General features: G+C 42.0%; 59 protein-coding genes and 3 pseudogenes (1 of these 62 running past the window's edge). 13 read left to right on the top strand and 49 right to left on the bottom strand.

All coding sequences use genetic code 11. The features are described 5' to 3' along the window. The 5 genes from ANCC_RS01045 to ANCC_RS01025 form a co-directional block, all read right to left on the bottom strand. Positions 1-741: the 5' portion of a PTS mannose/fructose/sorbose/N-acetylgalactosamine transporter subunit IIC gene (locus tag ANCC_RS01045; protein WP_006567856.1), read on the bottom strand. Its footprint begins 24 nt before the window's first position; only the first 741 of its 765 coding nucleotides appear in the window; the start codon lies at positions 739-741; the stop codon falls past the left edge of the window. Positions 742-752: 11 nt separating this feature from the next. Next, on the bottom strand, positions 753-1,229 hold the full coding sequence (locus ANCC_RS01040; protein WP_006567857.1) for a PTS sugar transporter subunit IIB: 477 nt from the start codon (positions 1,227-1,229) through the stop codon (positions 753-755). Then, the gene (locus ANCC_RS01035; protein WP_006567858.1) at positions 1,216-1,638 is read right to left on the bottom strand and encodes a PTS sugar transporter subunit IIA; all 423 of its coding nucleotides are present in this window, start codon (positions 1,636-1,638) and stop codon (positions 1,216-1,218) included. Before ANCC_RS01035 ends, ANCC_RS01040 begins: the two co-directional genes overlap by 14 nt. Before the next feature lie 187 nt (positions 1,639-1,825). Further along, positions 1,826-4,459 (bottom strand): sigma 54-interacting transcriptional regulator, encoded by a 2,634-nt coding sequence (locus tag ANCC_RS01030; RefSeq protein ID WP_233458278.1) that lies wholly within the window; start codon positions 4,457-4,459, stop codon positions 1,826-1,828. 120 nt (positions 4,460-4,579) lie between these two features. Beyond that, positions 4,580-4,909, bottom strand: a complete 330-nt coding sequence (locus tag ANCC_RS01025; RefSeq protein ID WP_006567862.1) for a hypothetical protein — start codon at positions 4,907-4,909, stop codon at positions 4,580-4,582. Between the two features lie 780 nt (positions 4,910-5,689). Between ANCC_RS01025 and ANCC_RS01020 the strand changes: the two genes are divergently transcribed. Beyond that, a complete protein-coding gene (locus ANCC_RS01020; RefSeq protein WP_039946802.1) occupies positions 5,690-6,166 on the top strand; it encodes a hypothetical protein in 477 nt (158 codons plus the stop codon). Positions 6,167-6,333: 167 nt separating this feature from the next. Here the strand turns inward: ANCC_RS01020 and ANCC_RS17555 are convergent. The 8 genes and pseudogenes from ANCC_RS17555 to guaA all read right to left on the bottom strand — a co-directional run. Then, a pseudogene (locus ANCC_RS17555) lies at positions 6,334-7,404 on the bottom strand (IS256 family transposase); the annotation flags it as partial. A 252-nt stretch (positions 7,405-7,656) separates the two neighbouring features. Then, a complete protein-coding gene (locus tag ANCC_RS01005) occupies positions 7,657-8,256 on the bottom strand; it encodes an HNH endonuclease (RefSeq protein WP_006567867.1) in 600 nt (199 codons plus the stop codon). Between the two features lie 2 nt (positions 8,257-8,258). Further along, the gene (locus ANCC_RS01000) at positions 8,259-8,924 is read right to left on the bottom strand and encodes a hypothetical protein (protein ID WP_006567868.1); all 666 of its coding nucleotides are present in this window, start codon (positions 8,922-8,924) and stop codon (positions 8,259-8,261) included. Positions 8,925-8,933: 9 nt separating this feature from the next. Next, the gene (locus tag ANCC_RS00995; RefSeq protein ID WP_006567869.1) at positions 8,934-11,198 is read right to left on the bottom strand and encodes an ATP-binding protein; all 2,265 of its coding nucleotides are present in this window, start codon (positions 11,196-11,198) and stop codon (positions 8,934-8,936) included. Positions 11,199-11,221: 23 nt separating this feature from the next. Continuing rightward, complete coding sequence (locus tag ANCC_RS00990) at positions 11,222-12,637, bottom strand: Eco57I restriction-modification methylase domain-containing protein (protein ID WP_006567870.1); 1,416 nt, start codon at positions 12,635-12,637, stop codon at positions 11,222-11,224. A gap of 43 nt (positions 12,638-12,680) precedes the next feature. Further along, complete coding sequence (locus tag ANCC_RS18035) at positions 12,681-12,896, bottom strand: winged helix-turn-helix transcriptional regulator (RefSeq protein ID WP_006567871.1); 216 nt, start codon at positions 12,894-12,896, stop codon at positions 12,681-12,683. A 1,466-nt stretch (positions 12,897-14,362) separates the two neighbouring features. Beyond that, positions 14,363-14,665 (bottom strand): annotated as a pseudogene (locus ANCC_RS00975) (tyrosine-type recombinase/integrase); the annotation flags it as partial. A 392-nt stretch (positions 14,666-15,057) separates the two neighbouring features. After that, on the bottom strand, positions 15,058-16,599 hold the full coding sequence (gene guaA / locus ANCC_RS00970; protein ID WP_006567876.1) for a glutamine-hydrolyzing GMP synthase: 1,542 nt from the start codon (positions 16,597-16,599) through the stop codon (positions 15,058-15,060). Positions 16,600-16,764: 165 nt separating this feature from the next. Between guaA and ANCC_RS00965 the strand changes: the two genes are divergently transcribed. Next, a complete protein-coding gene (locus ANCC_RS00965; RefSeq protein WP_039946803.1) occupies positions 16,765-17,340 on the top strand; it encodes a xanthine phosphoribosyltransferase in 576 nt (191 codons plus the stop codon). Between the two features lie 54 nt (positions 17,341-17,394). Here ANCC_RS00965 and ANCC_RS00960 read toward each other — a convergent pair whose 3' ends face one another. From ANCC_RS00960 to ANCC_RS00925, 8 genes are all read right to left on the bottom strand, one after another. Further along, positions 17,395-18,237: a helix-turn-helix domain-containing protein gene (locus ANCC_RS00960; protein WP_006567878.1), complete on the bottom strand. Its 843-nt coding sequence runs from the start codon at positions 18,235-18,237 to the stop codon at positions 17,395-17,397. A gap of 84 nt (positions 18,238-18,321) precedes the next feature. Beyond that, positions 18,322-19,452 carry an NAD(P)/FAD-dependent oxidoreductase gene (locus tag ANCC_RS00955; RefSeq protein WP_006567879.1) on the bottom strand — a complete coding sequence of 377 codons (1,131 nt, stop codon included), beginning with the start codon at positions 19,450-19,452 and terminating at the stop codon, positions 18,322-18,324. Position 19,453: 1 nt separating this feature from the next. After that, positions 19,454-19,774: a (2Fe-2S)-binding protein gene (locus tag ANCC_RS00950; protein WP_039946804.1), complete on the bottom strand. Its 321-nt coding sequence runs from the start codon at positions 19,772-19,774 to the stop codon at positions 19,454-19,456. 31 nt (positions 19,775-19,805) lie between these two features. Beyond that, complete coding sequence (locus ANCC_RS00945; protein WP_006567881.1) at positions 19,806-21,383, bottom strand: FAD-dependent oxidoreductase; 1,578 nt, start codon at positions 21,381-21,383, stop codon at positions 19,806-19,808. 7 nt (positions 21,384-21,390) lie between these two features. Then, on the bottom strand, positions 21,391-21,714 hold the full coding sequence (locus ANCC_RS00940; RefSeq protein WP_006567882.1) for a (2Fe-2S)-binding protein: 324 nt from the start codon (positions 21,712-21,714) through the stop codon (positions 21,391-21,393). Between the two features lie 170 nt (positions 21,715-21,884). Then, entirely contained in the window at positions 21,885-23,018 is a 1,134-nt protein-coding gene (locus ANCC_RS00935; protein WP_006567883.1) for an ornithine cyclodeaminase family protein, read from the bottom strand. A gap of 127 nt (positions 23,019-23,145) precedes the next feature. Beyond that, complete coding sequence (locus ANCC_RS00930) at positions 23,146-24,516, bottom strand: APC family permease (protein WP_006567884.1); 1,371 nt, start codon at positions 24,514-24,516, stop codon at positions 23,146-23,148. A gap of 152 nt (positions 24,517-24,668) precedes the next feature. Then, positions 24,669-25,262, bottom strand: a complete 594-nt coding sequence (locus ANCC_RS00925; protein WP_006567886.1) for a hypothetical protein — start codon at positions 25,260-25,262, stop codon at positions 24,669-24,671. Positions 25,263-25,356: 94 nt separating this feature from the next. Between ANCC_RS00925 and ANCC_RS00920 the strand changes: the two genes are divergently transcribed. Next, a complete protein-coding gene (locus tag ANCC_RS00920) occupies positions 25,357-25,833 on the top strand; it encodes a TspO/MBR family protein (protein WP_006567887.1) in 477 nt (158 codons plus the stop codon). Here ANCC_RS00920 and yaaA read toward each other — a convergent pair. Next, positions 25,830-26,579 (bottom strand): peroxide stress protein YaaA, encoded by a 750-nt coding sequence (gene yaaA, locus ANCC_RS00915; protein ID WP_039946806.1) that lies wholly within the window; start codon positions 26,577-26,579, stop codon positions 25,830-25,832. The genes ANCC_RS00920 and yaaA overlap by 4 nt on opposite strands. A gap of 45 nt (positions 26,580-26,624) precedes the next feature. Here yaaA and ANCC_RS00910 point away from each other — a divergent pair, with 45 nt between their 5' ends. Then, a complete protein-coding gene (locus ANCC_RS00910; RefSeq protein ID WP_006567889.1) occupies positions 26,625-27,254 on the top strand; it encodes a TIGR01906 family membrane protein in 630 nt (209 codons plus the stop codon). Here the strand turns inward: ANCC_RS00910 and ANCC_RS00905 are convergent. Further along, on the bottom strand, positions 27,251-28,333 hold the full coding sequence (locus ANCC_RS00905; RefSeq protein ID WP_006567890.1) for a glycerol dehydrogenase: 1,083 nt from the start codon (positions 28,331-28,333) through the stop codon (positions 27,251-27,253). The genes ANCC_RS00910 and ANCC_RS00905 overlap by 4 nt on opposite strands. Before the next feature lie 228 nt (positions 28,334-28,561). Between ANCC_RS00905 and ANCC_RS00900 the strand changes: the two genes are divergently transcribed. Continuing rightward, on the top strand, positions 28,562-29,608 hold the full coding sequence (locus ANCC_RS00900) for a phosphatidylinositol-specific phospholipase C/glycerophosphodiester phosphodiesterase family protein (protein ID WP_006567891.1): 1,047 nt from the start codon (positions 28,562-28,564) through the stop codon (positions 29,606-29,608). Between the two features lie 65 nt (positions 29,609-29,673). Here the strand turns inward: ANCC_RS00900 and fucO are convergent, their stop codons facing one another. The 3 genes from fucO to ANCC_RS00885 all read right to left on the bottom strand — a co-directional run bounded on the left by fucO (position 29,674) and on the right by ANCC_RS00885 (position 32,522). After that, positions 29,674-30,822, bottom strand: a complete 1,149-nt coding sequence (fucO, locus tag ANCC_RS00895; protein ID WP_006567892.1) for a lactaldehyde reductase — start codon at positions 30,820-30,822, stop codon at positions 29,674-29,676. Between the two features lie 126 nt (positions 30,823-30,948). After that, positions 30,949-31,503: a TetR/AcrR family transcriptional regulator gene (locus ANCC_RS00890; RefSeq protein ID WP_006567893.1), complete on the bottom strand. Its 555-nt coding sequence runs from the start codon at positions 31,501-31,503 to the stop codon at positions 30,949-30,951. Between the two features lie 5 nt (positions 31,504-31,508). After that, complete coding sequence (locus ANCC_RS00885) at positions 31,509-32,522, bottom strand: DUF1848 domain-containing protein (protein WP_006567894.1); 1,014 nt, start codon at positions 32,520-32,522, stop codon at positions 31,509-31,511. 126 nt (positions 32,523-32,648) lie between these two features. Between ANCC_RS00885 and ANCC_RS00880 the strand changes: the two genes are divergently transcribed. From ANCC_RS00880 to ANCC_RS00865, 4 genes are read left to right on the top strand one after another with little or no spacing between them, the layout of a single operon-like run. Continuing rightward, a complete protein-coding gene (locus ANCC_RS00880; RefSeq protein WP_009291094.1) occupies positions 32,649-33,095 on the top strand; it encodes an RrF2 family transcriptional regulator in 447 nt (148 codons plus the stop codon). Continuing rightward, the gene (locus ANCC_RS00875; RefSeq protein WP_156782923.1) at positions 33,082-34,446 is read left to right on the top strand and encodes an FAD-dependent oxidoreductase; all 1,365 of its coding nucleotides are present in this window, start codon (positions 33,082-33,084) and stop codon (positions 34,444-34,446) included. The genes ANCC_RS00880 and ANCC_RS00875 overlap by 14 nt, the downstream gene beginning before the upstream one ends. A gap of 8 nt (positions 34,447-34,454) precedes the next feature. Further along, positions 34,455-35,126 (top strand): cytochrome c biogenesis CcdA family protein, encoded by a 672-nt coding sequence (locus tag ANCC_RS00870; protein WP_006567897.1) that lies wholly within the window; start codon positions 34,455-34,457, stop codon positions 35,124-35,126. Between the two features lie 9 nt (positions 35,127-35,135). Continuing rightward, a complete protein-coding gene (locus ANCC_RS00865) occupies positions 35,136-35,879 on the top strand; it encodes a TlpA family protein disulfide reductase (RefSeq protein WP_006567898.1) in 744 nt (247 codons plus the stop codon). A 66-nt stretch (positions 35,880-35,945) separates the two neighbouring features. On the opposite strand, the gene ANCC_RS00860 is transcribed toward ANCC_RS00865, so the two are convergent. From ANCC_RS00860 to ANCC_RS00835, 6 genes are all read right to left on the bottom strand, one after another. Beyond that, positions 35,946-36,965: an NUDIX domain-containing protein gene (locus tag ANCC_RS00860; protein WP_006567899.1), complete on the bottom strand. Its 1,020-nt coding sequence runs from the start codon at positions 36,963-36,965 to the stop codon at positions 35,946-35,948. A gap of 28 nt (positions 36,966-36,993) precedes the next feature. Beyond that, positions 36,994-37,716, bottom strand: coding sequence for a nitroreductase family protein (locus tag ANCC_RS00855; RefSeq protein ID WP_006567900.1), 723 nt, complete (start codon positions 37,714-37,716; stop codon positions 36,994-36,996). Then, positions 37,713-38,060 (bottom strand): MmcQ/YjbR family DNA-binding protein, encoded by a 348-nt coding sequence (locus ANCC_RS00850; protein ID WP_006567901.1) that lies wholly within the window; start codon positions 38,058-38,060, stop codon positions 37,713-37,715. Before ANCC_RS00850 ends, ANCC_RS00855 begins: the two co-directional genes overlap by 4 nt. Before the next feature lie 107 nt (positions 38,061-38,167). Next, the gene (locus tag ANCC_RS00845) at positions 38,168-38,746 is read right to left on the bottom strand and encodes a hypothetical protein (protein ID WP_006567902.1); all 579 of its coding nucleotides are present in this window, start codon (positions 38,744-38,746) and stop codon (positions 38,168-38,170) included. Positions 38,747-38,768: 22 nt separating this feature from the next. Further along, positions 38,769-39,047 carry a hypothetical protein gene (locus ANCC_RS00840; protein ID WP_006567903.1) on the bottom strand — a complete coding sequence of 93 codons (279 nt, stop codon included), beginning with the start codon at positions 39,045-39,047 and terminating at the stop codon, positions 38,769-38,771. A gap of 285 nt (positions 39,048-39,332) precedes the next feature. Next, on the bottom strand, positions 39,333-39,866 hold the full coding sequence (locus ANCC_RS00835; RefSeq protein ID WP_006567905.1) for a GNAT family N-acetyltransferase: 534 nt from the start codon (positions 39,864-39,866) through the stop codon (positions 39,333-39,335). Positions 39,867-40,012: 146 nt separating this feature from the next. On the opposite strand from ANCC_RS00835, the gene ANCC_RS00830 reads away from it, so the two are divergent. Together ANCC_RS00830 and ANCC_RS00825 are read left to right on the top strand one after the other, a co-directional pair. After that, complete coding sequence (locus ANCC_RS00830; RefSeq protein WP_006567906.1) at positions 40,013-40,198, top strand: hypothetical protein; 186 nt, start codon at positions 40,013-40,015, stop codon at positions 40,196-40,198. Positions 40,199-40,210: 12 nt separating this feature from the next. Then, complete coding sequence (locus ANCC_RS00825) at positions 40,211-40,471, top strand: spore coat protein (protein WP_006567907.1); 261 nt, start codon at positions 40,211-40,213, stop codon at positions 40,469-40,471. A gap of 167 nt (positions 40,472-40,638) precedes the next feature. Here ANCC_RS00825 and ANCC_RS00820 read toward each other — a convergent pair whose 3' ends face one another. Beyond that, entirely contained in the window at positions 40,639-41,064 is a 426-nt protein-coding gene (locus ANCC_RS00820) for a hypothetical protein (RefSeq protein ID WP_148459568.1), read from the bottom strand. Between the two features lie 18 nt (positions 41,065-41,082). Here ANCC_RS00820 and ANCC_RS00815 point away from each other — a divergent pair, with 18 nt between their 5' ends. Then, on the top strand, positions 41,083-43,131 hold the full coding sequence (locus tag ANCC_RS00815; protein ID WP_182483063.1) for a right-handed parallel beta-helix repeat-containing protein: 2,049 nt from the start codon (positions 41,083-41,085) through the stop codon (positions 43,129-43,131). A gap of 120 nt (positions 43,132-43,251) precedes the next feature. On the opposite strand, the gene ANCC_RS00810 is transcribed toward ANCC_RS00815, so the two are convergent. From ANCC_RS00810 to ANCC_RS00765, 10 genes and pseudogenes are all read right to left on the bottom strand, one after another. Continuing rightward, on the bottom strand, positions 43,252-43,494 hold the full coding sequence (locus tag ANCC_RS00810) for a GGDEF domain-containing protein (protein WP_006567910.1): 243 nt from the start codon (positions 43,492-43,494) through the stop codon (positions 43,252-43,254). Between the two features lie 33 nt (positions 43,495-43,527). Continuing rightward, complete coding sequence (locus ANCC_RS00805) at positions 43,528-44,163, bottom strand: endonuclease III domain-containing protein (RefSeq protein WP_024728899.1); 636 nt, start codon at positions 44,161-44,163, stop codon at positions 43,528-43,530. A gap of 328 nt (positions 44,164-44,491) precedes the next feature. Then, positions 44,492-44,629: a hypothetical protein gene (locus ANCC_RS18100; protein WP_182483064.1), complete on the bottom strand. Its 138-nt coding sequence runs from the start codon at positions 44,627-44,629 to the stop codon at positions 44,492-44,494. Between the two features lie 117 nt (positions 44,630-44,746). After that, positions 44,747-45,604 (bottom strand): MBL fold metallo-hydrolase, encoded by an 858-nt coding sequence (locus tag ANCC_RS00795; protein WP_039946812.1) that lies wholly within the window; start codon positions 45,602-45,604, stop codon positions 44,747-44,749. A 206-nt stretch (positions 45,605-45,810) separates the two neighbouring features. Further along, on the bottom strand, positions 45,811-47,139 hold the full coding sequence (locus tag ANCC_RS00790) for an SLC13 family permease (protein ID WP_039946814.1): 1,329 nt from the start codon (positions 47,137-47,139) through the stop codon (positions 45,811-45,813). An 88-nt stretch (positions 47,140-47,227) separates the two neighbouring features. After that, positions 47,228-48,217, bottom strand: coding sequence for a hydroxyacid dehydrogenase (locus tag ANCC_RS00785; protein ID WP_006567915.1), 990 nt, complete (start codon positions 48,215-48,217; stop codon positions 47,228-47,230). A gap of 32 nt (positions 48,218-48,249) precedes the next feature. After that, complete coding sequence (dapA, locus tag ANCC_RS17955) at positions 48,250-49,158, bottom strand: 4-hydroxy-tetrahydrodipicolinate synthase (protein WP_039946856.1); 909 nt, start codon at positions 49,156-49,158, stop codon at positions 48,250-48,252. A gap of 69 nt (positions 49,159-49,227) precedes the next feature. Next, positions 49,228-50,439: pseudogene (locus ANCC_RS17950) on the bottom strand (four-carbon acid sugar kinase family protein); the annotation flags it as partial. A gap of 18 nt (positions 50,440-50,457) precedes the next feature. Beyond that, entirely contained in the window at positions 50,458-51,498 is a 1,041-nt protein-coding gene (gene pdxA, locus ANCC_RS00770) for a 4-hydroxythreonine-4-phosphate dehydrogenase PdxA (RefSeq protein ID WP_006567917.1), read from the bottom strand. Between the two features lie 28 nt (positions 51,499-51,526). Next, positions 51,527-52,681: an iron-containing alcohol dehydrogenase gene (locus ANCC_RS00765; RefSeq protein ID WP_039946816.1), complete on the bottom strand. Its 1,155-nt coding sequence runs from the start codon at positions 52,679-52,681 to the stop codon at positions 51,527-51,529. 234 nt (positions 52,682-52,915) lie between these two features. On the opposite strand from ANCC_RS00765, the gene ANCC_RS00760 reads away from it, so the two are divergent. Then, on the top strand, positions 52,916-54,694 hold the full coding sequence (locus ANCC_RS00760) for a sigma-54-dependent Fis family transcriptional regulator (RefSeq protein WP_006567920.1): 1,779 nt from the start codon (positions 52,916-52,918) through the stop codon (positions 54,692-54,694). A gap of 42 nt (positions 54,695-54,736) precedes the next feature. Here the strand turns inward: ANCC_RS00760 and ANCC_RS17545 are convergent, their stop codons facing one another. Genes ANCC_RS17545 through ANCC_RS00730 form a run of 6 tightly spaced genes read right to left on the bottom strand, consistent with a single transcriptional unit; the run spans position 54,737 to position 57,638 of the window. Next, positions 54,737-54,982 (bottom strand): CPBP family intramembrane glutamic endopeptidase, encoded by a 246-nt coding sequence (locus ANCC_RS17545; protein WP_267904117.1) that lies wholly within the window; start codon positions 54,980-54,982, stop codon positions 54,737-54,739. A gap of 12 nt (positions 54,983-54,994) precedes the next feature. Continuing rightward, complete coding sequence (locus ANCC_RS17540) at positions 54,995-55,534, bottom strand: HNH endonuclease (protein ID WP_006567922.1); 540 nt, start codon at positions 55,532-55,534, stop codon at positions 54,995-54,997. A 5-nt stretch (positions 55,535-55,539) separates the two neighbouring features. Beyond that, entirely contained in the window at positions 55,540-56,043 is a 504-nt protein-coding gene (locus tag ANCC_RS00745; RefSeq protein WP_006567923.1) for a GNAT family N-acetyltransferase, read from the bottom strand. Further along, positions 56,044-56,811 (bottom strand): GNAT family N-acetyltransferase, encoded by a 768-nt coding sequence (locus tag ANCC_RS00740; RefSeq protein ID WP_039946859.1) that lies wholly within the window; start codon positions 56,809-56,811, stop codon positions 56,044-56,046. It lies immediately after the preceding gene. Between the two features lie 41 nt (positions 56,812-56,852). Then, the gene (locus ANCC_RS00735) at positions 56,853-57,125 is read right to left on the bottom strand and encodes a DUF6429 family protein (RefSeq protein ID WP_006567925.1); all 273 of its coding nucleotides are present in this window, start codon (positions 57,123-57,125) and stop codon (positions 56,853-56,855) included. A gap of 27 nt (positions 57,126-57,152) precedes the next feature. Continuing rightward, the gene (locus ANCC_RS00730; protein ID WP_006567926.1) at positions 57,153-57,638 is read right to left on the bottom strand and encodes a GNAT family N-acetyltransferase; all 486 of its coding nucleotides are present in this window, start codon (positions 57,636-57,638) and stop codon (positions 57,153-57,155) included. Positions 57,639-57,671: the final 33 nt, after the last annotated feature.

The following is a 57,671-nucleotide window of genomic DNA, read 5'->3' as shown; positions in this document are numbered from 1 at the left end:
CATAATCTCTCTCTTTTGGAACACATAAATAAATGCAATGCAGATTCCAATGATTCCGGCTGTCAGTGAGTTAATTCCTCCAACCGAGATCACAATGTAACCAAGGAACACATACGGGATCAGTTTTTCTTTTCCAATCATATTCATGATAAGGGCAAATCCCAAAGCCGGCAGGATACCGCCTGCCACTTCCAAACCGTGAGTCACAAAAGTCGGAAGAGCATTCATCAGATTTACAACAACGTCCTGTCCCACCATGTTGATAATAAATACTGGAAGAAACAGAAGCGGAATTGCCAGGAGAGCAGGGAAAAGTGTCGCACATCTCCAAATGCCTCCTGCATTCCCTTCCTCCGCATAATCATTTGCCTTCTTTACAAAGTATGTATTTACCACTTTCCTTAAATTGGTCACGAAAGAGCCAAGCAGTCCGACCGGCACAGCCAGTGCGATAGCCGTCGTTGCACTCATTCCCGAACCGATTGCGATGGGAATCACACAGGTTGCCGCCAGACACTCATCCGTCGGAAGATTTCCGCCCGGCGCGATAATTCCCGCAAATACAAGGGCGATTCCTCCGCCGATGATCAATCCCTGCATTGGCTGGCCCATCAATAACCCTGCCACAAGTCCGACGGTGACCGGACTCGAAATAAATAAAAATCCGAAGTACGAAAAGATCATTCCTCTGCACCACCAGTACATGATCCCCATCGTGACCGCAATTATAACAGTACTCATAGTTTAACCTCCTACATTTTCTTTTTGACTGTATCAAAACTGATTGCAGAAATTTCAGGAATCGGCTGAACCGTAACTTCAACACCCTCTGCATTCAGTTCTTCTAATTTTTCCAGTTCCTCTGCCGAAATCGCCACGCCGCTTGTAATTAACTTCTTTCCGTCTTCGTTGGGAACTGCCCCTACGTTGAGAGAAGAAATTTCAACCCCTTTCCGGATTGTCCGACAGCAGCTGTCGATATCTTTAAAAATAAGAAAAACCGTATCGTTGGTTTTATCCAAAACACTTTTTGCTTTATTCACGGTTACAATATCCACGGCGGTACCCTTGGGCACTGCCATTTTGTAAATATCACTCATAAATTCATCGCTGCCCAGCACATCATCCACGAGCACGATCCTTCTCACCGGACTTACCTTTAACCATTTTGCGACAACCTGTCCGTGAATCAGACGGTAGTCAATCCTCACCATTTTAATATCCGCCATCTGTATACCTCCGCTCTTCCATTGATTTGTTAGGACACATGATTCCATCTTTGCCTGCTTCTGTACACTCCGAGATCAAATTGTCCAGAGAGCTGTCCTCTCTGCTTGATACAAACTGAATCAGCATCGGAAGATTCACACCTGTCAAAACACCTACGTTTTTTCTCATAGAAATTTTTAGCGCTACATTTGACGGTGTTCCTCCGAATAAGTCTGTCATAATCACGACACCGGCGCCTTCATCCAGCCTTTCCACGTATTGCTCCAGTTTCTTTTCTCCCAGTTCGATACTGTCTCCCGGGTTTAAAGTCCATGTCTCGCAATTTTTCAATGGCCCCGAAAACATCTCGGCGCTCTTTACCAGTTCTTCACACGTATTTCCATGAGTTGCAATAATTAATCCGACCATTTTTTCCTCCTTTCCAGGTCTATATTAAGATTTCCTGACACTTGGCATGTAATTTTCATATTCTGTATCATTTCGCCTCTGCAAATATATATAGCAAAGCCTGTGCCAACTTTTATTTTTCTGCAATAAAAAAAGCCTGTATTTTTTTAAAACAGCATAAATACAAGCTTTTTTCGCCTTTTATTATTTAAACATTTTTTATCAGACTATAAATCATATGAATTTCCATATCGTTAATCGACACATTATACTGGGCTTCTAAGACAGAAAAACTCTCTTTTAAGTTTTTCACAAAGCTTTCCCGACACTTCAAGCTTTGTGTCGGATTGCTTTCTGATAATTGTCCTTTTTCCAAAATCAGTCGTTCCACCATTACACAGATATGAATATAAAGCATCTTTTTCAGGTCAATCGGATAATTTTCTCCCTCCAAAATCTCCAGCCTTGTCAATGCTTTTTCCACATCGTCTAATATCTTATCCGGGTTGAGGATCGTCAGCTGTCCGATCAAATTTCTCATAGTAAAGCTGCGGACAATATTTTCAATAAACTTTTGAACCTTCTCCTTATCAAAATATTTGCCTACGGTTGCATAAATGACCTCTTCTCCCCGTTTGTCTATCAGTTCATTCAGATGAATCGCCGTATAATCCTCTGCCTCCAATTTACTCGTGGTAACTACAAACTGCACATTATATTTCCGGAAAACATCACACTGGCTCCCGTCCCTCTGCAAATCCGGAAACGGTGTCTCCACTACCTCCAGTTCGATTCCTTCCAGACACTCTTTGAGGAGAGTCTTCATTTTCACGGCAGTCCCCAGCCCCGTGATGCAGCATAAAACAATGGCCTTCGGTTTCTGTCTGCTGGGCACATACGACTTTTTTGTCACATGGTGAGACAGAATATTGTCCATGATACTCTGAAGATCTTCATGGCGCAGGATCCTCTCTCCCGCCTCTAATGCCATTTCCGTCGTAATATTGTTGACAATTCCAAGATCCCCTTCAATATCGTCTTTTAAGTCTCTGGATATACTCAGCAGAGACCCCATATCTACAAAGATCAGGAGACCTTTTGATGTATTGGTATTTTTTAAATATTTTTTTATCCTCGACACAATCTCGCTTTTCGGCGTATCGTATGCCATATCAAACGCCTCAAAGATATAAGTTTCAAATACCCTGTTTACCGTACTCGCAATACTGGACGCCGTTGCAGGTCCGTGGGATACAATAATCGCATTGGTATAGTCCCCGTCCTCCTTTGCCATACTGTAAAAATACAGCATAGCAAATAATCTCACAAACCAGGGACTTGACTCATAGTCCATAGTCTGGTGAATCATCTCCGTAAAAATCAATCCCATTTTATAGTAGCGGTACATAACCGGCTGCAGTTTCCTGACGATGATCTCATACTGGCTGTCGTCGGGTTTATCGCTCTGATTATTCAGGGCATATAAGATTTTTACAAACACCATCTCCATAACCCCATTGTACTTTAAGCCATAATTGTCCTGGAGATACACCAAAATATTGTTGACCGCCTGGTTATAAAGATTTTGTATAAAGGGGTCCATTTCCTGATAAATGACATCGTCTATCATATGATTGATCTCATCATAGATAATTTTGCGAAACCGGACCTTTGATATTTTCTTTTCCAGGTATTCATATACTGCCGTGACAATGGTCTCTGCCGGGAAATACACATGAATCTGCTCTGTTGTAAAGATATACTGAACCGACTCTTTTTCCGATGAAATCTCAACGTCCTGATTTACATAAGGAACGGAACCAGTGCCTGTCATAAATTTCTGTGTATCTGATAAATGTCTCAGCTTTAACGGTACCGGCCCCTTTTTGCCTTCCGCCTCATTATAAGCCTTTGTACACGACAGCTTAAGAATATTGCGAAGGCTCCCGATGTTCCCTTTCCCCTGAAAGGTCAGCAACCGGTTGATCACATTGCTGCTCACCAAAAAGCTGCATTCCATGACAAATGTCTCCTGATGAATCATATAAATGATCAGCTGATATCTTTCCTCCAGAGTCCGCTCATGAAACGGAGGGAGCGTTACCTCCACCGGAATCCTCCTTAAGAAAGTATCCAGCATGGATTCCTTTCCCTCTGTTGTGGCAAAAATCAGCCTGACATTGAGTTCAATATTATGTCCATTATCACCAACCCGTGACACAACCCCTTTGTCCATATAATGAAATAATTTTTCCTGACCTTCAGGCGAAAGACGGTGCACCTCATCTAAAAATAAATACCCATTATCCGCTTCCTCAATCAACCCCCTCGTGTCTCTGTGCGCCCCGGTGAAAGCACCTTTTTTATATCCAAACAAGACAGAAGACAGCAGTTCCTTGTTGTTTGCATAGTCCGCACAATTTAAGACGACAAACGGGGCATCCTCCGGTATCGTGTGGATATACTTTGCATATTTATAAATATACTCAGCCAGCAGACTTTTCCCCGCACCGCTTGGACCAAACAGTAAAATAGGCATATCCCGTTTGAGATAGATCGCAGACAACTTGCACTTTTCCACCGTCTCTTTAAGACTTTTGTCCGCACCAATAAAGGATGCAAACGGATCGTCGGAAAATGTCGAATCGTTTTCAATATAAGAAAACATCACCGGACGTGTTTTCTCCTTCCGGACGATTCCGTCTCTGGCAAGCTCATTTAGGATAGCGCTTGCAGTGTTTCTCTGAATACCCAGACAATCGGCAATTTCTTCTGCGGTTTGTTTGTTTCTGCTCTCCTGAAGAAGTTTTATGATGTTGTTTTTGTTCCCTGGTTTTCCCATTGATCTCTCCCATGCCATTGGACTTGTGGTTGGACTTCCTTATAAAAGAAATATAGCATGGTGGTGGGGTTTTGTCACTTGGGAATATGTTTTCATTATGTTTGTCATTAACTAAATATATTATATAGTTGCTCTGTCTTGTGTAGATTTTAATAATCCTCTCTCATCAGCTAAACAAAATTCCTCATTTATCTTTATTACCAGCAAAACTAACAATCTTAGAAGAGTAAAATAGTCCTGTTCATGACTTTTTTCATCTATTGGTTGTGTTCCATGTACATAACGATTACGCAGATCCAAACCATTACTAAATTCTGCTCTATTCAAAATATAATTAAAATAATCTTGTTCAGGCTTTGACAACAACGATGTTCCATATTCTAATACATTCTTTTTTACCAACTCTTCGATTAAAGATTTTATACTTTTTATATAGCTTGTGCATAACACTTCATGACCGAGTAGTTCCTTTATAGCTCAAACCTTTTTTATATTATTTCTTAGGAACCGTTCCTCAAGAATTATTATATATATTTAGTAAAAAACAAAAATTTTTTATTCACTTGTATATCTCCATATTTTTTTATTTCTTTTAATAAATTCTTTCTATCGGCTAAATTTAAAAAAATATATATGCATTAACCCAAATTTAAAAAATTCATCATTTGCTTTTTCTACTATCAAGTAACTTTTTTGTTCAATTCACGACCAATCTTATAACTATAGGAATCAAATTTTTCTGTTACTTCCGCTATCTCTTCCGTTTTTACGAAAAAGTCTGTAGTTAGGTCTCTTCCCTCCTAAAATATCACGATTAGCATATCATTATAGTACTAATTACTTAACTCAAAGTTTAATCAATTTAGGTCAAAAAATTCTTTACTTTCATTAATTATATGATATAATTTATCAAAACACTCTGACAAAATCATGTCATTTTGACGAAGATTGAAAAAATTAGAAATCATATAAAGATATTCAAAATAGCAAGTAGATGTTAGAAAATCGCAATATGAATCTAATAAAAACTAGCTTTAGGTACACCTCATTTAACCACCAATTATCATGGAATTTCTATTATTTTTAATATTATTATACATATAAATCTTTTCAATCAGTAGAAATTTCTAAAAGTTAATTTATGAATCAAATATAAGAATGCCCTGAATTTTCAAAATTAATTACCAATTTACTTTCTAGAATAAATTTTTCAAAAGGATGTGATTTCTTATGAATTTAAGTTCTATAATGAATATTGCATTATCAGGAATCGCTGGAGCGGTTTTAGCTCTAATAGGAAATAATCTTTTATTTAATAAAAGATCAAAGAATTATGATTTAAAACTTGAAAAAGAACTTGCAGTATACAAGTATAAAACTGAAGCAATTTTAGAAGCAATAGAATTCTTAGAAAATTATATTGCCTCATCACAAATTGAAAAAACACCATTCAAAGAAATGACTGTAAACGAATTAACTATACAAGCCAGGTCATGTATGGATAAATTAGTTGTATATTGTGATAATGCAGAATTAGTTGAAACTTTTGATAGTATTATTTTAAAAGGGGAAACTGTTAAATCTAAAGAATATATAGAACGTTTTAAAAATTTCAGGACTTTATGTCGTAAGGAACTTGGACTTAAAAATGTTAAATTTCAAAAAGATGAATTCTATTGGTGTATATCTACAAGTAATATTAAGTAAAGGGGATTGTCAAGTAAAATGTATAACTTTTGATTTTTAGAATACCGGTAGCCGATTTCACCAGTATTTTTGTTGTATCTGAGTGGGTCTCCTCTTCCCTTTTATCCCTCTTTCTTTTTGGGTGTCAAAACAAAGCCTTCTCTTTTGCCTATTGTGGATCTCGTGTTTTATATCCCTTCATATTTTCTCACCCGCAGCTGGATCTTGGGATCCATATCCATTTGATTCCTCACCATCGCCCAGTTCCTTACATGCCCTCTTCCCATTTTCTATATAATTCCTTGATCCGCAGGTACAGCACTTTCCGCAGCACATCTTCATTCGGGAACGCTCCCTGCTTCGTCACCTTTTGAAAACTCGAATGGATACTTTCTACCGTATTTGTTGTACACATGATCTTTCTTACCGTACTCCCATAGTTGTATAGTTGTTCTACATGGGCAAAATTTCTCTCCCATGCATCTAACGCTCCCGGATAGGCACTCCATGTCTGGTTTTAGTTTCTCTAATTCTGCCCTTGCCTCTTTCACACTGGGCGCACCATAGACCTTTCTTTAACTGACCCGTAAATCACTTATAGTTTTTGCTTGGTACGTACTTCCCCGAATTCCGGATCAGATGGACCATACACCTCTGTACCACCTCGTTTTTGAAGATCGCTTTTGCCCCGCTCTCCAGGCCACTGACTCCATCCGTGCATAAAAACTCCCCGTGCTTTGATCTCATCAAAGATCTGCATCCAGCTGTGCTTGCTCTCAGTCTCATTCAGCCATAATCCGAGAATACCTTTCTTTCCGTCGATGTCATATCCAAGTATTGTATAGACCGCATATTTCTTTATCTCATATTCTTTTCGAAAGGTATAACATACAGTCTGCAAAGACAAACGGTTAACATTCTTTCAAAGGATGGTTCTGCCATTCCTGCTGTTGTTCCAGTACACAGTCCGTAATATAAGAAATCGTCTCATGGGAGATCTCGAATCTCTAGACGTCCTGGATTCATTGTGGAAATGTCGCGCTGGCTCATTCCTTTTGATTACATGGAAAGGACTTTGTCTTCAATACCGAAGACGTTCGCAGGTTCGTAGTCCGCTTGGGTATGACCTTAGGGTCGAAACTGGCATCACGGTCTCTTGAGGCTTCGATCGGGATATCTCCATAAGAGGTCTTCATAGTTTCTTTCGAATAACCGTTCCAGCAGTTTTATCCATCCTTTTCACTGCGTTCATTGCTCTCGTTTTGGTACACTTCGTTAATAGTGTTTTCACATTTTAATGTATCTAGATTCTAATTATGTCATAATCTGCGCCACAATTACTTCAGTACTTTCTATAACTATTATTCATCCTAGGTATCCAACTTTATCTATTCATCCAATCCTTAATTCCCGTTTCCGTTCTTTTGCAGGAAAATACGTCATATACTTGGAAATAAAAATCTGAGTATTATACTCCGGTAATGTATACTTAACTGGAACTTATTAATTTGTTAATCTATTTCATCAAAAAAATCATTATAATATTCATAAAAAACAACACATAAATCTTTATATAAACTCTCCAAATTATCAACAGTTTTGTTTAATCTCTTTCTATTTTCAATTTCTTGTTTTACTTCCTTTAATTTTTTATGTACCCTTTCCAAGTTATAAATTAGTTGGTGTCTTTGTAAATATAATTTCAATTCATAATACATATACTCTCCAACCGGTGTTAAATAGAATATAGATCCGTCAGGGTTTCTTTTCAGATGATTATTATACTCATCACTGCACGGATCTACAAATCCATTATTTCCAACGACATTTATACTGCTACTTTCACTTGGCCATTTGTTAGATTTGGATATATTGCAAAAAGGACAAGAATAAAGCAAATTATCATAAGTAAATTTGAGCTCTGGAAATTTTTCTTTTGGAGCAAAATGTTCTACATGATACATTTTGCTTCCTCCTGCATATTTATCTGCATCGTCGCAATAAGCACATTTTTTATCAAAATCTATAATCAATCTTTTCTTGTTAGACTTGTTAGTCGTCCATCGAATTCCAGAATATGATCTAGATGGTATATTTTGTTTTATTTTCATTTTTATTCCTCTTTTAGCAACATATCAATTTTACTAATAAGTTCATCGATTTTATTAGCCTCAAATATCTTTTTAATATTATTAGGTATTGACGAATATCCATCTATTGTTCTTTCAAGTTTTCCGTCTATGTCCAATATTTTATTATCAATTTCGGCACTCTTTCCCTTTTGTGGCAAAAGCTTTTTTATTTCCCTTTTCCACTGCTCAATTTGCTTTCTATACTTTGATACTTGTTCTATTAATTTGTAATGTAACTCGATTCGTTCTTTAGGTTCTGACAAATATCTTTCAAAATCAAATATTTGATACGTATCAAATATTTCCTGTTCATATAATTCATCCTCATATGATGTTAATATAAATAATGGAAATCCATAAAATCTTTGGTCTATATATTTTGCGAGTTGTACACCTGTATAAGAAACAGTTGCACGTGATGATAGATTATAATCAATTAGCAAGGCATCTACTCTTTGTTCCAAAACCACTGTTGCTATGTCTTCCATTTCTGTGGTTAAATCTATCTCCACTACTTCAAATTCTATATTAGAATATTTTTCTACCTTTTGCTGTGAAGCACCTTGTATACCACACAAAAGATATGTCATTATTTGCGTAACTTTACTGCTATCATCATCTACTATACCAATTTTTATTTTTTCCATAATTTTCTCCTACATTGGAATCTTTAATTCAATGCCAAATCCGTTCTTCGTTTCTGTTAGTTTATAATCTCCATTATATTCTCGTACAGTTGAGGCAATAATATACATTCCTAACCCAGTTCCGATTACATTTCCATACTGATCATATTTGCTAGTTGTCCCCATTTTAAATATCTCATACGGATCCTTGAAATTCCCATCCAAACCTATTCCATTATCCATATAATTTATAATAAAATATTCCTTAGTCTCTAACTTGATTTTTATGGTTCTATTATCCGTACTAGCTTTCGAGAACGCTTCAATAGAATTAATAATTAAATTATAGATTATACTTTCAAAATCGGATTCAAATATCCTTCTTTCTGCATGATTGTCATCCTTCATTATGTTTACATTAACTTTTTTCTGTAAAAGAATTGGCTGCAACACATCAACTATTTTTTTAACTGTATCATACAAATCTTTTTTCGTTCTTTTTCTTTTATCTTTTTTACTCTGATTTGTTACTACAGTAATCCATGATTTGAGAAACATATCATTATTTTTTAAATCTTTCAAATTTCTTTCAATCAATATATGATTATTGTTTTCTATTGCAATTCGCATTGTATCTACTCTATTTACCAATAAAGCATTTATACTTTTTAAATCATGAACAATAGATGTTGTAATAAGACCATTTGTTGCAAGTGCCCTAAGTAATTTCAACTCAGAAATAAGTTCTTCTCGTTCCTCTTCGAAATATTGAATAGTCTTAGCGAGACTTTCAATTTTCTCATTCTGAGATTTTCGACTTTTATCCTTTTTCCCTGTCAATACATTCCTTGCAATTTTGCTACCCTCTTGCTTTGTTTTTTCTTTATGATTAACTCTATCATCATATTTCTTAAAACTTTTTACAATGTATGATCTATCCTTTTCTAGTACAGCAATTATCCTTACTATTGCTTCTTTTAGCATTATAAAACTTTCATTTTCTATAATTCCTTCTCGGCTAGACTTGTCAAGTATAGATGAATTTGAAATACGGGAAATAAATACAGTGCCTTGACCTTGCGCATTACGTACAGTCCATGCTTCGGTTTCACTTGAAATAGCGACTGGGTTTGCATTACTTCGTGCTTCTAAGCCTAACCAATCATATGAATCGGAATCACTTTCTCCATAAGGTCTAACCCAGAAATGGTCACGATATATCTTAATACCACCATGTTCTTCTAACCAATACCCTCTATTTTTTCCTATTTCTTTATAAAAAAATATTTCTTTAGCTCGTTTCTGCATTGTCAATTTCATAAAGACATAATCAAAATTGAATTTCCCTATTTTTTTAACCTTTTCAATATATTCATTATCTGATGTATTAAAAAGCTCACTTATCGAATATGTAAAGATTAATTTTTCAGCTTGAAAATCTTCTTTTCTATATGGATATCGTGACATTCGTTCTTCTCTAAATACAGAATCTGGTATTTTATTAACATCAAACTCATTCCGAAACAATTCAATATTAAAAAAATTTCCATCAAACTTGGCATTAATTTTATAATCATATTCATCCGAAAGGCTATTTTCAACTAATTCATATTGTGATGTATTATCTTTCTGTACACATATAAAAAATTCATCCTGTTCTCTTGGCGGGACCAAGAACTCCATGGATTTTCTCATTTTTTCAATCTGAGGCAGTAACCATTCATCTCGTAATTCGCTTATTTTAATAACTGTTCCTGTAGAAAAATCCATTTTTATTGCAGATTCAACTTCTAGTTTTTGAATTTGTTTTAACACAGTTTCAGGTATCTTTGTTTGTAAATCAGAATCCACATATTCAAATTCTGCTTCAACATCCTCTAGTGCTTTTCCATCCTCCTCAAAACTATTCCAGTTTGTTTTCCATCTAATAACACTACTTTCATCACTATTTCTTGTAAATAGTTCGCATACGCCCCCTAATCTATCTAATGCAAATCGTCCTATTCCCTTTTCACCTGATTTAATTCTCTTTTTAGTGGAAATATATTCTTTCTTTTTGTTATCTGTTCCAATCATCATCCAGTTATCTTCAATTACTTTTTTAGTCATTCCAATTCCATTATCAATTAAATATATACTGTCGTTTTGTATATCAAATAATAAATAACATACTGAGGCATCTGCATCATATGAGTTTTTAATTAACTCTATAAGAGCACTTTCTACTTTAGACACACTTTCTCTTCCTAATAAGATTGTAGCTCTAGATGAAATTTTATATTTTAGCTTTTCCATGCATTTCTCCTCCTGGTATGTTATTAAAACCTATATTCTTCTATGTCCTTAGATGTAATTCTAAGGGAGCTTCCGCTAATATGTATTCCAACCTTCTTTACATATTGCATAAACTCATCACTTTCCAAAATTGTTTTTGCATCATCTAATTTATATAACTGATTTCTTTTCCTTGTAATAATATACATCCCTGCATATGGAATGCACTTCTTATCCAATGGATACACTGAAACTGTATCTGTTATAACCGTAGAAACCAATAATTTTCTATGATTTAAAGTAGCTAATGCTTGAGATCTTCCATATTCAAACCATTTTGCATTTTTGTCACTTTCTCTTTTATCTAATTGCTCCCTAAATCCATCAAGGTATTGAAATGCACCTGGAAAGTTACTTATAAAATCATTCTGACTATACTTTACTAACTTTCCCTTGTCATAACTATACGGAAAAATAATTTTTTCTATTTTTTTATATCTTTTAGACCTCGGAGTAGCAGTCTCTCGCACTACTGCCTTTTCAATGTTTACTCCATTTACTTGATAATAACCATCTAATTCTATATAGTTTTCTTTTTTTAGAACATATGCTTCGTTCAATAAGGTGGCAACCACATGTGATACTTGAAAATAATCTCCAAAACGTCTTGTACCTGGAATTGCATCATTTGAAAAAAACCATTTCTTATCTAAATTAATTTTATCAATAATTATTTCAATTCCTGCTGCAATATCTTTATAAAGTAAATTTGCATTTTTATTATTCTTTGAAAGCACCATAATTGCTGATTTTACTAGCGCATTATTAAACATCTTCGCCTGCGTAAAATCATGGATTTCTTTAATATATGGCTTTATATATTCCCTTAAATTTTCTCCAAATACTGTTTTGAAAATACTACTAGGAATTAAATATGCCATTTCCCCATCTTCTACAAGACAATCAATACTTTTTTCAATAAATGCATAACAATAATCAAATTTTCCTTTTCTGCATGACTTAAACTTGTTTTTCAGAAATGTTTGTTGATCTTTCTTCATTTCCTTATAGGTAATATATGGTGGATTTCCAACTACAAACTGGAACTTACCGACATCATCAATTTGAAAATAGTCATTATTATAAAAATTCCATTTTATAGACTGTAAGTCATTGAGCTTTAAAACATTATTCAAATTACAGATGCATTTCTCATATTGTTCCTTATCTATCTCGATTGCACAAATATCATTTGCTAGACCAGCTCTAATCTGCTCTTTTGATAATTCTTGTCTATTGCAATCATCTATATACCTCTGTACCACAGCTACCAGTATATTTCCATCACCACAGGAATTTTCTAATATCCTTTTTCCATATAGATTCTCTGTATAACCAACACTATCCAGCAACTCTTCTACATAATCTGCTGGCGTAAATACCTGGCATTTTTTGTTCATAGTTTACCTCTTTATCTACATATTAAAAATCAAGCCTTGATTTTTAATATAATATGTTTTTGTAAATAATACTATTTGTACGTCCCTCTTGTATCACATACCCTGTTTCAACTAAAAATTTTATATATCTTCTTGTTGTGGCAGCAGTCTTTTCACATTTCAATTCTGCTTCTTTTCGAGTAATGCTTCCTTGATCCTGTAGCTCATCTATTATTTTTCTAACTTTGTCATATCCTTTTATTTTTAGAACTTCGCTCACTCTTTTGATTGAAGTCTACTTTTGTTTCAAGTCCATCTCTAATCTTAATTGTTGTTTCAAGATAATTCCGTTCATCATCAGTATCAAACTCAGGCATTGGAGAACCATTCTTTTTAAGTTCATTAAAAATGGTAGGAATTCCTGTTGACTATTTTTCCAACAAATGCAGTTCTTTAAAGAATTCTCCTATTATCCAGTTACGATACTTTCTGACACGTTCTTTATCTTGCACAAGTTTATCCATATCAATCCATTTAGCTGGACTAGGATAGTTTGAAATTACAATTTCATCTGTATAGATTCTTATTTCTACAGATGAATCATCTCTATATGATTTATGGAAAACCGTATTTACAACAGCTTCTCCTAATGCATTATATGGATAGTTATAAAATCGTGCCGATTCTGCCTGATTTTCATTTTTCTAAACTTTCACTTCTATGATGTTATTTTGTATATAACCAAGTGAATCTTTTACTTTTTTCCAGATTGGACCTGTAAATGTCTTTTAAACAAATCTCTAGATGCCTCCGCTTCCTCTGTATTAAACTTCACCAGATTTATCAATGCGCCAGGAATTAGCTTATCCGGTCTATCCATGAATATAAGAACATCAATATTACGAATTGCTAAATCTGTGTCCGTTTCATTTGCGAGTTCTCATGAAATTAATAAATCTACAAGGGTTCTCTTGTTCAACTCTCCTACTTATGAACTATTACTATCTCTGAGGAACTCTTCTACATGTCCACGTCTAATATCAGCTAAGGTAGCAATTCTATTAATTCGATCAGCATAGGGAATTGCATTAAACTTTTCACATATTCCATAAAGTCTTTTTCCAATTATATCATATCTGTACATATAAAATAATAACCTATATTTATTATCTTCCTCAAAAAATTTAACAAAATTCTATTTCCTAATTACATACTATCCTTATACTTCTCCCTATTCAATCTCATCGCAATCCCCCCCCGAAAGCAGATGCCTATAATACAATGTAATCCTCTTACTTTTATGACCAACCCGTTCTCCAATTGCAACTACAAAATATCCAAGATGCAAACGCAGTGAAACATGTGAATACCTAAGATTATATACCCCAATATCTTTCACTTCATCCTTTTCTATACATCTTTTCATTTCTCTTCGCAGTGATCCTCGTATATGCACATATTCTTCCCTCTCTTACCTGTGTTGGCTCTAGATAAATATGCAATTCTTGTATCAAAAATTTGACATTGTCACAACACGAATACTTCTGTCTGTTTTGCTCTACTAAAAATATCTGACCTTTTATTTCAATGATAAGTCTTTGTAACTGAAATCTGACCATTTTCTATATCAATAGCTTCCAATGTAAGGGCCAGTCCCCCTTCTCTAAATCCACACTAATACAATACTTCAAATGCATAGTAAAACATGGAATCTTTCTCAACCATATCAATAAATTTAAAATACTTTTACTTTGTCAAAAAATTAATCCGCAATGACCTTTCTGCATCTATTGTTTCTGCATCTTTTACCGGATTTCTTGGTAAATCATAATATTTTACTGCATGATTAAAGACAGGGCTGAGCTGGGTCTGCACTGTCTTTAAATATTTTTTCGTATATTCTTCTCCATCTTTTGTCTTCATCTGAATCAGTTGATTTTGCCATTGCATAATATCCCGCAGCTTTATTTCATTCATTGGTTTATCTTCGAAATACCACAAGAATTTTGTCTCCGCTATATGTACTTTCGTGTGCCAGGTACTTTCTGTGACTCTTGGTTTTTAGTCTGCTTCATATGTTTTTCAAAACGCTTCAAATGTTTTATTTAGTTCACGCTTTTGATCTGTTTGAACTCTGCCTCCCCTTTTAGTGCGTCCTTCTTTGTCTAAATCCCTCTTTTGGTTTTACGACATTTATTATTTTCAGCATCCCGGTAATATAATAGTTCTTTTCATTTTCCTGTATTTATTTCATCCTTATAAGCTGACATCTAATTTCTCCCTTTTTTTCGATACTTTATCGTATCAATACACCAGATACAAGCCATGGAGTTTATTTAAATCGTTTTGAACACCAAAATCATAAAAAAATGAACAGCCCGGAATTCGGTCCAAATTATGGAATTCCCGGGCTGTTTTAATACGAAAAGGTACTAAAAATACTATTCAAACTCAATCGTAGCCGGCGGTTTCCCCGTACAGTCATACATCACCCGATTGACATGTTCCACTTCATTCACGATCCTGGTTGTCACTTTCCCAAGCACTTCCCAAGGAATCTGTGCCGCATCTGCAGTCATAAAGTCTGATGTATTCACGGCTCTCAGTGCAATGGCATAATCATAGGTTCTTCCATCCCCCATAACTCCCACGGACCGCATGTTTGTCAATGCTGCAAAGTACTGACCAAGTCCTTTATCCACACCTGCTTTTGCAATTTCTTCTCTGTAAATTGCATCGGCATCCTGCACGATCTTAACCTTTTCCGCTGTTACTTCTCCGATGATACGAATTCCAAGTCCCGGTCCCGGGAATGGCTGTCTCATGACAAGGTATTCCGGAATTCCAAGTTCTCTTCCGGCCTGTCTTACTTCATCTTTGAACAGGTCACGGAGAGGCTCGATGATCTCCTTGAAATCTACATAATCAGGAAGTCCTCCCACATTGTGATGGGATTTAATGGTGGCAGATTTACCGACACCACTCTCAACCACATCCGGGTAAATGGTTCCCTGTACCAGGAAGTCCACAGATCCGATTTTCTTTGCTTCTTCCTCAAAAACACGGATGAATTCTTCCCCGATGATCTTACGTTTCTGTTCCGGTTCTTCTACTCCCGCTAATTTTTCATAAAATCTATCCTGAACGTTCACTCGGATAAAGTTCAAGTCATACGGTCCTTCCGGTCCGAAGACTGCTTCTACTTCATCACCTTCATTTTTGCGGAGCAGTCCATGGTCTACAAACACACATGTCAGCTGCTTTCCGACTGCTTTCGCCAGCATAACGGCTGCCACAGAGGAGTCCACGCCTCCGGACAATGCACAGAGCACTTTTCCGTCTCCAACTTTTTCACGGATAGATTTGATCATGTCATCCACAAAAGAATCCATGTTCCAGTCGCCCTTGCAGCCGCATACTTTGTATAAGAAATTGTAGATCATTTCTTTGCCCTGTTCTGTATGCATAACTTCTGGATGGAACTGGGTTGCGTAAAGCTTCTTGTCCGCATTTTCCATAGCAGCCACCGGGCAAACAGGGGTTGTCGCGGTTATCTTAAAACCTTCCGGTGCCTGGGCGATATAGTCGGTATGGCTCATCCAGCAGACTGTTTTATCGCCCACACCGTCAAAGAGCTTGGATGAATTGTCCAGATCCACTTCTGTGTGCCCGTACTCGCTGACAGGGGCGGTCTCCACCTTGCCGCCGAGGACATGGGCCATCAGCTGGGAACCATAGCAGATACCCAAGATCGGGATTCCCAGTTCAAATATTTCTTTTTCGTATGTGGCGGAATCTTCTCCGTAAACGCTGTTTGGCCCTCCGGTGAAAATGATTCCTTTTGGATTGTATTCTTTTATTTCTTCAAGTGAGGCAGTATAAGGTTTGATTTCGCAGTAAACGCTGCATTCTCTGACTCTCCTTGCGATTAACTGATTGTACTGTCCCCCGAAATCAAGGACAAGAAATTTCTCATGGTTCACGGGCGTTCCTCCTATATTCCTATATATCTTTATAAAATAACCTATATTCTTATATATTATAAGGTAGGCATGGTGTTTTTACAACTCAATTCTTCCCTGATCTCATTGATTTTGACAGCTTTTGGTGCTAGAATGATAAAAAAGTCGAATGAAATGGAGAATTTTATGAAATTATTAGAGGAGCGCATTTTAAAGGACGGCGTATTGAAGGATGGGGGAATCCTCAAAGTTGACAGTTTCTTAAACCACCAGATGGACATCGGGCTGCTTCAGGAAATAGGGAAAGAATTCAGAAGACTGTTTCCGGAAAACATCACCAGAATCTTGACCATTGAAGCCTCAGGGATTGGGATCGCCACGATCGCAGCACAGTATTTTGACAATATCCCGGTTGTATTTGCAAAGAAATCCATGTCCAAGAATCTGGACGGAGACCTGCTGACCTCTAAGGTAATTTCTTATACAAAAGGACTGGAATTTGATATCTTTGTAGAAAAGAAGTTCCTGTCCCCGGATGACAATATCCTGATTATTGACGACTTCCTCGCCAATGGACAGGCATTAAACGGATTGATCGATCTTGTCAACGGCTCCGGTGCTAATCTGGTTGGCTGCGGTATCGTGATCGAGAAAGGTTTCCAGGACGGCGGTCAGATTATCCGTGAGAAAGGTGTACATTTAGAGTCTCTTGCAATCGTGGAAGACCCGAAAGACGGAAAATTGTGTTTTAGAGAACAATAAAGATACATATAAGATAAGAGTTGATGATTTTTATACATCAGCTCTTTTTAATACTCACCCTAAAATAATCAGCCTGTTTTTATATTCCGCTTCCTCCAAACTCTTGATATACCGCACCGGCGTCATATTCGTATATTTCCGAAAGTCTTTCATCATATGGGACTGGTCATAATATCCGGCATTCATGGCAATGGCCAGCAGGTCCTTTTCGTCCTCTTCCCATTTCAGGCTGTTTAAAACGGTCTGAAACCGGGCGATCTTACAATACGTTTTCGGTGAAATTCCCATATTCTCTTTAAACACCTTATTTACATAACGGACAGAATACCCTGTCAATTCACCCAGTTCTTCAATCTTTACATTTCCGGCCCGCCTGGTGATCTCATCAATCAGGTAATTTCCAAGATTTCTGTCTTCTAAGTGCTCCAGCTTTTCCTGATTACAGTTCACATAAAAATTTAAAAAAGCCTGTATCTGTGCCCGGAAGTCACGGCTTTGAATGATCTTGTCATATACTTGTTCTGCCTTCATAAATTCCATCAGCGCTGCTTCCCCTTCGACCAGTTCATTGGGATTCACCGTATCAGGCAGTATGACCTTTCCCGGCATAAACCGGATGCCGAAAAAGTAATCTCCCGGCTTTCCGATCATCGGGGAAGCCTTCAGCCTGGTGCCGATGATGCTGGCATATGGGTAATCTTTGCTGCAATAAAACAGAAAGTCCACACATCCGTCCGGTACAATGGACAGGATGTCGTGGACGTCCTCTTCGACTTCAAATGCATAAAAATGTGAAATTCCGTAAGCCATCATCACGGCCTTATAGTAGTGGGATGTTGTCATGACCAATGACGGCTGCTTGGGTACAATAAGTTTTTTCAGGTGTTTTGGCTCCATATCTCTTCCCTGCCCCTCTGCTTGATTCTACTATAATGCTTCACTGCTGTGTTGTACAGAATTCCTGTGTATTTTATTTTGTAATCAGATTTTGGCTTGAAAACGATCGTATCTAAACGCCGTCAAATCCAGTGCCGTACTGCCGTCCACCACCATCTGAGAGAGCTGTTCCCCTACAGCCGGGGCAATTCCGAAACCATGTCCGGAAAATCCGCAGGCCAGGATCAGTCCGGGTACTTCCTCAACTTTGCTGATGACAGGAACTTTGTCGGCACACAGGTCCATCCATCCGGCCCAGGTGCGGACAATTTTAGCATCAGACAGAGATGGGAAGTATTTCATGATGCCCCGGCAGATGCAGGATGCTGTGATGCTTGAGTTAACCGGAGTACCATTATCCTTATTGAAGCCTTCAAAGTTTGAGGAACCGCCGAAGACAAAGGAACCGTGTTTCGTCTGATGGCCGTAAAAATCCGCTTCCGCCGTTCCAAGCATTTGTCCGAACATTTCCGGTTCTGCCTCTGTCACCAGACATTCCAGCAGTGCAGGCTGCATAGGGATATCCACGCCCACTGTACCCGCGATCTCCCTGCTTTCAAGCCCTGCTGCCAATATAATATTCTCTCCTTCATACACGTTTTCTTTCGTAATGACCTGCCTTGCTTTCCCTCTGATCTTCCGGATTTCAGTCACTTCTTCCCCGGTAATGAACCTGGCTCCCAATTCCCTGGCTTTCTTATAAAATGCAAGTGTGGTGAGCATTGGATTTGCATGGCCATCGGTAGGACACCAGCTGGCTCCTATGACTTCATCAGATAAGTACGGACAGATTTCCCGTACTTCCTCACCTGAGATCATCCGCACATCCAATCCGCAGGACCGGGTATTTTCAGCCAGTCCGCTTAAAATTTTCATGTGTTCTTCTGTCTTGCCAAGCCGCAGGTTTCCATCCTGACAGTATTCCACATCTGTTCCCAGCTCTTCTGAGAGAGACGGCCAGAGATTTTTTATTCCATACATGGCAAGGGGAAGTTCCCGTTTGTCCCGGCCGGACTGACGGACACCGCCTCCGTTTCTGCTGGAACCCCCATTTCCCAGGTGATCACTCTTTTCCAGTACGATAACGGAGCAGCCTTTCTTTGCCAGATAATAGGCAGTGGCGTTTCCGATTACACCGCCCCCTATCACGATCACATCTGCACAACGATTTCCCATATTACCGTACCTCCTTTCCAAACACTCTCATCTCGGTAGGACGCATCGGCGCCCTGGATACAGCCGGTTCCAGTTCTGCCGGAGAAACTCCCAGTTCCCGTGCAGCGATTCCCTTGACCAGTTTAGAACAGGTCTGCCCCTGACAGAGTCCCATGCCGGTTCTTAAGTATCTCCGGATCTCTGTGAGGGTAAACATCCCGTCGTGGACGGCTCTCCGGATTTCTCCTTTTGTGATTTCCTCACACCGGCAGATGATCATATCATCATCGTCCGCCGGAATATATGCTTCTAATTTCTTAGATCTGTCATTTATCGTATTCACAGTTCTTTCCTCCATCTTTTATACTCAGGCTTTAAGAGGCGCGGAAAAACCTTGCCTTCATGGCCATGTCAGCAGGCACCCTGATGGTCAGAAGATTGGTGTGGTCAAATCCTTTGGATGTTTTTATCTCTACCACTTCTGCCCTGCATACTTCGTTTCCGCCCCGGTCAAGCGCTTTTCCCTCTGCTCCTTTTTCTGGCAGCGGAAGGAATTCATACGGAAGGGTCACGCTTGCATAATCTTTCTCAAATTGCTCGTTCACGAGGAAAATTGCCTGCCCTGAACAAGCGGCTACACACATGCCGCACCCGATACACTGAGCGTCCGGATCTACTGCCGGCAGGGAAGTGATATTTTCTCCGATCTTGATGCATTTCTTAGGACACGCGTCCTGACATGGATTACACGGAATATTCTGGGTACACTCCATCACCGGATGGATTCCTACGGTCTTTGTAACTCCCGGGTACTGTTTTACTTCTTCCTCGGCTAAATAACCATTTTCCAGCAGGTTCATGGAAATATCACAGCCCTCTTCTGTCTTCTTTAGAAGCTTTCCTTTATTTTCGGGACCGAACATTCCCTGTCTCAGACTTTCCAGGGCTTTTTCCAGTGCAGCGAGCTTCTCATTCCGCTCTTTCTTATCCATAAATCCAAGGGCACAGGCAGCAGCAATTCCCGCCATCCGGCCTTCGATCATCGCGGAACTGGCCTCCTCAATGCCTGACACATCTCCGGCAACAAAAATGCCTTTGACGGAAGTCTCCCCGTATTCATTACAAATCGGTACCTGTCCGCCTTTCTTTGGGTTATCTTCCATCTCACATCCGGCCATTTTTAAAAGCTGGGACATCGGAGACAGTCCGACGGCAAGACAGATGGTATCTACGTCGAAATGCTTCTCAGATCCGGGCACTGTCTGCCAGTTTTGATCCACCTTTGCGATGGTCACTCCGGTGACCCGGTCTTCGCCTTCTGCTTTCACAATCGTGTGAGATAAATAAAACGGTACGCCGCATCTTGCCACTTTGGCCGCATGGACCCCATAGCCTCCGATCCTTGGAGCTGCATCCACTAAAGCCACAACCTCACATCCGGCCTGCATCAGCTGATAACTGACCACCAGTCCTACATTTCCGCTTCCAAGCATCAGAATCTTTTTACCTGGCTGGATACCATGCAGATTCATCATCGTCTGGGCAGCTCCTGCCCCGATCACTCCCGGCAGTGTCCACCCGTCAAAGGTAACCATATTTTCTGAAGCGCCAGTCGCCACGATAATAGCATCCCCTTTGTAATGATGGATTTCATCTCCGATCCGCACAGTAATCTCTCTGTCCAGATAAAGCCCTATGACAGTGGCATTTAAAACGACCTGCACTCCCGCATCTTCTGCCTCTTTTAACAGATCTTCTCCGATTTTAAATCCGCGTATCTTTGCCTTGTGTTCTTTGGAACCAAAAAATTTATGTATCTGCTTAAACAGCTGTCCGCCCGGTTTCGCATTTTCATCAAAAACAATGACATTCATCCCTTTCTTTGCCGCCTCTATGGCCGCAGACAGGCCGGACGGACCTGCCCCTACTACGATCAAATCATACCGTTTCATATCGTTATCATCCCTTCATCTTAGTTTTTTCTGCACTGACTCCATACTGAGTCTGAACCCTCATCCCTTCTTTCAGAGGCGTCACACAAGTCCTCACGTTAGGCTTACCGTCCACCACCATGACACAGTCGGTACAGCGGCCGATGGCACAGAAAATACCCCTGGGCTTTCCGTATTTTTTCGTATGCCGGTGCACCATCACCCCGGCAGCCTTCAAAGCCGCCGCAATCGGCTCACCCTCAAAACCCGTCACAGGCTTTCCGTCATAAAAGAAAGAAACCTCCTTCCCTTTCTCCATCCTGCCCAAAATCGGATGCTCTGCAATTCTCATAGCTAAAACCCTCCTGTTATATCTTTTCTTAACCTGTCCGCCGCGACAAATGCTTTCTTTTCCACAACTATTATTCAGTATTCTTCAGCCAAAAGATGCCGCCCTGCGATAGTTTTTTATCACTATTGGAGGAGCGCATTTCAAAAGCGCGACGGAAATAGTGATAAAAACTACGCCATTCTCGGGGAATCCCACAAGTTCAGTTTCGTCCCAATTCCCTGATCCAATGCTTTTCTGTACAATTCTGTTCCCCATGCCACATCTTCCACTGGCATTCCTCCGATAGAGAACAGAATAATCTCGTCATCATCTTTTCGTCCCGGAACCTTTCCGTTGATGATATCTCCGATGTCTTCGATTTTCTTCCTCGGCATGATTCCGTCGTGGTACATATCCACAAACTTTGTTCCGATAATCGGTACGGTCTCAAAAGAAGGATGAGGATATTCTTCGGTCCATGCTTCATATAAACCAAAGTTGTCTACCACTGTCTTTGCTTTGTTCAGCAGAAAGTCATCTTCAAAGTTAGCGCACGCAGGAAGGCTGAAAAATGCACCCGGCTTAATCCATTCTTCTTTGACCATCGGGTAATTTTCTGATCCTTCCGGACAGGATGTAGCCATGCTGATCACATCAGAGCCCCGGACCAGTTCTTCCAGTGTATCTGCCACCTCAATCGTCTGAAACTGAGGAAATTTTCCCTTCACATATTCAATAAAACTTTCAATAGAGCCCCTGCTTCTTCCCTTAATCTTAATGGTATCAAGACACGGACAGGTACAGACAAACGCTTCCAGAGCCGTTTTGTTCATGACACCGGGCCCATAAATCCCAAGCACTTTGGAATCCCTTCTCGCCAAATGCTTGGCACCGACCCCCGGCACTGCCCCTGTTCGGTAAGCACTCAGCAGGTTCGCAGACATTAAGGATCTCGGCGCACCGGTCTCTTTATCATTGAGCATCAGCATTAAGATGGATCTCGGAAGCCCTTTGTCTTTATTCTCCACGTTGGAACCATACCATTTCATCCCCGCCATGTCATATTCTCCGCCCAGGTAAGCAGGCATCGCCATAAACCTGCGGTCAGGACCGTTCACCGGCATGTTCGGAAAGGGTGATATATCCGGAAAAGAAACCATACATCCATGGGAATTCCCGTTAGAACCTCCCATAGCATAATCCCCTCTGCTCAACAGCCGGAACATCTCTTCCATACTCTCCACGCAGCCCTTCATATCCGTAACTCCGAGCTTCACCATTTCCTCTTCATTTAAATATAAAAAATCAACCTTTGAATTGCTCATAATCAAAACCTCCTGTTTTAGAAAAAAAACTTTTAAATGCTCATTTTAGTCTTTCACTGCCAGACCCATTTTCTGCACGATTGGAGTGAGGCATTCTAAGAGCCGAACGGAAATCGTGCGGAAAATGTCACGCTAATGTATTCACTGTCTGCATTTCCGGACATTCGACCGTTCCCATTTTCTTTATTCCCTTTACCCAGATCACTGAGAATGCGATCAATGCCAGCAGCAAAGTTGCGAATATTTTATAAATCAGGATTCTGGCATCACCCTCGGCGATGTTAAAGATCATATAAATGTCACCGATAATGCAGATCACCTGAGGGATGCCGAGAAGAACCAGATTCTTATTTCTGCCCTCGGCATCCGGATATCTTCTTCTCAGCACAAGGACTGTGATGTTGACCATAATGTAAGAAGTCAGCCAGAAACAGGATGCCGCAAGGATGATATTTGTAAGCCCTGAGGACTGGGTAAAGCCAGTGATAATCAATGCCGTGATTCCTCCGCTCAGCAGGCCGATTCCTGCTGCCGGAACCCCATACTTGTTTTTCTGCTGAAAAGCCTTCGGAAACAAATCATTTTCGGCCATACCGCTTAAAATATTCGGGATGCCTCCGAGAACGGTATTGACTGTACTTATTCCTGCCAGCAGTGTCACGATGCCCATCCAGTAGACACCGGCCTGGCCCATGCACCGTTGTGCAAACAGCATATGGGGCATTGGATTCGATGCCAGTTCCTGCAGTGTGACATACTGTGTCATTCCCACACCGAGCAGTGCCTGCACCCCGAACAAGACGACACTGCCAATAATCATAGCCAAAAGTACGTCTCTTTTAGGGTTCTTTAGATCCTTTGATACCGGGATTACGAATTCAATACCGATAAACAACCAGAAAGCCAGCGCCGATAAAGAAACGATTCCTCCGATCCCGGTAACCTGCGGCTTCGTCTGCTGTGCAGCCGTCACTATCTCGCCGGTACCCAGATGGAAAAAACTTATGATACCCATGAGCAGAAAAGATGCCAGCAGAAGGAATACGACAATGTTCTGGATTCGGGCAAAAAAATCAACTCCTTTATAGTTTACATAGGACAGAACCCCCAATACGATCACACTGATCACCGGTGCCGGAATCTGGGGAAGAAAGATCTGATTCAGCACCGTTCCGCACATGGCGATTTCTACGGAACCGGATAAAATATCAACAATCACATAAGCGGATAACGTAGATACCATAGATGCCACCGGTCCTAAACCCACCAAAGTGTACTGTCCCAGGCCCCCTTCTGCTTTCGGCATCATGGAATGCAGCTCTGAAAAACTTAAAGCCAAAAACCCGTTCAGTATCAGTACGACAAACAGTGCGATAATAAAATTTTTGCCTGCAAGACCCATGCCCTGCCCGAGGGAAAGCAGACAGCTGGTGGCTACGATCAATCCCACACAGACGGATACCGCACTTCCGAGTCCCAATTTTTTTGTTCTCTCCATACATATCACTCCTTTTCATAAAAGAAAGGCGTCCGCCGGATATATCTCCGGTGAACGCCTTTGTTCCCATCTCTCTTATTTACTTTGTTTCCTGCTGATGGGTTACAGCTTACTCTCTTTCTCTTCATATGAATTGTAAAAATCGGAACTCTTTAATTCTTTTCTTCAAAACGGACCAGTCCGATATAATATCTGGCCGAGTCATCCAGCAAGACTTTCACAGGGATCTCTTCCCGTTCCCCGCAGTTGGACCAGATCAAAATCTCCCGTTCCTCATCATATCCTGTGATGGTCACCCAGTGCCAGTTATCTTCCCTGAATTCCTTTCTGGAATGCCTCCAGATCAGCAGCGCCACAGGGTGTCCGTGATACAGCCCTTCCCTGATAAATTCCAGGCATCCCTGCTTATCTCTGGGCAGAAACATACTTTTAGCCTTCAGCTCTTTCCCTCTGCCGGATGCAAAGCTTAAAAAGTCCTTCTTAAATTTTCCGATCAGCGGATAGCCCATGAAACCGGGCGTCATATACTGATACATGCCCTCCATGAGTTCTAGATATGATTCATAGGGTATGGACTCTGAGTTTTCTACTTCTTGCGAAAATAAGCCTTCACAGACGGCGATATTCGTGCCGGTGACGCTTCCGCATCCCGCACGCCGCTGGAACGTGCCCGGGAACCATTCCTGGTTGCCGCCGTAAGCCAAATATTTTCCGTCTCTATATATTTTAGGACACTTTAATTCCATTTCATATCACTCCTTTTCCCATTATAATATCTTTTTTTGTCAAGATATACAACCCTTGCAGCATAGACTATGTAAAAAGCCCCAGGTGTGTGTTATGAAACAATTATCAAAGAAGCAGCTTTTAAAACTCTGCATCATTTTTCCCATTTTAGTCAGTCTGCTCTCCAGACTCCTGACACCCCGGATGGATGAGGTCTTCCGTCAGCTGAATAAGCCTCCATTCGTTCCTGCCCCGTGGATCTTTTCCGTCGTATGGCTGATCCTCGATATTTTACTCGGTCTGAGCCTTTACACCCTGCTGACCTCGGACGTCACAGAACAGGAGAAAAAACAGGGAATCAAACTTTTTCTCGCCGTGTCCTTCTTTCTGTTCTTCTGGCCCATCATTTTCTTTGAATACGGGCTGGTTTTTTTCTCTTTTGTCTGGATCCTGGCTCTGAACCTGCTCAATGTACTGATGTTCTATGTATTCCGAAAGTACAGCAAAAAATCTGCTTTACTTCTGATCCCGTACATTATCTGGTGCCTGTTTGCGGCGCTGTTAAACCTTGGATTCCTGATCGTCAACTAAAACTTTGTCTCCCGCCGGATAAATACATACTTGGATTCCGAAGACAGGGAAGGTTCAAACTCATATCCGTCCCAGTCAAACTCTTTGATATCCTCCGGCCGGTCTATCCTGTTCTTTACAATATGGCGGATCATCTGACCTCTGGCCATCTTGGCCCATGCCACGATGGTCCGGAGCTTTCCGTTTCTCATGGTGAGAAACTCCACATCCACAAAACGGTCCGGCCCATCCAGATATTTTCTCACGGTTTTGGCATACTCTTCAGAAGCCAGATTCAGGATCAGATCCTGTTCCTTATAAAGTTCCTTATAAATCGCATCTCCCCAAAATTGATACAGACCCTGTCCTGCTGTTTTTACTTTGCAGCCCATCTCCAGACGGTACGGATGAATCGCATCCAAAGGTTTCAGCACCCCATACAGTCCACTTAAGATTCTCACATGCCTCTGGGCATATTTCATATCCCATCCGGTAAAATCTCCTGCGCCCACGTTCTGGAATACAAGGCCGTCATAAGTCATGAGAGCAGCACTGCCGTCCCCGTTCTCAAAATTTTGTATATCTAAAAAAGCCTGAAGGGCGATCTTTTCATTTACCTTCATCAAAGATTCGATCTCCCACGGCTTCAGTTTTTTCAATTCTTCATAAATCTGTCCTGTCTTTTCTGAAAACACAGGATGTGTCAGCCTTCGCTGTTTTTCTTTCCTGACTTTCATGTTTTTTGCAGGTGAAATAATCGCTATCATGGTACTTCCTTGTGTTATAATGGGTTTCATGAAAGGCGGTGCATCATGAAACAATTTCTGCTTACGGTTTCTTTATCTATATTCCTGATATCATTTTCGGTCATATTTACACTGAATTTCCGGCCTCTTTACTACGCCGATATAAAACTTCTTCATATCAGCCGGGAATCCGGACTCTCTGAACAACAGATCAGAGAAAACTATGACCGGCTCATTGACTATAATTCAGTATTTTATAAAAAAGACCTGAAGTTTCCATCTCTTCCCATGTCTGAGGAAGGAAAGATTCACTTTCAGGATGTGAAGCGTATTTTCTCCGGTCTTCAATACGCCTGTATCATCTCATTTATCATAATCCCTGCAGGCCTTTTATGGAAGCGGGAAAAAAAGGATTTCCGTTTCTTAAAAAGGGCATCCGTCTCTGCCGCCGTGCTTCCGCTCCTTCTGGGAGTTCTCGTCTGGGCGGCCGGATGGGACAAGTCCTTCGTGACATTTCACGAGCTGGCCTTCTCCAATGATTACTGGATCTTCGATGAGGCTTTCGACCCTGTCATCACCATCCTGCCGGATGCCTTCTTTCTTCACTGCGCCCTTTTGATGGCCGCAGTCCTTATTCTGTTATGTGCCGTCTGCTTCCTCACAGGAAGACATCTGTGCCGCAGACAGGAATCTTAATAGTATCTTCCCAGTGCGTCCGCCGCAATGATCGCCGCATATACGTCCTCCGGTGTCACTTCAAACGGCATGTTGCCGAGAGTGTCGTCCGGAGAGCATGCGAGGCGTGCTACTTCCATGATCTGTTCTTCTTTTACTTCCTTGATTCCCAAATCTGCAAGGGTAGTCGGGAGTTCTGCTTCCTGACAGAATCCGAGGACTTCCTGAATCTCATCCTGATCCGCCCCTTCCAGAACCAGCTGTACCAGCGTTCCGAAGGCTACTTTTTCTCCGTGGTATAATTCATGGGTTTCCGGAATTGCTGTCAAGCCGTTATGGATGGCATGTGCCCCTGCCAGACCGCCGCTCTCAAATCCGATTCCTGAAAGATAAGTATTTGCCTCTATGATATGTTCTACTGCCTTCGTGCAGATATTTTCACGGACAGCAAGTTTCGCGTCAATCCCCTCATCAATCAAAGTTTCATAGCAAAGTTCAGCCAGGGCCATGGCCGCGCGTGTGATCTTTCCTCCCACACAGTTGGATGCGTCAGACTGCTGACAGGCTCTCGCTTCAAAGTAAGTTGCCAGAGCATCTCCCATACCGGCTACTAAAAGGCGTTCCGGAGCTTTGCTGACAATATCGGTGTCCACCAGCACCATGTTCGGGCTTGCCGGCAGAAACAGGTACTTTTCAAATACACCGTCATCCGTATAGATCACAGACAGTGCACTGCACGGCGCATCGGTAGATGCAATGGTCGGCACAATGATGACTGGCTTTTTCATGTAATAAGCCACTGCCTTTGCGGTATCATGGATCTTTCCTCCGCCGATTCCCACGATGACTTCGCTTCCTGCCTTTTCACACATGTCCATGACACGATTGATCTCTGTCATACAGCACTCGCCGTTAAAAGCTTCATATGTAATCTTGGCATCTTTTTGTCCTTTTGCGATGAAAGGCTCCACTCTTTTTCTTCCTGACGGACTTGTCAGAACAAAAAGGTTGGTTCCGTAGTTTTCCGCATATGTACAAAGGTTTTCCATCTCACCTTTTCCCTGGATATAACGGCTTGGACTTGCAATGATACTTGCCATAGTAATTTCCTCCTTGAATCCTTTGATTCTTATGAATCATTTGAAAAGTTAACCAGCGTCAATACATTTACTATACCATGAAGTTCCTTTCAAAATCCACCGTTGAATGTTAAAACTTTGTCACACAGACTGCTGATATGCTTTTGATTTTTTGGTCTTCCTATGTTATAATGATTTTTAACATAATTGTTACAATTATATTACGTCTTTTTTACAAAGGAAGGTTTCATGCTGAACAATAAAAAGATAAAAACAAAATCCATCAAAAATGCCGTTAAAAAAGCAAAACATCAGCCTAAATATATCCGAGCAGTATTTGAACGGGTCACCCTGCGCCTTGCTTTTCTTGCCCTCCTTGGAAGCATACTCTTTTCTGGGTTCCGTTTTTATCAGGGCCGGCAGCAAAATGTGAATGCCGCAAATGAAGTCAAACAGCAGTCTGATCATAAAAAAGCTTCCGCACAGACAAAGAAGGAGTCAAAGCAGTGGTATGACTACCGTGCGGTTGCACATGCTCTTGGAGAGATCGATGGTAAGGAGTATACGAACTCCAAAGATGCGTTTTTAAATTCCTATCAAAATGGTTTCAGGGTTTTTGAAGCTGACCTGATGCAGACTACGGATCATGTCATGGTCGCAAGGCATTATTGGGGAAAAGACCTGAGTGATCCGAAGAGCAAGGGCGGCAAACCTGTTTCCTATGCAAAGTTTAAAAATATTAAGCTGTACGGCAAATACACTTCTGTCTCATTGAAAGAACTCTTTGAACTGATGGACAAATATCCCGATACATATATTATAACAGACACCAAAGACAGTGATGCCGCAGCCGCAAAAAATGATTTCTCTGTCATTGTAAAGACAGCAAAAGAAATGAAGAAAGAATACCTTCTGGACCGGTTAATCGTACAGATTTACAATCAGCCAATGTATCACGCCATAAAACAGGTTCATCCGTTCCGTCACTTCCTTTATACCACTTATCAGCAGACGGATGTGGCGTTCAGCAAAATGATCAGGTTCTGCACTTCCAACGGCATTGAAGCTGTCACTGTCCCTGTGAGCAGTGTCAATGATTACCGGATGAAGCTTCTAAGTGACGCAGGCCTGTATTCTTTCACACATACTGTCAACAGTGTATATGAAGCCAAAGAATATATGAAACTCGGTGTCTACGGGGTTTATACAGATTTTCTGACAAATGCCGAGGTAGAAAAATGTTCTTTTTCTCTGAAGACAAAAGATTTCTTTGATAAACTTCAAAACGGCAAATAATCCTGCAAAAAGGACTGGCGCACTTTTTCCGTGTGCCAGTCCTTTCATTTCGTTTACGTAAATTCTTACAGCAAAGATTTATAGATTGCAATAATATCTTCTAAACTTGCATCCTTTGGATTTCCAGGTGCACACGCATCTGCGGCCGCTGACTCTGAAAGGAACTGAATGTCCTCTTCTTTGACGATTTCTTTCAGATCCTGTGGAATTCCCACATCGATGGAGAGCTGTCTCACCGCGTCCACGGCAGCCTTCCTATATTCTTCCTGACTCATATCTTCTGTGCCTTCCACACCCATGGCCTTGGCGATGTACTTATATTTATCCCCTGTGGCATCAGCGTTGTATTCCATGACAGCCGGAAGAAGAATGGCATTTGCAACACCGTGCGGTGTATCATAGACTGCTCCCAGTGAATGAGCCATGGAGTGTACGATTCCCAGTCCTACATTTGAGAATCCCATTCCTGCCACATACTGTCCGAGAGCCATTCCCTCTCTGCCCTCTTCTGTATTTTCCACTGCACCCCGCAGATTCTGTGCGATCAGTTCAATCGCTTTCAGATGAAACATGTCTGTCATTTCCCATGCATCTTTTGTAGTATATCCTTCGATCGCATGGGTAAGGGCATCCATTCCGGTTGCGGCAGTCAGGCCCTTCGGCATAGAGGACATCATATCCGGATCGATGACGGCAATGACCGGGATATCATGGGTGTCTACACAGACGAATTTGCGTCTCTTTTCCACATCTGTGATGACATAGTTGATCGTAACCTCAGCTGCGGTTCCCGCGGTCGTCGGAACTGCGATGATTGGAACAGACGGATTCTTAGTTGGCGCCACGCCTTCCAGACTCCGCACATCTTCAAATTCCGGATTTGCAATGATGATTCCGACAGCCTTGGAAGTATCCATAGACGATCCGCCTCCAATGGCGATCAGATAATCTGCACCTGACTCCTTAAATGCAGCCACACCTGTCTGAACGTTTTCGATCGTAGGATTTGGTTTAATGTTGGAGTAAACCTCATATTCGCATCCCGCCTCATCCAACACGTCTGTTACTTTCTTTGTAACGCCGAACTTTACCAGGTCAGGGTCCGAACAGATGAATGCCTTTTTGAAGCCTCTTGCTCCGACTTCTGCTGCGATTTCCCGGACCGCACCTTTTCCGTGATAGGACGTTTCATTCAATACAATACGCTTTGCCATAACAACCTCCTTGAGATACCTTTAATTTATCGTGATTCTTTCATTATCAGTTTACCTCCGGGCGGAACAGGCGGACAAGTGACACATTTCCCATAATGTCAAAAAAGTGACACTTCCCTAAAAGTGTTACTTTTTAAAGTCATTCAAAAGTTCTGCAAGTTCCGGAGGCAGAGCCCTGACCAGAAGCTCTGCCATGTCTTCCGTGCTCCGCTTCATTCCGCCGGTTACCCACTGAACCGTCATGGCGATCGATCCCCGGCAGTACATTTCCAGAAGGAATTTGATATCCGGCGGGATCTCTTTCTGATATTTCTTTTTTATAATATCCTTGTAAAATTCATAGATAAAATCAAAATCATGCTGGAGCAGTGAGTTATGATCCTCTGATTTAAAGGCCGCCGTGAAGAAGCAGCGCTCTCCTTTGATAAATTCAAACTTCTTGATCAGTCCTTCCCTGAGTGTAAGGCTCACACCCATCTGCCGGAAAGATACGATGGCAAGTTTATCAAAATACCAGTTGATCAAATCATACTTGTCCTTAAAATTCCTGTAAAATGTCTGTCTTGTCACATCACACCGCTCTACGATCTGTTTTACCGTGATCCGGTCCACAGGCGTAAAAACCATCAGTTCCCTGACGGCACCTGCCAGTTTGTATTTTGTTTTTTCCGATGCATCCATGAAACTCACCTCATTTGTCCGCCAGTGCTTCCCTCAAAAAAACTCAGCTGTGTAATGACGCAGGACTCGGCTTTTCTTTCCGTTATCTTATCGAACTGATCCGTCTTTCCGCATAGCATCAGAGCCTCCGGCCGGTACTGTGCCGCAGTTTGATTTACAAATTCTCTGCTGTGGCCGGCATAACAGTACAGACAGCCTGCCGGACAGGTATCATAACTTCCGATATCAATACTCTCTGCGCATCCACACTCCGGCCTTTGATTTTTATCTTTATCCACAGAAATTTTCATTCCAATAAGTTTTTCCACAAGTCCTCTGTCAATACAGCTGCCCGGTCTGATGCCGAAGCCGGTAAGGTCATAGTGCTCCGCACAGGTCACCGCAGTCATACCATGATTTTCCGCGGAGGTCCCTGCTCTCTGAGCAAATTGAAAGACTTCTTCTTCGGTGGGCCGGCGAATTCCCTCCTGTGTCATCCGTCTGCTTATCTTCCGGTACATATCTAAAAAACTGATCACCGCCTGTTTTGTATATCCCTCCAGGGCTTCTGCCATGGATTCAAACGTATGAATATGCCATTCTATAGAATAATCTTTGCTGATCAGCACAGGATCATAGCGCCATATAACCCGCTCATTCCCGATCTTTTCGGACAGCTCCTGAAACAGGGGAATCAATTCTTTTTTCTTATCGGGCATTCCCGGTTCTATATCCTTTCCGTATCCATTGAGTGTAAATTGAAAATAAAATGGATACTCGTAAAGCTCTCCTAAATACTTCATAAAATTTTCAGGATTCTTTGTCCAGAACACGATACAGTCAATGTTTTCTCTGGAAAGCAGAATTTTGCTGACTTGTTTTGGATTCACCGGATTCCTCACGAGAACAAAGCCATCCCGAAGCCGGTTGATGAACCATTCTCCATAAAAAGCCGGAACATCGGTCCTTCTGCTGACACTCAATATCATAAGCAGTCTCCCTGTCAGATTCATTACCACTGGTTCTTTCACTGGCTTCATTGTACCACGGTTTCCCGGCAGATTCCATATTTTCTTCTTGACAATCAAAACTGTAACTGGTAAGATTACAATACAAACTGTAACTCAAGTAATTACATATTTGATAAGACTGAGAGGGATCAATATATGAACAGCGAATTTACGATAGCAGTCCACGCACTCGTTTTTTTAAACCATAAAAGAGAAAGCGTATCCAGCGACAAGCTGGCCGCCAATATCTGTACGAACCCGGCCAGAGTCCGAAAGATCATGGGAAAACTCAAGAAAAAGGGGCTGATTTCTACAAAAGAAGGGGTGGTGGGAGGATATCTGTTTGACCTGGACCCATCCAAAGTAACTCTTTATGATGTCAGCAGTGCCCTGGATGTTCCCTTTGTCTCTTCTTCCTGGCGGAGCGGCGGCAGCGATCTGCCCTGTCTGGTGGCTTCCGGCATGGCAGGCATTATGGATGATATTTACGGCACACTGGATCAGTTATGCAAAGATTATTTGAAACAAGTAACCATTCAAACCATCGATCAAAAGATCTTCGGTTCATCCACAGTAAAGGAGAATGAAAATGAAAAAATATGACGCAGTGATCATTGGTTTCGGAAAAGGCGGAAAAACTTTGGCAGGCACGCTTGCAGCAAACGGAAAGAACGTCGCTCTTATTGAAAAGGATGCTGACATGTACGGAGGAACCTGCATCAATGTTGGATGTATCCCATCCAAATCATTTGTGACGAGCGCAGCTTTTTCTGCAAAGCTTGATTCTTCTTTTGAAGAAAAGGCAAAGCTGTACCGGAAGGCTGTTGAAAAAAAGACAAGGCTGACAGCTGCATTAAGAGATAAAAACTATCACAAGGTCGCAGACCTTGAGAATGCAGATGTTTATAACGGAACTGCTTCCTTTCTGGACAGTAGGCATGTGGCCGTGGCTTTACAGGATGAAACACTGGAATTGGAAGCAGATCAGATTTTTATCAATACGGGAGCCCGCCCGTTTGTCCCTCCGATCGAGGGTCTCTCAGACAGCCGCCGGGCATATATCAGTGAGACTATACTTTCTTTGGAGGAACTGCCAAAGCGTCTTGTCATCATCGGCGGCGGCTATATCGGCATGGAGTTTGCTTCTATCTACACCAACTTCGGCTCTAAAGTTACTGTCATCCAGGACGGGGAAGTATTTCTTCCGAGAGAAGACCGGGATATTGCCGATGCTGTCGCAGAAAGCTTGAAAGAACGCGGAGTAAGACTTCTGCTCTCCACAAAAATAAATTCCGTCCGTGATGAAGAGACTGAAACGGTTGTGTCTGTGGAAACGCCTGAGGGCGGTGAAAAAATTTCAGCGGACGCCGTTCTTATCGCCACTGGACGCCGCCCCAACGTAAATGATCTGAACCTTGACGCTGCCGGTGTGGAATTGACACCCCGCGGTGCAGTCAAAACAGACGAATTTCTTGAGACAAATGTTCCGGGCATCTATGCAATGGGCGACGTAGTCGGAGGACTTCAGTTCACTTACATTTCCCTGGATGATTTCCGCATTGTAAAATCACAGATTCTGGGAGATAAAAAACGAACCATAAAGAACCGCGGCGCCGTACCGTACAGTGTCTTTTTAGATCCTCCGTTTTCCAGAGTGGGACTGAGCGAGACCGAGGCCGCTGAGCAGGGTTATGAATATAAAATTGCGAAACTTCCCGCTGCTGCCATCCCAAAGGCAAATGTCCTCGGACAAAAAACCGGGCTTTTAAAAGCCGTGATTGATACGAAGACAAACGAGATTTTAGGCGCTCATCTGTTCTGTGCCGAATCTCACGAAATGATCAACCTGATCAAACTCGCTATGGATGTACATCTTCCATATACTGTGCTGAGAGATACAATCTACACCCATCCGACCATGAGCGAGGCACTCAACGACTTATTTAACATCTAGGAGACTTTATGCAGTATTTAATTTCATTTTTAGAAGGTATCGTAACCTTTATATCACCCTGTCTGCTGCCGATGCTCCCTATCTATATTTCTTATTTTGCGGGAGAGACAACAGACCGCCCAAGACACAAAGCCTTGCCTAATGCCATAACGTTTGTTGCGGGATTTACCCTGGTTTTTATTCTTCTGGGTGCCTTCGCGGGAACTCTCGGAGGGCTGCTCACCTCACATAAAATGATTGTCAACATAATCACCGGACTGATCGTCATCATCTTTGGTCTGAATTTTACCGGAGCGCTTAACATAAGCTTTTTAAACAGTACAAAACGCAGCTCTATGGAAATGAAAAAACATTCCCTTGCATCATCTTTCTTATTCGGGATCGTTTTTTCCATCGGCTGGACCCCATGTGTAGGGGCGTTTCTTGGCTCCGCACTGATGATGGCGTCGCAGCAGGGCTCCATGGCAGAAGGCATCCTCATGCTGTTTCTCTACTCAATGGGTCTGGGCATTCCGTTCATTCTCAGCGCCGTGCTCATTGAGCGACTGATGGGAGCCTTCAGCTGGATCAAGTCACACTACGGCATCATCACAAAAGTTTCCGGAATTCTGCTTATTATCGTGGGATGCGTGATGATGTTCGGAATGATGGACCGCTTTTTATCATTCTTGACATTTTAGGAGGGATCTATGAAACAACAAACAAAACTGATAGGGATCATTGTCATACTCATTGCACTTTTAGCAGGCGCTTTTGTCCTCTACCAGAATCTGAGCAAAAAATATAAGGCAGATACCGCTTCCAAAGAAACATCTTCCGGGGATGCTACAGAAAAACAGGAAGCTGTCACTGCCCCGGACTTCAACGCAGAGAACGCCGATGGAAAATCCATAAACTTCTTTTCTCTCACCGGCAAAAAACCCATTGTGTTAAATTTCTGGGCCAGCTGGTGTCCGCCGTGCAAACAGGAGATGCCCGGTTTTGAGGCCATGTATAAGAAATATTCCGACAAAGTCAATTTTGCCATGGTCAACATGACCGACGGAGCAAGGGAAACAAAGAAAAAAGCCTCCTCCTTTATCAGAAAGCAGGGTTATACTTTCCCTGTTTACTATGATACTGAACAGGAAGCTGCCTATAACTATCAGGCAGAGTCTCTCCCCACAACCTACTTTATCAACCGGGACGGAGAAATTGTTTCCGGAGCCAGGGGCGCTATGGAAGAGAGTGCCCTGGAGGCACAGATCAAAAAACTGTTAGAAGAACAAAGTGAGCAAGCCCACTTCAACGCCCCAACCCCTCACTCTTTGAGGGGCTTGACAACTTTGCGTGCCAGATGCAATTTGCCGCGGGCAAATAATTTCCTTACGCATTTGTGCACAACCCGCGGAGCGTTTTTATTTCATAGGGAAGGTCGTAGAACTTTCCTATGAAGTAAAAAACAAAAGGAACTGACTTGTCCATTGTCAGTTCCTTTTGTTTTATCATATAGTTCTATTTTATTTGCAGTTCAAAAATTCTCCGAGCATCTTGATCTCATCCGCGAAAATACAGTGTTTGATCTCACCGTTCCGGGCTTTTTCTTCAAATTCTCCGAAGTCCATCCAGAGAACAGAATCCACTTCTTCCTTCTGCAGCCGGAACTGTTCTTCCGCAAGATCTGTCTCATATACGTAAACTGCACTCAGCTCATGGTTATGAAACGGCTTTCCATGAAAGATATCCTTTACGACGGAATCTCTCATTCCTATAAACTTAAATTCTTCCGGCTCTGCCGTTACTCCCAGTTCTTCGGAAAGTTCCCGCACCGCAGTGTTCAGATAATCATCCCCTGCCGCCATGTGGCCTGCTGATGACACATCATAATACCCAGGAAATGCGTCCTTTTCTTTGCTGCGCTTTTGCAGCAGGACATCAAATCCGTTTTGTTTCCTGCGCACCAGCCAGATATGGGAAGTCCCGTGGAGATCACCGCCCGTGTGCACAATTGATCTTTCCTTTACGATCCCTGTAGGTTTCCCGTCCGAAGTCAATATATCAAAAAGTTCCATATCTTCGCCGTTTAGACAAGCCTGTCTAAGGCAGTCCCCCTGATAGACAAGCTTCAGCGAAAAGAAAGGTCCATTCTCAGCCAGCAGCTTAAAAAAAATCTTGTCCCCCTCCCAAAGGTTCAGGTCCAAAATATCCTTCTTATCCACCCATTCTAAGACCCCTTCATTGCAGGCGGTCAACTCCCCCTTAAATCCGTCTGCCGTAAAAAGGCTGATGTATTCCATCGGCCAGTCGTCACAGAGAAACGTAAGAATACCTCTAAACTTCCAGGACGTAAGCTTAAGCCCCGTCTCTTCTTTTACCTCTCTTAACAGGCAGTCCTCCGGGCTTTCTCCGTATTCAAAATGTCCTCCCACGCCGATCCACTTGTCCTTATTAACATCGTGTTTTTTCACGGTCCGGTGAAGCATTAAATATTTCTCATCTTTTTCTATATAACACAGCGTTGAAAATTTTGTCTTGCTCATCGATCATCCATCCTGTTTTTATTCTCTGTCAATAACGGAATTCTGCTCCGTTTCCTAATTCCCAGTATCCTGTTTTTTCCGCTCCCAGCTCAAAATGAAGCTTTGCGATCCCCATATCAATCTCTTCAAATCCATTTTTGACCTTTACATGGGCTGTAAACTTTCCATCCTTCCACCGAAATTCCACCGGCTGTGCATTCAGGGCAGACGGGGCCTTCTCAACTGCTTCCATCCCCTGCATGATCCAGTCCGGAATCTTTTCTTCTGTCTTGAGCATCTGATCTGCTTTTTTCCCTTTTTTCTTTACAAAAGAAGAGATCATCTTTTCTTTCGTCCTCTTATCCGCCTCTACATATCCAACCGTAATGACCGCCTCAAGGCTCTCTCCCTGTTCTAAATCGCACACACAGCTGTCCTTCTTATATGTACTGCCCACCCAGCATGTGCCGAGTCCGGTAGCAGCAGCCAAAAGGACCAGCTTTTCACCGTAATAGCCCAGCTTTTCTTTTAAATCGGGATCGTCTTTTCTGCCCGCCATTGCAATGAATCCATGCACATTTTTAAACATGCCGTAGCTCATTTTAATCTTGGAAATGTTGCCCTCATCTGTGATGAGCTGCAGATGGAGCCCCTGTTCCTTATTGATTTCCCGGATCATCTGAAACAACGGCTTTGCATCTTTTTCCCTTATATATTCCGGAAGGTACGTCCTTCTGGAACATCTTATGTTGATTGCTTCTCTCGTATTCATTTCTGCCTCCTTATGCCTGCTTGAATCAAATCGTAGCTCTCCCCGATCATGCGTTTGATATCCTCATCCGGCACTGAACCGTCAAGAATGATGGAATTCCAATATTTTTTGTTCATATGAAAGGCCGGCACAACAGAATCATAAGTCTCTCTCCATACCAAGATCCACTCCGGATCACACTTTATATTGACCCAGATATGTCCGTTCCGTTCAAAAATAAAAGCAAATGTCTTTTTATTCATCTCATGTCTCATGAGTGTCCAGTTGCTGTCATGAAACGGATAGTCTTCATAAACCTGCTTCAGTGACATGCAGAATTCAATCACTTCTTTTCTTGTTCTCATACCCCGGGCCTCCTTTCCATAGCCTTTTTATTATAACACTGATTCTTGATTTTTGCCCGGAAAAAGAAGAAACAGACAGAAAAATGCTGTCTGCTTCTTAATATTTGCTAATATTTTTTTATCGTAAATGCGGTCGTCTGAGGCGGAATGCTTGCGGTCATAAAATCAGCATGTTCTACCCGTACCCGGTCGCCCTGTTTTAAGTCCCTAAGCCGTATTCTGCTTCCCTGGCGGTCCAGAATCGGAGTATTCTCTGTGACTACAAAACGGATCTGGCTTTCCGGTTTTCCGGGTATTCCTGTGTACAGGAAACCGTTGTGCAGATCAACCCCTGCCACTCTCCCGTCGGTAACCGCTGTCCCGCAGGGATTGCTTTTCACAATGATCCTGTATGCTCTGGCCTGGGGTGGAATACTTTTTGTCATAGCCTTTGAGATCCAGGCATCGACCGTCATGCCTTCCTTCAGATCCCTGGAAGTAATTCTTTTCCCGTCGCTGCAGTGGATCAATGTATGCTCATCCACAATCATTACAACGACGGACTGAATTCTGCTGTCTTTCTGAAGTCTGCACACTGTTTTGACGTAATCTGCGTCACCCGAATGCATGATATTTTCAATGGTCCCGCCCTGGATATTGATTGTTTCTCCCTGATCCGAATCCCATATATTTTCACAAAAGCTCATGCTTATACAGTTCCTTTTTCTTTTATATTATGCAGAAATATAATTTTGTGAAGTTATTTACTGTATTTTCCTGAAAAATATTCTTCCAAATACGCTTTTGCACTTTTTTATCCTGAATCTCTTTTTTGACATATGTAAAATATTCCAATGCATCCTGCCAGTCCTTTGTACTGAAGCTTTCCGCATCAATTTTATTCAAAATCCGGCTTATTTCTCTGTCTTTCTGCCTGTCTCTGAGTTCCGAAAGATATGCACATCTGCTTTTCTCTGCTAAAAAATCCAACAGTCCCTGATCTGCCATCTTCTATATCCTCCCATTCTCTGTATCTCCCTGTACTTTTGTCCGTAAAGAACGCCTGGTGATTAAAGCAGACTTTTTTTGAGTATTTTCAGCTTTTCCATCACCACCATCTGCCAGTCAATATTCTGGTCTTTGGCAGACACTCTAACATATCCAAACACACGATGTTTTCCTGATTCCATAAATTCATTCCCCCCTATATACTGTAGGTTAAAAATCTACTCCTATAAAGTATCACAAGAAAGAATCAATCTTATACTCGGAGGGTGTGCCCTGTGGGGATCTTTAAGCTTGTATCTCATACACTGTCTCAAAAATCTGCTGTTTCATCCGTTCAAAATCTTCTTTCGATGACTTCTTTGGATATGTCATATTTTTCAGCAGCAGAGAGGATTGTCCCTGCTGGAGATCCGGCTGTATATAATCAAAATCATTGAGGCAGAACCCGGCTCTTTCGTAAAATCCTATCCTTCTCCTTGCCAAGTCTGTTCCCGGCTCTTCTACTTCCAAAAACACTGTTTTTTCCGTATTATTCAAAAAATCATTCAGGAGCATTCCCCCGATTCCATTTCCCCTTAAGGATGCATCAACCGCAAAATGCTCTATAAAAACGAATGTGTCAAACTCCCACACGGCGAGAAGGCCATGGATTTCGCTTTCTTGTTTCACTGTATAAAGCTGATACGCCGAACGGCCGAGAAGGTTTCTCTGACCTTCTTCATTTCTTATTTCACTTGGCGGAAAAGCCTCTGTCATCAGTTCATAAATTTTTGAAAATTTTTCTGCTTCTGCCTTTTCCCATTGATAGATATGCCTCAAAATAAAACCTCCATAAAAAATTCATTCATTTTTTAATTAAATTTTATTACAAAATCAATCAAATTTATACAGCTGCTTTCATTTCGCATACTATAAAAATTGTTTGGGATACTAAAGAGGTAATAAATTTTAAAGGAGGCATTACAATGGCAAATATATCTATGTTAGATTTACAGAACCTTCGTCACTTAATCGGCGGTTTTGACACCACACACTGCAAAATGCAGGCTTATGCAGACCAGGCGACAGATCCCGCTCTGAAAAAATTCTTTCAGCAATCCGCTCAGTCAGCAATGGACAGTAAACAAAAATTAATGCAGTTTCTTAAGTAAGGAGGAAGCAAAATGTTAGATGATAAGACAATGGTAGCCGATACGCTTGCCGGCGTAAACGGAGAGCTGACAAGGTACGGCGGAATGATCGCCCAGTCGGAAAACCAGGAATTAAAGCAGACATTAAAACAGATGAGGAACCAGTGTGAAATGTCTCAGGAAGAGATTTATAAGCTTGCCAGAGAACGTGAGTATTATGTTCCTGCAGCACCTGCCACTCAGGAAGAAATAGATCATGTAAAATCTCTGTTCCCACAGGATAAAATGTTTTAAGTAAATTTATTTAAGAAAAGCGGCATCCAAAATATTAGGTTTGTGATCAGCCCCTTGTCAAGTAGACAGATGAAATATCTAAAATAAAGTGCCGGAAATGGTCATGTACATGCATGGCCATTTCCTATGCACACCATTTTTCTTTATATTTTTCAATGCGCGGACTTTTACATAATATCTTTTTTAGCCTTCAGTTTCTTCAATGGATAATAGAGATTCAGCCTGCTGGATAGGATACCATCATTTGAAAAAACAATAGTTTTATCCTTTCCTTTGATTGCATCAAAGAAAGCCTTCTTTGCGGTATAGCTGCTGTTGGAGAAATTGATCATGGCATCTTTTATGTCTATTCTATTATTTCCATTGTTTATGACACATTTTTGATTTAAATCACCGGCCTGATCAGCAATCCTTACACCAGATATCTCATATGCTCCTGAAGGGGCCTTAGATGAAATTGGAATATTAAAAGTATATTTACCTGAAAATTTGGGCGAGTTTGACCATTCCCCTTGCCTGTTATTTCTGCATATACTAAATATAAGATTGAACTGAAAAAAGCAGGTGATATTTTGACTCCAGTCTCCAATCAAACTGAGCTTCTGAATGCTGTGGCTTCCAAAGAAACTCACATTCAGGCAGTCTCAGATTTCACAGTCTCCAAACAGATCACTGTCCGCTGTTCCCTGACACTCACTGGCTGTTCCGATGAATGTCCGGTCTCCCTTTATAAGGATGCTTCCTTTCCCTCTGCTATGTTTCATGTTTCAGAAGGAGGCAGCCTCACCCTTCAAAACATTGTGTTAGACGGTCAAAAGGAACTCCATTCCGGCAGAGATCCTATGAACCGTTCCTTAATATTGATTTCGGGCGGTACGCTCATTCTGAAACACGGTACAGTTCTCCGAAACAACCATTCCTATACAGAAGGGGGAGGCGTTTATTTTTCAGGCATCGGTTCCCTTCCAAACAATTTCCTGATGACCGAAGATTCGCAGATTTCGGGCTGCTCCTCCAGACTCTGCGGAGGAGCTGTTATGGCCGCTGTCAAACATCCCGATGATAAACTTTCAATCCTGGGACGCGCTTTGATCACCCACAATACTGCGGCCCACGGCGCCGGGATCTATCTTCGCTCTTTTGAAAAGCGGGCGGGAAGCATCCTCACCGTTTCTGACTCGGCAGCCATAACTGATAACATTGCCCTGGGATGCGGTGGCGGCATCAATTTCTCAGGCTTCCGTGAAGATGCTGAAATACCTTCTTCCCTCACAGTGTCAGGTAATGTGAGGATCTCCGGAAATGCCTCTGCTTACGGGGGAGGTATTTACTTCTTCGGCTGCAGTGAGGAAGATCAGCTGGATATCGAAAAGGACTCTGTCCTCTCTGAAAACAGTGCAAAAGAAAACGGGGGAGGTCTCTGCCTGGTTTCCCAAACAGGTGCCTCAGTTACAGTAAATGAATGTTCTATTTCCAAAAACAAAGCCGATGGACAGGGCGGAGGCATTTCACTCACTAATCGTTCTTCAAAAAAATCTGTCCGCCTGGCACTGATGAATTCTGATATAAAGGGAAACCGGGCGGCTTCCTGCGGCGGAGGCATTGTTTTTAGTGCAGGCAGCGGAGAATTTTCCTTTCATCTTACAGACAGCAGGATTTTTGAAAATATTTCTTCTTCTGACGGCGGCGGTATTGCCATGAGTTCATCCGGCAGCGGCATTGTCAATGTGTCACAGACTTCATTTTCCAGAAACACCGCAAAAAAATCCGGCGGCGGGCTGGCCTTTCTGTCTGAGTCTTCATCTAAAGCAAAAAATCTCTCCCTGACATCGGCAGAGTTTATCAAAAATCAGGCAGGATCAGGCGGAGGAATCTTTCTTGATTCCAAAGAAGGCGCTGCGGATGCAAACCTATATGACTGTATCATCGAGGACAATACGGCTCGTTTTGGGTACGGCGGCGGTATCCTGTCCCATGGCTTTGGCAATATTGTAAGTTTAAGAGGCACCACACGGCTTTCACAAAACCTTGCCAAGAAAGCAGGAGTCGGTATCTCTCTTGAATGCGGCAGTTCTCTTATTCTTGAGGAAGGACCAAATTTATATGACGGCTTTTTCCTCAAAGATGCGGATACTCATCTCTACCTGCAGAACACCCTCCATCCCAATGCATGTATCCGTCTTGAGAATTCCGAATATATTTCTCCAAACAAGGAAGGAAATCCAATCGTCATCTGTGCCCCTTTATCCGAATATTTCGGTCTTCAGCCTTCGGACGCCGAAAAATTTCGGATGCCGTCCCACGGGTTTAACGGCTGGGAATTCCGTCTAAATCCTGACCGAACTTTTGTCCTGCTGGCTCCCGTCCGTTTCAGGATACGCTATGAGAACCTGTTGGAATCCTCAAACACCAACCCAGTTTTTTATACGACAGATTCACCTGATCTCATCCTGAATCCTCCGGAAGAACTTCCGGGCCTTGCCTTCCTCGGATGGTATGACGATCCATTCGGCGGAAAACAGATAAATATGATCCCCCATGGAAGCACGGAGCATTACACGCTCTATGCCAGATGGAAACCAGAACCCGTGGGGTTAAAGTCCCTTCCCCTTTTCAGGAAACGATTCCCTCTTTCTCTTCTGAGCAAAAGAAAGCATTAAAATAAGGGAGTAAATCACAGTACGATTTACTCCCTTCTCCATACAGTTTATGATCGACCAGAAATTATATATCCGTTTTTTCCTCTCTGCTTTGTCTTGTAGAGAACCGCATCCGCATTATTATACAGCGAGACAAAGTCTGTTCCGCCCCAGAATATCATTTTCACGGATATGCCCTCGTATAACTGTTATAAACTCTTTAATAGCCATATCCCTAAACACATGGCCGAACCGGCCGTTGGCCTGCTTAAAGTTATCAATATCCAACAGGAAAAAGGCATACATGGCAACCTGATTTTTTGACAAGACCTTCCCGATGCACCTTTCTGCAGCATTGGTTTTGAATAACTTTTGTTTCTTCATGCCGGCTCCTCCTCCCAGTCCTCTGTCCCGACACTATAATCCTTCTTTGGGGCATATATCCTTCAGACAGCATACCTCACAGTGTGGCTTTGTCCTTGCAGTACAGATATCCCTTCCGAGAAATACCAGCCTGTGGCAGAAGTCGCTTCCTTCTTCGGGAGGTATGATCTCCCAGAGTGCCATCTCTACTTTTTTTGGATCTTTGATCTGATCCACCAGTCCCATGCGGTTCACCAGCCGGATGCAGTGAGTATCCGTGACGATTGCAGGTTCTCCGAAAACATCGCCCATCACAAGGTTGGCGCTCTTACGTCCTACCCCCGGAAGTTTCATCAGAGCCTTAAAGTTATCCGGAATTCCGCCGCCGTATTCGTCTCTCAATATTTTCATACAGGCACTGATATCTCTCGCCTTACTTCGTCCAAGCCCACACGGCCTGACGATCGCCTCTATGTCCGCCGGATCTGCTTCTGCCAGAGCATTCACATCCGGATATTTTTCATATAAATCCTGAACAACCACATTGACTCTGGCATCTGTACACTGTGCCGCCAGACGCACGCTCACCAGCAGTTTCCATGCCTGGTCATAATCCAAAGTACACCCTACATCAGGATACTCCTTTTTCAGCCTCTCTATGATCTCCAACGCTAATTTGTCTTTTGTCATATTGTACTCCTCTATTTCTATTATAACAAATAGGCATTTGCGAAACGCCGGAATCCGCATAAATACGGCATTCTTTTTGCTACAAAACAACTCCTCAATGATTTATGGTAAAATTGAGATGTCAAATAACAATTAGCAATATCACCAAAAAAGGAGTTGCACCTATATGATAACATACAAACAGCTTTCTTTGGCAGATATTTTTACCGATTGTCAAAATAAATTGTCCCGGTGTCTTTCGTTTCTCATTCTCACGCTGCCACCAGCAGACCTCGTAAACATCTTCTTTATCCGATGCTCAAGGCCCTGTTATTACAGCTCATTTTCTCTATTCCAAGACATCTCTCTTGATCGTATTTCTCAAATACTCTTGCTCCTTCATCTTCTGCAAATATTCTTCCGTGATCTCGGCATATCCATTCACAAGACCTGGCATCGGCGTAACCGGATGATACGTAAAGAGCATAACCTCCTCGTCGGCCTGCCGCACGATCTCATCAATAACCGTCGAATTCGCGAACGTCGCCGTGTAGACCTTCCAGATCCGGTCAGTGTTGTGAAACTGCAGCCCCTTTGTTTTTTGTTACAATTCCTTTAATTCTTTTTTCTTTTGATCGAGATAATTCTTCCATGCTTTGTCGTCAAGAAATTGATTTTCATCCGGATGTTTCAGCATGTATTCGTGTTTATTCAGCAAATCAACGTTAGACGTATGATTTCCCATAAACAGATCAACTTTCTGGTTCCTTACCTTCTCCAGCGAGTGCAGATAATCTTTTCTCGCTTGAAATCCAGAATCTCCAATTTCGTTCAGATAATCCGACTGAAGGGTGTTAAAGCCAAAGCCGCCATAATATCCTGCGCGTTTTCTCTCTTTTCCGTCCGTAATATCGAAGAAACACACGATACAACCTTTCGTGTGTCCCGGAACCAGATAAAATTCAACGGTCGTATTGCCAAATGTCCGTATATCCCCTTCTTTGACTGCAACGTCCACATGAAATAATGTATCCATGCAATTGCCGCTTTCCTGAATCATAGTCAATTCCGGATGTTCCCGAAACATTTTTACATCCGGTTCACCCATGTAGATTTTGGTTCCGAACATGTTTTTAAAAAAATTTACAGCGCCAAAGTGATCAACATGGCCATGCGATAAAATAATCCATTTTACGTCTGCCGGATTAAAACCCATTTCCCAAATTGACTGTATCAGCACTGCCTGCGCTCCACAATTCCCAGCATCAAACATAAGAAGACCTTCTCCCGTGTCCACAATATGCACGCAGACCCAGCTACCACCAACATAGTATAAATTTCCATAAATTTGAAATGGTTTTACATAGCGCAATTCCTGATTAATAAAAAATTTTCCCGTCTTTTTACCTGCAATTCTGTTCCGATGCTCCTCATAATCCTTATAATCTGATTTTATTGACATTTTACTTTTCCTTACTGATATAAATTCCATCGGCTGCTGGCCGGCACAAGCCGCAGACCCGTGGGGTGGTCTGCAGCCGTATAATCTGCAAGTATATTAGTATGATGTACTGTTCGCGAAAACAATGCACAACAGGAAGTACAGTTTCATTATAACATCTGCTATAATTCCACTATACTTCCTACTATGCGGTTTATTTTTTAACTTTAGAAGAGGAATGTTACTGAACTTACAGTAACTACTGCGATCAATATGATCAGCAATGGCCCGCCAATCTTGACAAAGTCGGAGAATTTATATCCGGCCGGTAAAATCTGCATGTTGACAGCTGTTCCGTAAGATGTTGCAATTGCCAGATTCGAACACGCCGCAATTACGATAACCCACGGAACCGGACTGATTCCAAGACCAAGCGCCATTGCGATAGCAATTGGGCTGATCATAGCCGCCGTTGCATTGTTCGACATAAAATTCGTCAGTACGCTTGTTAAAACTGCAATTACAATTGTAAGAACTACTACGGAAGCGTTTTTCCCTCCGAAAAGATTCAGTACTGCGTTTGCGATCAAAGCTCCGCCGCCTGATTTATCAAGTCCCGCTCCAAGTCCGCCGATACCGCCGATTGTAATCAGTACATCCCAAGGAAGCTCTTCATAAGCTTTCTTGACCGGAATACATTTTGTTCCAAGAACGATAACTGCACCTAACATACCGATAACGCCGATTGTAAAATGGCTTTTAAATGGTTCAAATCCACTCGCCACGAATAAGAAAATGCACAGAAGCATTGTAAATACTGAAATAGCTCCTTTCTTGCCATCCGCCGGATCATTTGTGCTTTTTTCTTCAACTGCCGGGGCATCTGCATACATGTTTCCCACATTGAAGTCCGGACTTTCCGGTTTCAGAACTTTCTTCAGCAAAGTATATCCGATCGTCCCCCAGAAGACAACCTGCACGATAGATGCCGGAAGCATGATTTTTGTCATATCAAACATTCCAAGTCCATCTTTATATCCGTCATATCCCTGAAGCACCGCGTTCGCCGCAAGCTGTGATGTAGACCCGACCAGCGTACATGCCCCCCCAATGACTGCTGCAGTTCCCGCCGGGAAAATAACCATCTTAGATCGGATCCGTCCGTTTGATCCAGCCGCTACAACAGCGATCAGAGGCATCCAGATAGCTACTGTTCCGTTATTGCTCATAAACGCTGACATCAAACAGCATACAGCGCTTGCTGTTACGATAAATCTGCGTTCCGTCTTTGCTAAAAATGAATTTCCAATTCTGTCGCCGATTTTCTGAGCCATGCCGGTCTCAAAGAGCGCCGCGCTTACGATACACATCCCGACGACCATTGCCCAGCCAGGAGCGCTGAATCCGGCATATACTTCCGAAAGTTCCATCTGCGGAATCAGAATTCCCATTGCTACGGAACTTCCCATAGCCACAACGCTCATTGGCAATTTATTCCACATGAACAGTACAATTGTAATTGCTGCAATTATAATTGCTATAATACTTGAACTCATAGTTTTTTCTCCGTTTCCCCACATAGTTTTTCTTGTAACTTAACTTTATACACTCATATATAAGAGTTCAGCCCTTTATTATGGCTTCTTATACTTCTGCATACTCCGCGTCTTTCCACTTCGGATGATCATATACCGACCTGTCTGCTACGAACGGCCATTTCTTTCCCTCTGCTACTGCCAGACAGCCTTTCACACACATTTGAGCCATTTTAATGACCGCTTCTCTTGTCTGTGCCGCCGAATGAGGGCTTACAATCAGATTTGGGCAATTCAAAAGCGGATCATCTGTCTTTGGAGGTTCATTGCAGAATACGTCCGTTCCTGCCCCTGCAATTTCACCTGCTTTCAACGCCTCTGTCAGATCTGCTTCGTTGATGATTCCGCCGCGGCTGCAGTTAATGATCAGTGCCGTTTTCTTCATTTCTGAGAGCTGCTTTCTGGAAATCATATTTCTGGTTTCCTCGGTGAGAGGCACATGAATGGATACTACGTCACTGATTTTCAAAAGCTCTTCATAGTTCTCATAGTACTCTGCGCCGTAACCTTCTACCTGTTCTTTTGACAAAAACGGATCATAGGCTGCTATTTTCATTCCACATCCTTCACAGATCTTTGCAGTTTCACGTCCGATTGCCCCAAGTCCAAGAATCCCAACGTTCTTACCTTCCAGCTCAAATGCTTTTTTAGCTCCACGGATTTCCCAGTTGCCTTTGCACATTTCCGTCTGAGCTTCCACCAGATTTTTGGAAAGTGCGAACATCATCGCCACCGCATGCTCTGCAACGCTTCTGTTATTGGCTCCCGGTGTGATAACTACAGGGATCCCATGCGCTGTAGCTGTCTTCACATCTACGGAATCATATCCTACGCCTGTACGCCCGATAACCTTCAGATTCGGGCTGTTCTCGATGGCATGTCCGTCACATTTTGCAATCCTTACGATCAGAGCGTCTGCATTCTTCATTTCATCCAGATAATTGTTTGGATCCTGATTATCTGCAACATAAACATCCGCGATTCCGTCCAGCATCTGAAGCCCTTCCGGGCACACGGCCTGTGTCATTACAAATTTCATCTTCTATTCCTCGCTTCTTTCTAATCTTTTATTTAGTTCATACCCTTATCAGCGTTCTCTTTTAAAACCCTCTTAAGCGCTTCTACGCCTTCATCGCACAGATAGTTGAATGGCCTTCTGCAGTCTCCTACCGGATATCCAAGCATCGCAACGGCCTTCTTAACTACTGTGTTCGGATTCCCATATTTGAACACTGCGCGGAAACTTGCGATAGAATCCTGCGCCGCCTGCGCATCTTCCAGTTTCCCTTCTTTGAAAAGATTGTAAATAGAAGAAAGTACATGAGGATATACATTGGAGCATCCGGCGATCCCGCCAGTTCCCCCTTCTTTTAATGCCGGAAGGATCAGGGAATCATTTCCTGATAATACGAAGAAATCTTTGTCAAGATCCTGAGTCTGATGAATATATGCTTTCAGGTTCTCCCAGTCCCCGCTGGAATCCTTTGCCCCGACAATAATATCTACGTCTCTGGCGAGCCTGGCGACCGTCTGCGGAAGAAGTTTGTTGCCTGTGCGTGCCGGAATATTATAAAGTACAATCGGCGTGTCCACATGTTTTGCAACTTCTACATAATGGTCATACAGTTCTTTCTGAGATGCGACCGCAAAACTTGGCGTAATAATGGAAAGCACGTCTGCCCCAAGCTCCTCCGCTTTCCTGCTCATACGGATGGTATCTGCTGTGGAAATGCATCCGGAGCCTGCATATACAGGTACACGTCCTTTTACCTGATCGATCGTTGCTTCAAGCACTTCAACCTTCTCATTCTCGCTTAAGATATAACCTTCCCCGTTGGTTCCAAACGGGAAAATACCATGCACACCGCCGTCAATCAGACGTTCAATCTGTGCGCGGAGTTCCTCTGTATTCATACTTTCATCCGCTTTCATCGGTGTTAAAATTGGTGTGATAATTCCCTTCAGTTCAACTTTTTTCATGATGCGTTCTCCTTTCAATTTTGAATTTTTATGAAGCACTTTCTCTGCGATTCGGCACAGGATATCGACTGTTCCGAATCCACCTGATTTTGATATTACCTGTATGGAATGGCCTCCGCATTTAATTTTTGATACAACAACGCCTTGTTCAATTTCGCATATTGGTTCGATCTGCGTACATCCGATTTGCTTCATATATCCCATCAGCGTATCCCCGCCCGTCATCAGGATCGTAAGATCCAGCCCCTGGTTTACCAGTTCGTTGACAATGCAGCCATGCGCATCTGAGATTCTGAATCTGACAGATTCCTGTTCTATCTTGTGGTCTTTCAGAAATTGTTCTTTGCTGTCATCCGAATCAAATGTATCAACAATCACTTTCTTCCTGCGCTGGCAGAGTCCCGCTATTTCGCGTGTAAATGATCTTCCCTGCGCCGTCCCATAATATTCCGGCATCAGTTTCTGATGCATTGTCAGATGGATTCTTGTAAATCCGCCGTTCTTTTCCGCATACGAAACCTGCTGTTCTGTAATCTTGTTCAGACTTCCGCATGCTACATACATCCCGTCAGTCTTGTGAAATGCCATCTCTCCTTGCCGGTTGAAAGATATTTTTTCTACCAGACGATCTGCCAGTCCTGCGCACCCCGCCAACAGCCCGAGAGCGTTCTTCTCAATCAGCTCGTCCAGTCGGTTATCAATGTCTTCTGTACTGACCGTATCACATACGATAATCTCCGGTTGGTCTTTTGCCAGTTCAGGAATCTTCTCGCTTCTCTTTAACACCTCTACGGCAACATCGCTCTCTTTTTTGATGATATCCGGTATGTACGACATATTTACCGGTTCAAATGGATCCTTTCCAAATACACTGTTTTCCAGCAATTCACCGTCTATATAATGAGTCCCGTTCTTTGTAACTCTGTGAATTTCCGGATAACCGGGAAGGAAGAACACTTTGCCGTTTCCCGCTGCATCGGCGACAGCTTTTACCTCGGCCCCTATGTTTCCCCTGAGCGCAGAATCTGTTTTTTTGAAAATAATCTGTACTTCGCGGGCAATCGCCCACTCTGTAATCTTTTTTACTTTCAGATACGCGTCTTCTTTCTGCATTGGCCTTGATTCACTGTCGATCACAAGAACCTCTGTGTCTGGTCTGATTTCACTATTCTCCAACTTTGTTTTTGTGAAAACCTGTGTGCTGATGCCACGTTTTTTAAACTGGATTCCTGTATCCAAAGCACCAGTAAAATCATCGGCTATAATCAACAGTTTTACCACGTCGTTTTCCTCCCGCTATTATTTGTTTTCTGCAAGGCGGATCGCATAATCAATAGAATTTACAAGGCTTAATTCGTTACATTTTCCTGTTCCTGCAAGATCAAATCCGGTTCCATGATCTACAGATACGCGTATGATTGGAATGCCAAGCGTTACATTGACGCCGGATACGGCGTCCCATTTCTTTTGCTCCTTATTATATTTGAATCCTTCTACCTTAAGCGGTATATGTCCCTGATCGTGATACATTGCAACGACAATATCATACCAGCCCCCGATTGCTTTAGAGAAAATGGAATCCGGAGGCGTCGGCTTCTTCTCCGGAATATGAATCCCTTCTTCCAGCGCCGCATCAATAGCCGGCTGAATCTCTTCAATCTCTTCCGTACCAAACATTCCGTTCTCCCCGCAGTGCGGATTCAGGCCTGCCACGCCAATCTTCGGCTCTTTAATTCTGATCGCTTTACATGCATCGTTGGCAATTCTGATGCACTCCAGCACGCGTTCTTTTTTTACCCTCTCGCATGCCTGACGAAGAGAAACATGCGTGGACACATGTACAACTCTCAGATCGCCATGGGCGAGCATCATGGTGTATTTGCCGGTATGTGTATAATCTGCGTAAATCTCTGTATGTCCGGAGTAATGATGCCCTGCCATGTTAATGGCTTCTTTGCAGATCGCATTAGTTACAGTTGCATCAATCTCGTTTTTCATTGCAAGCTCGATCACCTTCACAACATACTGGAATGCGGCTTCCCCACACATTTTTGAAACTTTACCGTATATATGCTTTTTCATATCGACCAGTTTCATATCATAGACGTCGATCGTTCCGTGTTGGAATACCGCATCTTTTACATTTTCTACAGCATGGATCCGGATTTCATTGCCTTTCCCAAGAAACTCCACTGCGTTTTTCATGCAATTCGCATCTCCAATAATGATTGGCTTACATCTTTCGTACACAGCCGGGTCTGAAAGTGCTTTTACGGAGATTTCAGATCCATTTCCCGAGGGATCTCCCATTGTAATTCCGATAATTGGTTTCTTTTCCATTTCTACTGCCCTTTCTTTGATAATTGTTTTATTTCAGAACTCTCAGGTAAATACCCCTGATATCATCCAGTGATAATTCTTTCATGTTATTTACCAAAAGTCTTTTTTGATCGCTTCCTGCCTTTACAAGGAAATCAAGGTCTTCCATTTTTACTCCGAATTCATTCAGGTCTGTTGGAATGTTTGTCACTCTTACAATGTCTACAATCTGTTCGATCATATAGTCCGCCTTTTCATCCACATTTTTTTCGAAAAGCTCCGGGAACACTCCGTCGCACAATTCCGCAAGTCTTTCCCTGCAGGCGTCTTTGTTGAATTCCATTACATGTGCAAAAAGGATTGCATTGGATACGCCATGCGCAATATGGTATTTTCCGCCCAATGGATATGACAGCGCATGTACAGCCGTTGTACCGCTTCCTGTGATAGCGACTCCGCCATAGAACGCGCCAAGCATCATATTACCCTTTGCTTTCATATGATCTGCATCATTGTAAGCTTCTCTGATATTATGAAAGATCAGTTTTGCACCGGCCATTGCATACGTATCGGAAAACGAAGTCGCTTTTTTTGAGGTAAAGCACTCTACTACATGGGCAAGCGCATCCACGCCCGTTGCTGCAATGATAGATTTTGGAAGCTTTCTGATCATCTGCGGATCCAGAAATACGTAATCCGGAATCATGTTATCGTTCACAATTCCTTTCTTTGACTGCTCTTCCGGAATGGCTACGATAGCGTTGCATGTTGCCTCCGATCCGGTTCCGCAAGTAGTAGGAATCATCAGGGTCTTAATCTGTTTCTCAGCAATTGCAGGATCTCTCAGAAGATCTTTTATCGTATAAGAAGCGTCTTTTAATATACTGCAGAGCTTTGCCGCATCCATAACGCTTCCGCCGCCAATCGCAATAATAAAATCACCATTGTAGCACGCGACCTCATCCATGACTCTTTCTACATCCTGATATGCCGGTTCCGGAGTCAAATTGTCAAATACTTGATATTCGGCCGTTGTTTTATGAAGTATTTTCGTCAGTATATCCAAAAGTCCTGTAAGTCTGATGCCTTTATCTGTAAATACAATAATCTTCTTTGCATGTTCTTTTTCGATGATTGCAGCTACATTTTCAATGCATCCCTCCCCTCCGCAGATATATGACGGAATTTTAATCTGATAACTCATTTTCTTTCCTCCTTTGATTCGTTTTGAAATATTTTGTGTTTCTTTGCTTTTCTTGTTTAACATATTACTTCTTAAAACCTCGTTATTCAATTGCACAATTTCATTTTATCGTTTTATTTTGAAACATCCAGCTTAATTTTTGTTGCATTTTGATACATTCAAGTATATAATGAATCTATATGAAAGCGAATATCTCAACGATAAAAATCCATTTTTTACAAAGGGGAAATCCATATGCAGAAAACCAAGATACTTGCAGTAGCTCCTTATGAAGGAATGGCGGATGCCATATCTGCAATCGCACAGACAAGAGACGATATCCGCATGACGGTACAGACAGGCGATTTGGATAACGGCAAAAAAATCGCCCTCGAACTGGCACATAATAATTATGACGTTATTATTTCAAGAGGCGGAACTGCCGAATTGATACGTTCTAACGTCGAGCTCCCGGTAATCGATATCCCGATTTCCGTATATGATGTGCTCCGCACAATTAAACTTGTGGAAAGCTATTCTGGCAAGTTTATAATCGCCGGATTTTCTTCGATCACAAACTGCGCCAAAGTGCTCTGCGACCTACTGCAGTATGATATTGATATTGTAACGTTTACCAACGAATCGGATGCTCTGCCGGCAATCAGGAAGGCGCAGCAGAACGGCTGTACATTGGCTCTTTGTGATATGACAGGTTTAAATGCAGCCAGGAAGCTGGGGATGAATTCTATCCTTCTTTCTTCCGGAAGCGAAAGTATCACTTCTGCAATTGATGAAGCCGTCAAACTCGTGGCGTCTTCTGCTCATGTTCACAAACAGAAAGATCTGTTTCAGGCTCTTCTGACCAATGAAGACCGGGAATTTCTGATTTTTAATCCAGCCGGAGCCTTATGGTTTTCCAGTCTTCCAAATAACGACAGCAATACAGTCCTTATGAATCTTGTACAGACTTATCTTCGGGCTTTTTTGAAAGTTTCGGGTCAGACAGTCACCAGACAGATCCGCGATAAAATCTTCATCCTTACAAACCGGCATTTATTCTATGAAGACCAGAAATATACAGCAATAACCATCCAACAGAAACATGCCGTTTTTTCCGAAGAAGACTCAGTAATTACTATTTACAATCATTTGGATTCGAACTCAGAAGATTTCGCCGATGAATACAACGGCTCTCACCAAGTGGGACGTACGGCCGATATTATCGAAGCGTATGCAAAGAGCACACAGCCGGTACTGATTATAGGAGAATCCGGAACAGGGAAAGATAAAGTTGCAAAGCTTTTATATTCCAACAGCTCCGGGAATTCTTCCCCTTTATATATCATCAATTGTGAACTTATGGGGGAACGAAAATGGAATGCCCTGATCAATAATTCAGATTCGCCATTCGCAAATGTGAATACAAACATCTATATCAAAAATCCGGGAGCGCTTTCGAAAAATCAATTGGACAAGCTTTTTTCTTATATTGATAATTCAGAGCTCGCCAGAAGGAACCGGCTGATTTTTTCGCTGATCCTGAATTCCTCAGAAAAGGATCAGACGGAAATATGTCGAAATTATCTCGAGAACAAATTATCCTGCATGACTTTGAAGCTTTTGCCGCTTCGAGATCGCATTCAGGATCTTTCGAGCATTGCCACGCTTTATATTCATCGTATGAATGTCGCTACCGGCAAGCAGATTATCGGCTTTGAGGCGGAAGCTATGGATTTGATGACTGCTTTTTCATGGCCTAACAACCTCGATCAATTGCACCATATAATCAAAGAATTGGTGGTTATAACCCGCACTCCATATATTACGTATGAAAACGTAAAAGAAATTTTGGACAACGAACCCTCCGCCGATCCTTCTGCTGATATTTCCGGTCTGGATCTTACCGGCACACTGAATGAGATCAATGACCAGATCATCCATATGGTGCTTACGGAGGAAGCCGGAAATAAAGAACGAGCCGCTAAGAGGCTTGGAATCAGCCGGAGTACGCTTTGGCGAATGTTAAAGAAGTGATTTACAGATACGGGCATAAATAAGACAGGAAGAATGCATCCCTTATACCTCTTTTTCACAATGATTCAGGCTGATCCAAAGGATCGGTAAAAAGGACAGCAGATTGCTGATCATATGAGCTGAAAAAGGTGCTTTTAAGCTGTGATGCTTCTCATACACGAAGTAAAAGACGTTCCCCCACAATGCTGCATAGATCCCCTGGATCACATGTCTGTGACACAGCCCGAAAATAACACTGGAAATCAGAGACGACTTTTCTTTCCCCATCGGTTTTAATCCTTCGTACAGAAATCTGCGGAATCAAAGTTCCTCGGTCGCCGGGCCAATGACCCCTGCCGCAGCTGCGTTTACTAAAAGCGGGCTTTTCTCAGCACTTTGATCCATTATGAATTTGCTGTTATGGAAATTTTCTGTAAGATAAATAGAAATGTATTGTGTGAGAAAAAAGAAAGAAATCGTAAATAAAAGAATAAATTCCTTAATACCTTTACTCTCTGCAAAAACAGTATGCTGGATGGCTATCCCCTTGTCCCGCAGGGCATTTACTCTGTCGGGATCGGACGCGATCGGTACTAACGCATCCAAACCTTCTTTATTTCTCTTCTCCATGACTTCAAACCAATAGTCTCTCATCTGAGGGATCTGTTTTCTTTTTGCAGGGTTGTCTACATATAGATCGTGACATCTGGAGCAAAGGGGCGCAGCATTCTCAATCGTATCTTCATCTCCCTCATTCTGAGGAATGATATGATGTACTTCAACAAATGGTTCCTGACAGATGACGCACCTAAAACCTGATCTTCTCCTTGCTTCTTCCTTAACTTTTTCTGAAAATCCCATTATATTCACACCTCTGACTTTATTTTATAGATATAACGCAGTTCTCTTAAATCTTTTCCTCCGATATGATCCGTGAGACAGTCTCCACTGTTCTGGAAACCAAACTTCTCATAGAAGGTTCTGGCTCTCATATTTTCTTCTAAAACCCAGAGAAAGACATATGTATATCCCAGCTCAGCCAGCCCGTCAACTGCCGCCTGCAAAAGCTGTCTGCCATATCCATTTCCATAGTAATCCGGAAGCAAATAGAGCGAGACGATTTCCCCAAACCCCTTAAGACTGATGAATCTGGAAGCACAGTAGGAGGCCGTGCCGATCATCTTTTCACCATTCATCATGACTAATGAAATCAATTCAGAATTTTGAATTCCTTCACGCCATTTTTCTTTATCAATGTTATCCAGAAACTCCTGAGGAATGATGCCTCTATATGTACTTTTCCAACTGGCCGCATAGATACCACAGACTGCATCGATGTCATCTTCCTCGTTTAATAACCTGATCTCCATTTAATATCCCCCTATTTCAAATGCTTTGTATTCATGGTCAAAATGATATCCTAATTTCTCTGCAAGTGCAGCGGATGCTTGATTTTGGGCATCCCAGCTCGGATACAGACCTTTATTCAGACATTCCAGTATCAGCTTTGCTCCACAAGCATAAGCCAGTCCATTTCGCCGGAACTCTTCCTTCGTGTCAATCTCTATTTCAATTCCTTCTCTGTATCTTGCATAAGAAGAAGCTCCTGCTGCGAGCGATTCTCCTTTTAATACGGCAATTCCTATGCCGAGCTTTTTATATGTCTCATAGTCCTCAAACTGTGAGACCAGATCCTGACACCATGCACTTGATCTGCATAGCGCAAAAAGGTCTGCATCAATCATTCGCAGGGTATATCCCGGCTTTAATGAATTGACGGCAGACCTTAAAGTATCTTTATCAAAAATATTCTGTTCTTTTTTTATGGCATAACGTGTTACTGGTTTTGCTCTGTCTCCATACTTTTTGACGATCAGTTCTGCCCATTCCTCAGACTGCGGCACCATAATAATAAAGTCCTGGAAACAGTTTTCCGGTTTATAAGAGACTAAATCTTCCTCTGCATTTCCGGCAAAAAAACAGAAATCACCAAGAACAGCCATAGCGGACTGTGGATCTGAAGTATTGTCCACATAGATGTCTCCCATGACCTTTTGAAGACAGGACCAGATTAAAGTTTCCTTCCATTCTCCGAACAGTTTTCTCGCTTTTGTTGTGTCTTCCAATTTGATAGGCATGCCATAATCCTTTCTCTTCTTAAATATTGCTTGTTGTCTGCTCATTCATCCCAGTCTTTTATATTATATTTGACGAGTAATTCTTTTGCTTTCTCCAATCCTTCTTCGTAAATATGTACAGATTTAGAGCGATGGCTTCCCTGATCAATCAGCCCTTCTTCCTCAAGATCATCCAAGGCATGAAAGGGATACCCTTTCCAGGCTTTGTTTTCTTCTAATGAAAATCTATCCTGGTGGCTGAATCTTGTTAGATACATTAAAAGCAGTGATAGTTCGTTGATAGCTTCTTTTGGAGATGTTTTTTCTTCTCTCATCAACCTGATTCCTCCTTACACTAGCGGCTAAATAACTGTTTTTGTCAAATCATACATCATAATAAACTCTTCCTCTGTCTCATCGATAATTTTAAAGCCGAGATTCTGATACATTTTAAATGCATAATTTTCTTTCTGTACTGACAGAGAAGCCTTTTTGTATCCTTTTGATTTTAAAAGAGACAGCATCTCCTGCATCATTTTTGTACCGATTCCTTTTCCTCTATACTTTTTGTAAAGGGAAATTGCAAATTCGGGAGTCACGTCATCTATATTCCCATATCCGGATATGATCCGTGTCCAGACTGCTCCTATGATTCTTCCGTTTGCTTCGGCGCAGAGACAATGATCGTGTTCTTTTCCAAAGTTCTCTATGTATATATTTAAGTCTGGTTCATCGATGATTTCCTTTGGCAGAAGAGTTTCCGTGCCTTTTTGAAAAATTGCCTCATATAAAAACTTTTTTAGATAAGGGTATTCATTTGAATACATTTGTCTGATCTTATATTCCATGGCACTCTCCTTTAATTAAATTCTTTATAGAGT

Origin of the sequence: Anaerostipes caccae L1-92 (assembly GCF_014467075.1) — a bacterium.
In the GTDB taxonomy this organism is placed as follows: domain Bacteria; phylum Bacillota; class Clostridia; order Lachnospirales; family Lachnospiraceae; genus Anaerostipes; species Anaerostipes caccae.
The sequence above is the reverse complement of the archived record's forward strand: the minus strand, read 5'-3'. Positions and strand labels throughout refer to the sequence as shown.

Coding starts and splice junctions, on each gene's coding strand:
- ANCC_RS00765 (WP_039946816.1), bottom strand. CDS start 52,681: ATGAGTTATCAGATTAAAATTCCGTCATATATCTGCGGAGGGGAGGGA.
- ANCC_RS01040 (WP_006567857.1), bottom strand. CDS start 1,229: ATGGCGGATATTAAAATGGTGAGGATTGACTACCGTCTGATTCACGGA.
- ANCC_RS00890 (WP_006567893.1), bottom strand. CDS start 31,503: ATGGATGCATCGGAAAAAACAAAATACAAACTGGCAGGTGCCGTCAGG.
- ANCC_RS00955 (WP_006567879.1), bottom strand. CDS start 19,452: ATGGGAAATCGTTGTGCAGATGTGATCGTGATAGGGGGCGGTGTAATC.
- ANCC_RS00735 (WP_006567925.1), bottom strand. CDS start 57,125: ATGAGAGAAGAAAAAACATCTCCAAAAGAAGCTATCAACGAACTATCA.
- ANCC_RS00905 (WP_006567890.1), bottom strand. CDS start 28,333: ATGGCAAGTATCATTGCAAGTCCAAGCCGTTATATCCAGGGAAAAGGT.
- ANCC_RS00995 (WP_006567869.1), bottom strand. CDS start 11,198: ATGGAAAAGCTAAAATATAAAATTTCATCTAGAGCTACAATCTTATTA.
- ANCC_RS00935 (WP_006567883.1), bottom strand. CDS start 23,018: ATGAGCAATTCAAAGGTTGATTTTTTATATTTAAATGAAGAGGAAATG.
- ANCC_RS00860 (WP_006567899.1), bottom strand. CDS start 36,965: ATGAGCAAGACAAAATTTTCAACGCTGTGTTATATAGAAAAAGATGAG.
- ANCC_RS00910 (WP_006567889.1), top strand. CDS start 26,625: ATGAAACAATTTCTGCTTACGGTTTCTTTATCTATATTCCTGATATCA.
- ANCC_RS00805 (WP_024728899.1), bottom strand. CDS start 44,163: ATGACAAAAGACAAATTAGCGTTGGAGATCATAGAGAGGCTGAAAAAG.
- ANCC_RS00965 (WP_039946803.1), top strand. CDS start 16,765: ATGAAATTATTAGAGGAGCGCATTTTAAAGGACGGCGTATTGAAGGAT.
- ANCC_RS00840 (WP_006567903.1), bottom strand. CDS start 39,047: ATGGCAGATCAGGGACTGTTGGATTTTTTAGCAGAGAAAAGCAGATGT.
- ANCC_RS00940 (WP_006567882.1), bottom strand. CDS start 21,714: ATGAGAATTGCAGAGCATCCGATTTTGGGCAGGATGGAGAAAGGGAAG.
- ANCC_RS00740 (WP_039946859.1), bottom strand. CDS start 56,811: ATGCCTATCAAATTGGAAGACACAACAAAAGCGAGAAAACTGTTCGGA.
- ANCC_RS01030 (WP_233458278.1), bottom strand. CDS start 4,459: ATGGGAAAACCAGGGAACAAAAACAACATCATAAAACTTCTTCAGGAG.
- yaaA (WP_039946806.1), bottom strand. CDS start 26,579: ATGATAGCGATTATTTCACCTGCAAAAAACATGAAAGTCAGGAAAGAA.
- ANCC_RS00990 (WP_006567870.1), bottom strand. CDS start 12,637: ATGAACAAAAAATGCCAGGTATTTACGCCAGCAGATTATGTAGAAGAG.
- ANCC_RS00850 (WP_006567901.1), bottom strand. CDS start 38,060: ATGAGAACAAGAAAAGAAGTGATTGAATTCTGCATGTCACTGAAGCAG.
- ANCC_RS17540 (WP_006567922.1), bottom strand. CDS start 55,534: ATGGGATTTTCAGAAAAAGTTAAGGAAGAAGCAAGGAGAAGATCAGGT.
- ANCC_RS00730 (WP_006567926.1), bottom strand. CDS start 57,638: ATGGAATATAAGATCAGACAAATGTATTCAAATGAATACCCTTATCTA.
- ANCC_RS00945 (WP_006567881.1), bottom strand. CDS start 21,383: ATGAAACGGTATGATTTGATCGTAGTAGGGGCAGGTCCGTCCGGCCTG.
- ANCC_RS00920 (WP_006567887.1), top strand. CDS start 25,357: ATGAAACAATTATCAAAGAAGCAGCTTTTAAAACTCTGCATCATTTTT.
- ANCC_RS00810 (WP_006567910.1), bottom strand. CDS start 43,494: ATGAAGAAACAAAAGTTATTCAAAACCAATGCTGCAGAAAGGTGCATC.
- ANCC_RS01005 (WP_006567867.1), bottom strand. CDS start 8,256: ATGAAAATAAAACAAAATATACCATCTAGATCATATTCTGGAATTCGA.
- ANCC_RS00925 (WP_006567886.1), bottom strand. CDS start 25,262: ATGGAATTAAAGTGTCCTAAAATATATAGAGACGGAAAATATTTGGCT.
- ANCC_RS00825 (WP_006567907.1), top strand. CDS start 40,211: ATGTTAGATGATAAGACAATGGTAGCCGATACGCTTGCCGGCGTAAAC.
- ANCC_RS00900 (WP_006567891.1), top strand. CDS start 28,562: ATGCTGAACAATAAAAAGATAAAAACAAAATCCATCAAAAATGCCGTT.
- ANCC_RS00930 (WP_006567884.1), bottom strand. CDS start 24,516: ATGGAGAGAACAAAAAAATTGGGACTCGGAAGTGCGGTATCCGTCTGT.
- ANCC_RS18100 (WP_182483064.1), bottom strand. CDS start 44,629: ATGCTCTTTACGTATCATCCGGTTACGCCGATGCCAGGTCTTGTGAAT.
- ANCC_RS00830 (WP_006567906.1), top strand. CDS start 40,013: ATGGCAAATATATCTATGTTAGATTTACAGAACCTTCGTCACTTAATC.
- ANCC_RS00865 (WP_006567898.1), top strand. CDS start 35,136: ATGAAACAACAAACAAAACTGATAGGGATCATTGTCATACTCATTGCA.
- ANCC_RS00885 (WP_006567894.1), bottom strand. CDS start 32,522: ATGAAGCCAGTGAAAGAACCAGTGGTAATGAATCTGACAGGGAGACTG.
- ANCC_RS00795 (WP_039946812.1), bottom strand. CDS start 45,604: ATGTCAATAAAATCAGATTATAAGGATTATGAGGAGCATCGGAACAGA.
- ANCC_RS00845 (WP_006567902.1), bottom strand. CDS start 38,746: ATGAGCTTTTGTGAAAATATATGGGATTCGGATCAGGGAGAAACAATC.
- ANCC_RS00790 (WP_039946814.1), bottom strand. CDS start 47,139: ATGAGTTCAAGTATTATAGCAATTATAATTGCAGCAATTACAATTGTA.
- ANCC_RS00880 (WP_009291094.1), top strand. CDS start 32,649: ATGAACAGCGAATTTACGATAGCAGTCCACGCACTCGTTTTTTTAAAC.
- ANCC_RS00745 (WP_006567923.1), bottom strand. CDS start 56,043: ATGGAGATCAGGTTATTAAACGAGGAAGATGACATCGATGCAGTCTGT.
- ANCC_RS00875 (WP_156782923.1), top strand. CDS start 33,082: ATGAAAAAATATGACGCAGTGATCATTGGTTTCGGAAAAGGCGGAAAA.
- fucO (WP_006567892.1), bottom strand. CDS start 30,822: ATGGCAAAGCGTATTGTATTGAATGAAACGTCCTATCACGGAAAAGGT.
- ANCC_RS00960 (WP_006567878.1), bottom strand. CDS start 18,237: ATGGAGCCAAAACACCTGAAAAAACTTATTGTACCCAAGCAGCCGTCA.
- ANCC_RS01035 (WP_006567858.1), bottom strand. CDS start 1,638: ATGGTCGGATTAATTATTGCAACTCATGGAAATACGTGTGAAGAACTG.
- ANCC_RS00785 (WP_006567915.1), bottom strand. CDS start 48,217: ATGAAATTTGTAATGACACAGGCCGTGTGCCCGGAAGGGCTTCAGATG.
- ANCC_RS01000 (WP_006567868.1), bottom strand. CDS start 8,924: ATGGAAAAAATAAAAATTGGTATAGTAGATGATGATAGCAGTAAAGTT.
- pdxA (WP_006567917.1), bottom strand. CDS start 51,498: ATGGAAAAGAAACCAATTATCGGAATTACAATGGGAGATCCCTCGGGA.
- ANCC_RS00870 (WP_006567897.1), top strand. CDS start 34,455: ATGCAGTATTTAATTTCATTTTTAGAAGGTATCGTAACCTTTATATCA.
- ANCC_RS00855 (WP_006567900.1), bottom strand. CDS start 37,716: ATGAATACGAGAGAAGCAATCAACATAAGATGTTCCAGAAGGACGTAC.
- ANCC_RS00760 (WP_006567920.1), top strand. CDS start 52,916: ATGCAGAAAACCAAGATACTTGCAGTAGCTCCTTATGAAGGAATGGCG.
- dapA (WP_039946856.1), bottom strand. CDS start 49,158: ATGAAAAAAGTTGAACTGAAGGGAATTATCACACCAATTTTAACACCG.
- ANCC_RS01020 (WP_039946802.1), top strand. CDS start 5,690: ATGAATTTAAGTTCTATAATGAATATTGCATTATCAGGAATCGCTGGA.